The organism is Shewanella marinintestina (assembly GCF_023283845.1).
Lineage (GTDB): Bacteria > Pseudomonadota > Gammaproteobacteria > Enterobacterales > Shewanellaceae > Shewanella > Shewanella marinintestina.
Genome location: NZ_JAKILC010000009.1, coordinates 1 through 57,671 on the forward strand (window position 1 = coordinate 1; position 57,671 = coordinate 57,671).

Consider the following 57,671-nt stretch of genomic DNA (forward strand, 5'->3'; position numbering starts at 1 on the left):
GTGGTGGGTCGTGAAGGATTCGAACCTTCGACCAATTGGTTAAAAGCCAACTGCTCTACCGACTGAGCTAACGACCCATCTAGTATTGCTTTCTACTTCTTTAGCCACTTGTAGAAAAGTGGTGGGTCGTGAAGGATTCGAACCTTCGACCAATTGGTTAAAAGCCAACTGCTCTACCGACTGAGCTAACGACCCATCTGGTATTACTAACATCTTCACCTTATAAGCTAGATTAACCAACTTAGAGGGTTAAGATGCCCTCAAACGACTGTGTCGCTCTGAGGGCGCCTATAATACCTTTTTCAGATTCGCATGCAAGCGCAAATTTCCCATTTTTCTTTGTTTGCCTGAAAAACAATCTAAGAGATTGTTTTCTGAATAAATCAGCATCAAAGTGATGAAAGTTGCTGCAACGCAATTCTCGCTGCTGCGCTATTTGCATATTCATTGGTAACTTTTTGGTAATAAGCCTTTGCCTTTGCCTTATCACCGGTTTTTTCGGCAATCATACCCAGCTTGACTAAACTTTCACCACGTTTACCTGAATCGGTGTATTTTTCAACAACTGTGGTAAAAGCTTTTGCAGCACCAACAAACTCACTCTTATTATAAAGAAGTTGGCCCAACCAATAATTAGCATTAGGTGCATAGCTTGAATTTGGATAGTTTTGAATAAACTGAGCAAAAGCAGGAATTGCAGCTTCATACTTTTTATCTTTTAGTACCAAGTTAACCGCTTGCTCATAGCTTGCCGTTTCACCAAGACTTGAAGGTGCAGTTGTAGGCGACGCTGAAGTATTAACAACAACGGGAACTGCAGGCTTAGCTGAAAGGTTAGCAATATCCTCATATAACTGGCGCTGTCTTTGCAGCATCTGTTCAATCTGATAAGACTGTTGTTCACTTAAGCCACGAAGATCGAGTACTTCTTGCTGTAATGTCTCCAAACGCTGCTGCATTTGAAATTCGTTTTGTTGCTTAGCTTTAATAACTCGTTCTAAACGAGAGACTCTATCATCAGTAGAGCCACCAGCAATATCTGAAACAGGTGCAGGTGCTGCGTAAACAGAACCTGCAACTAAGATGATTGCCGCTGATAAAACAGCGTGTTTCATGAGGTAAACCTTTTACCAGTAAAAATTAGTAAACAAGTACAGCACGACGGTTCTTAGCAAAACCTTCGTCGTTACGAGAAAAATCCATTGGCTTTTCTTCGCCATAACTAACAATACTCATTTGGCTTGGCTGAACGCCCATGCCTTGCAAATATTTAGCAACGGCTTTAGCACGGCGCTCACCTAGTGCAATGTTGTATTCCGGTGTTCCACGCTCATCGGCATGGCCTTCAATCATTACACGAACATTTGGATGTTCAACTAAGTAGTCACCATGAGCATCTAATACTTCAGCAAACTGTTGTGATACTGAGCTGCGGTCAAAATCAAAATAGATAATGTGCTCTTTTCTCAACTCTTGATATTTAAGGCGTTGCTGCTCTTCCGGGGTCAATACAGGCGCTACACCACCAGTTTCTACACCATTATTCGCATATTCACTTGATGAAGATGACTCAGTTGAACTCGTTGCATCTGTTTCAGACTCAGAAGTCGAGCTACATGCGCTGATAGCCATAATTGGAAGTACGACTAGCATCGCTTTAAATAGCTTATTCAGATCCATTTTAAAATCCTTAATCTTTATAGTTAGAGAAATGGTGACCAAGACGGTGATTTAACTTCACCCTGCCCGACTGGCAGTCTTGCTTTAAAACGTCCATCCATAGAAACCGCAGCTAACACTTGCTTGCCTTGGTAGGTAGTTCCGTAAATAACCATGGTGCCATTAGGTGCCACGCTTGGTGATTCATCTAATCGCGTACTGGTTAGCACTTGCATAAAGCGAGTTTCTAAATCCATACGGGCAATATTAAACTTACCGTTTGTTCGATTAACAAAAATAATGCTGCGTCCATCCGGTGCGATAGAACCACCAAGGTTCCATTCGCCTTCGAAGGTTAAACGCGAAATCTTACCTGAATCTAAGAAAACACGATATAGCTGCGGACGGCCGCCTCTCTCTGACGTAATAAGTAATGACTTACCATCAGGGAACCAAGATGGCTCAGTATCAATAGCATAGTGATTCGTTACACGTTTAATTGCTTTTGTGTCGATATCAACAACGTAAACTTCAGGTTGACCATCTTTAGATAATGTTACAGCCAATTTTTTACCGTCAGGCGAAAATACTGGCGCGCCATTAATACCATCAAAGCTTGTTACTTTAGTACGCTGTTGAGTATAAATGTTTTGCACATAAACTTCTGCTTTACGGTTTTCAAAGCTTACATAAGCAAGGCGTTGCCCATCAGGAGACCAAGAAGGTGACATTAATGGCTCTGGCGAACGCAATAACATCTGTTCGTTATAGCCATCATAATCAGCAATCATTAATTTATAAGGTGATTTTTCACCATGATTAACTACCACATAAGCAATGCGGGTTAAGAACGCACCGCGAATACCGGTAAGCTTTTCATACACAACATCACTGATTCGGTGACCGTATTGGCGGAACTGTGCTGCACTAATAATCGTTTCACGGCTATCGATAACCAAATCTTGCTTTGATGCAGAGTCGGGCTGCAATTGCGCTTTAACTAAATCAATCAATTCAAAAGTGACTAAGTACTTATCACCTGGGTATGGCTTGATAGACCCCATAACAACTGCTTCTGCAGGCTGGGCCATCCAAGCTTTAGCGTCAAACTGCGCTAAAGTACTAATATTACGCTGAGGCAAACTCAGTTCATCAGCCGGACTAAAAGTACCGCTTCGTGCTAAGTCTGACATCACAACATCAGAGATCTGTGATGGCATAGGGCCTGTACCTTGCCAAACAAAAGGTATAACAGCTATCGGTCTAGCGGCATCAACACCTTCAGTAATGACAATATCTAACGCAGCCTTTACCGGCATACTGCAAATAAGCAGGCTCGCGAGCAACCATTTCCCAAAAATTTTCATACGGTTCCTTTAATTGAACTCAGGTTGAACAGTTAAATTAATTTCTTTTAGCTTGTTATAAACATCAGGCTCATTCGAGACAGGCAATCTTCCCGCTTTATTAATAGCGGCTTTGGCTGCTCGGCAAACAACGCTGTCACCATCAAGTGTTTGACTTGCAGTAACAAAACCGTCGTTAGCAAGTCGAATAAACACTCGACAACTCTTACCTCGCATAGACTCATCAACAACCAAGTTGCGTTGAATCGTTGCTTTGATCATAGAGGTGTAGCGTTGAACTTCGGTCATGACTTGCTTATTACGGGTTTGAGACAGTGCTGCCTGTTCAGCAGCTAATGCATCTTGCATCATTTGCTCTTGCTCACGTCGAGCTTGCTCTTCTGCTTTTCGCTTACGTTCAGCCTCTGCTTTACGTTTTCGCTCGTCTTCCGCCTTTTTAGCAGCAGCTTCTTCAGCTTTACGTTTTTCAGCCGCTTTACGTGCCGCTTCTTCAGATGCTTTACGCTCAGCTTCTTTCTGTTTACGTTCAGCTTCAGCCTTGGCTGCTTTCTCTTTCTCTTGCTTTTGCTTCAACTGCGCAGCTTTTGCCGCATCTGCTGCATTTTTGGTTTCTATCTCTTTCTGTTTACGCTCTTGCTCAAGTCGCTTAATCTGCGCTTGCTCACGTTCACGCTCTTTCCTCGCTTCACGTACGCGTCTATCCGCTTCATCCTGACGCGCTTTCTCTTTACGTTCTGCTTCACGTTTATCCGCTTTTAACCTTTCAACATGCTCGGCGACCTTTTTTTGGTCAACAACAACAGCTTGTACTGCGGGTGCACTAGCTTGTGGTTGCGGTTTCGGTTTTTCCGAGAAATCAACACCTAAGGCAAGAATAACTATCACGCCAATATGAATTCCAGCTGAAATCGCAACTGGTAGCGTTAAATCAGATTTAGCCGCCACTTTAGTTAGCCTCCGGCGAATCGGTCATTAAGCCCACAGAAGGCACCCCTGCCCCTTGAAGAGTCACCATTAACTGGATCACTTTTTCATAAGGGATTGAACGGTCAGCTTTTACAACAACAGGACGTTCAGGCTCTAGCTGAATAATGGCACCAACTCGTACTGCAACTTCTTCAAGATCCAATACTTCTTTGCTGCTCGAACTCCCTACATCCAAATAGTACTCACCCATAGCATCTATCGATGCAACCACTGGAGGCTTGCTGTCAGATGGCAGAGGCTCTGCTTGACCTTGAGGTAAATCAACTTTTACCCCTTGGCTAACAATCGGTGCCGTTACCATAAAAATAATCAGCAGTACCAACATCACATCGATATAGGGCACCACGTTAATTTCAGCAACCGGACGGCGGCGCTTCCTTTGGTAGCCTTGATGCATTATGCCTGTTCCTTCTCGCTATATGCTTGACGATGCAGGATGCTAGAAAACTCTTCCATAAAGTTAGCGTAAGACATTTCTATCTTTTCTACTTGAGTAGAAAAACGGTTATAGGCAATTACTGCTGGAATAGCGGCGAATAGACCCATAGCAGTTGCAATCAAGGCTTCAGCAATACCCGGAGCAACCATGGCGAGTGTGGCATTTTCAACTGCACCCAATGCGATAAAGGAGTTCATGATCCCCCAAACCGTACCAAACAGGCCAATATAAGGGCTAGTTGAACCAATGGTGGCTAATAAAGGGAGATGAGTTTCAAGCTTCTCTAATTCACGTGACAACGACACGCGCATTGCACGGTAGCTGCCATCCATCACGGCTTCTGGCACGCGGCCATTTAGCTTGTTTAAACGCGCATACTCTTTAAAGCCAGTAACAAATAGCGCTTCGAGGCCTGTATTGCTATCTTGTCTTGCTGATAACTCTTGATACAGTTTATTGAGGTCTACACCTGACCAAAACTTATCCTCAAACTTTAAAGCTTCGGTTCTCGCTGCGGTAAGTAACTTTCGACGCTGTAAAATAACAGCCCAAGAGGCAATTGATAAAGCAAGCAAGGTCAGCATTACAAATTTAACTAAAAGACTTGCCTGTAAAAATAATCCAATAAAAGAAATATCAGCTTCCACCTTTAAACTCCTGCGCAATATTTTGGGGAATGGCTATGGGTCTCATGCGGGATAAAGCGATGCAAGCAACAAGTATTTCTGCCTCACAATACACCACACCATGCTCATCGATAAGGCGTTGCTCGAACACCATTGATGCTTTCTTAAGTTGTATGACCTTGGTTTCTACAATAAGGTTCTGTTCAAATCGTGCGGCTTTACAAAAATCTAATTCTGCACGTTTAACGACAAAGGCTACGTCATCAGCAAGAAGCGCGGTTTGACTCACGCCTATAGCGCGTAACCATTCCGTGCGTGCCCGCTCAAAAAAGTTTAAGTAATTTGAGTGGTAAACAACGCCACCTGCATCTGTATCTTCATAATAAACCGAAATAGGCCAACGAAACATAAACGATAATCGCCAATCGATAAGATAAAATAGAGGCCTACTATACCTAGCCAGTATGCAATTGTGAATCGCGATATGTGATATGCAATGCCCTTCTTCATAAAATTTTGTTAATCATCTTAAATGATTGTTGCATAAGCGTCCAAACTGACGTCCCCTGCAGCAGTCGAGTACTCTGGCGTTTTTCAGCCACAAAAAAAGGAAGCCGAAGCTTCCTTTAAAATCACATTTTAAAAATAGCTTTACTGTCCAATTTTGGCCGGTACTTGCAAACCAAAGTTGTGCCAAAGGAAGCTATAGATATCGGCAAACTCATCAATCTTCATTGAAGTTGGCTTACCTGCGCCATGACCTGCTTTTGATTCTATACGCATAATGACCGGCGCATCACCTTGCTGCATCTCTTGCATCAAGGCACCAAACTTAAAGCTATGCAAAGGTACAACGCGATCATCATGATCAGCAGTCATCACCATAGTTGCAGGATAAGCTCGTTCTTTAAGGTTATGATATGGCGAGTAAGCATATAATGCAGGGAACTGTTCAGCATTGTCGGCACTACCGTATTCACTGGTCCATGCCCAACCTATAGTAAACTTTTGGAAGCGAAGCATATCGAGTACACCTACCGCAGGCAAAACTGCGGCAAAAAGCTCTGGACGCTGGGTGATTGCCGCTCCCATTAATAGACCGCCATTACTACGACCATACGCACCTAACTTTGAAGAGTTTGTATAATTTTCATCAATTAAGTACTCGGCTGCAGCATAGTAATCATCAAATACATTTTGCTTTTTATCGAACATACCCGCTTTATGCCAGCTGTCACCGTACTCTGCACCACCACGAAGGTTAGGTACTGCGTAGACCCCACCCATATCCATCCACGCAATATTTGCTGGACTAAAACGCGGCGTCATAGAGATAGCGAAACCACCATAGGCATAAAGCAATGTTGGGTTTTGACCGTCCTTTTTCATCCCCTTTTTATAAGAGATCAGCATAGGCACTTTAGTACCGTCTTTACTGGTATAAAATACTTGCTCTGAAGCGTAGTCATTTGGATCAAATGAGATATCTGGTTTTGAGTAAACGCTTGACTCACCAGTTTTAAAGTCGAACTTATAAGTTGTTTGCGGCTGGATGTAACTATTAAATACATAATAGAAGTAATCTTTACTGCGCTTGCCATATGGACCAGCAATCTTGCCTTTACCAGGAAGCGTCACATCTTGGCGTTTATCACCATTCATGTTGTAAATGGTGAGTTTCCCCAATACATCATGCAAGTAACTCACCACGAGATGATCGTTCACAATTACCACATTGCTAATAGGATCACTCAGTTCAGGAATAATCGTCTGCCAGTTCTGTTTGTCAATATTATTCACATCAACGGCGATGACTTTGCCATTCGGAGCGTTGTAATCGGTTTTGAAATAGAAAACCGAATCGTCATTGCCAATAAAGCTATATTCAGCCTCTAGATCAGGAATAAGCTCTACAACTTCAGCTTTTGGATCCTTAAGCGACTTATAAAAGAAGCGGTTACGGCTGTCGGTACCTTGGGAAATATACAGCAGCAGGTAGTCACCTTTTTCTGATACTTCAATGCCAAAGCCCCAATCTTTATTTTGCGGGCGCTCATAGACTAACGTGTCAGCACTTTGCGGCGTACCAATTTTATGAAAATACACCTTTTGATTAAAGTTAACATCAGCTAGAGCATTGCCACCTTCAGGAGCATCATAACGTGCATAATAAACACCGCTATTGTCACTATTCCACACTGCACTAGAGAATTTAATCCAATCTAACTCGTCGGCTAATTTCTTTCCGCTAGCAACATCGACAAAATGCCAAGCCTGCCAATCAGAGCCTGATTTTGAAACTCCATAAGCTAACGTCTTACCGTCATCACTCACCGATACACCCGATAAGGCGACTGTACCGTCATCAGAAAAACTATTAGGATCAAGTGCTATCTTTTCTTGGCCTTGTGCATTTTTTACATAAAGAACAGATTGTGCCTGCAAGCCATTATTACGGTAATAAAAGGTGTTTGTGCCTTTTTCAAAAGGTGCTGAAATTTTTTCGAAATTCCATAATTCAGTAATACGGTCAACAATTACCTGTTTGTTCTCAATATTTGCTAAATAAGCATTACCGGCCTTTTGTTGTTCACTGACCCACTTTTTGGTTCTGTCTGACTCAACTTCAAGGTAACGATACGGGTCGGATACTTGCACTCCATGAATAGTCTCTACTACGCCACCATTATTTTCGCTAATAACACTTTCACCGCTGTCTACGCTAGGTTGTGACTGGCAACCTACAATCGCAAGACCTAATCCCACCGCTAATAAATGCTTTTTAGTGAGTATCGATTTAATTCGCATAATTTATCCCTGATTAACTGACTCTTTTATCATTAAGAGTTCTGTTGATACCGCTAAGCAGTCATACAATTAGATAATCTTATTGTTATCTTGAGTTACTTAACGTCCGGCTTCTGGGGCACTATACAAACTAAAAAATTACATCGCAAAGATTGTTTATTTAATATTGATAATGATTATGCGCAGCAACTGTTAATAATTTAGTAACATAGATAAATAAAATATCATGCGAAACCTCAAGCTAAATGTGACCAACACCACAACAATAGGGGGTAACGCAGATTTTTGCAGCAAGCCTGCACACCACATTCATTAGCAAAACTAATGGTAAACTCTAATAATTCTAGTTTGTCACTTAAGCTCTACAACTCTATAATTCGTCTTGTTTTCAGGAAGTGTCTGCCTAGTAGATTCGAAAACAAGAACTCTTAAACTTTGGTGGTTATCCACGGAAGTTATATCCCTGGTTCTTATGCTTGACTTCCTTCCTTCAATTTGTTGATTGCAATGATTTATTTTTGCGGCCCGCTTACATGTAAGCGGGCTTTTTTTTGTCTAAAATTTAAATAACATCATTAACAACCAAATTTTACCCAATAAAAAGCCCAACATCTCTGTTAGGCTAATGACTACAAATTTAGACGTCTTTATTTAGCTAAAGTGGCTTACTAATCCTAATCACTACTCGGCGGTTTCGAGAACGTTCTTCAATCGTTTGATTCGATGCAACATGTCTTTTCTCGCCATGGCCCATTGTATGAATACGGCCTTGACCAATACCACTGGCGACAAAAAACTCTTTGACTGAGTCCGCACGTTGCTCAGACACTCGCATATTGGCACTACGCCCACCATAACTATCTGTATAAGCATCAATTAAAACTAAGTCGACGTTTTTATCATAAGCTAAGTACTCTTGCACTCGTGCTATTTGCGACTTTGAATAACGTGTTAACTCTGTACCACCCGACTCGTAAGTTAATACCGTCAAAGCGATATCTTCAAATGAGTAAGGTAATAATGAAGATAAACACGACTTAAACTCAGAATACTGACGTCTAAAGTTAACAGCTGAAAGCCCAACAGCTATCTTGTTCGATTCGTTATACCAATCGGCATAATAAAATGTCGGCTGCATGCCGCTTTCAAGTTCGGCCAACATGGACCAAGCAGCATTACGCGGTACTTCGCCGCTAAAGTACTTTTGATAAGTCAGCTCAGTAATATCTTTTGATACCACACCAGGTCGCCACGCCGGTGCCATACTCACCAATTTAGCTTGAGTCACTTGGTCCGGTTTAACCCACATATCCAAACTAAAATTAAGGTTATGATCTTTACCCGCATAGCTAGTAAACACGGCTTTACCGTATGATGGTATATCATGCTCTAAGCGGCACATAACAGGATTATTACCACTCAAACGCCACTGCGACTCCTCTAATGAAGCTACATATTGCCTTAGATCTGCCTGTGCAGATAAAGGGAGCAACAATAATGATGTTAAAATTAACCAATGCCGCATAAATTAACTCTCTAAATTTGTATGACTACTCTCTATCGGCAAAGATTTATCTTTCTTTAGCTTATAAATTCAGCAAACGCACATGACAGTGATCATCAGTTGCCGCATAATAGTCACTTGCACTCTTTTGGGAAATTTTAATGACTGACACTTTAGACCCTAATTTATTGAAAAACCGCTTTAGAGGGTACTTCCCAGTGGTCATTGACGTTGAAACTGCTGGTTTCAACTCAAAAACAGACGCGCTTTTAGAGATTGCCGTCACTATGCTTAAAATGGATGAAGACGGTGTTCTAGCGCTCGATAAAACATTACATTTCCATATAGAACCTTTCGAAGGCGCAAACCTTGAGCCTGAAGCATTAGCATTTACAGGTATCGATCCAACAAACCCGCTGCGCGGTGCCGTTAGTGAAAAAGAAGCATTCTTAGAAATATTTAAAGAAGTGAAAAAGGCGCAAAAAGCCGTAGGTTGTCATCGCAGTATTATTGTGGCTCACAACGCTGCTTTTGATCATGGCTTTGTTACCCAAGCGATTGAACGAAATGGGCTTAAACGCACACCGTTTCATCCATTCGCCACATTCGACACTGCAGCACTTGCAGGTTTAGCTATTGGCCAAACCGTTTTAGCTAAAGCTTGCGCTATGGCAGGGATCCCGTTTGATAATCGTGAAGCACATTCAGCACTCTATGATACTGAACGTACAGCAGAGCTATTTTGCTTAATTGTAAACCGCTGGAAAGCTTTAGGTGGTTGGCCGTTTATTACAGATGAAACTGAAGGTAAAGCTGAGCAAATCGCAGAGTCTTAAGCGAAAACAGATTTTTATAAACCTATAATTTAAAACAAAAAAGCTGCGATAATCGCAGCTTTTTTTATGCTTTAGCAACTTACAATTTTTTAGAAATTATAGTGCGTCAGCATTGTCAGTTAGGTAAGAAGCAACACCTTCTGGGCTTGCATCCATACCTTTGTCGCCTTTTTCCCAGCCTGCTGGGCAAACGTCACCGTGATCTTCGTGGAATTGAAGTGCATCAACCATACGGATCATTTCGTCAACGTTACGACCTAGTGGTAGATCGTTAACCACTTGGTGGCGAACTTGACCTTCTTTGTCGATAAGGAATGAACCACGGAATGCAACACCCGCTTCTGGATGCTCAACATCGTATGCTTTACAGATCTCATGTTTAACGTCAGCAACTAGCGTGTATTGAACTTGGCCAATACCACCCTTGTCTATTGGCGTGTTACGCCATGCATTGTGAGTAAACTGAGAATCGATTGAAACACCGATTACTTCAACGCCACGCTTCTTGAACTCATCCATGCGGTGATCAAAAGCAATTAGCTCTGATGGACACACGAAAGTGAAATCTAGTGGGTAGAAGAATACTACGGCTGTCTTTCCTTTAATTGCTTCAGATAGGTTAAAGGTATCAACAATTTCACCATTACCTAGTACTGCAGCAGCAGTAAAATCAGGGGCCGGACGGCCGACTAATACGCTCATTTTATTTCTCCATCTATGGATTGCTAAAAACGCTGTTTCGTTTTAAATCTAAAAGCATTATATGCAGTGTTTTACTCTATACAAGCTATTTGCGAGCAATATCACTTTTTTAAATGATTATTCTGTTAACTGACCACTATCCCATCAGCTTAGCCCTGTTTTTAATGCAGCTATTCACACTTTGTTTGCATATTAAGGTACAGCTAATTCACAACTCTGTTTGAATTCAAGATATCCAGCATAGTTACTGGACATCATGCGTATTAACAGGCAAAAATGGTCGCAACTTCAAATATAAGAAATAGATTAATCATATTATGAATGCTGTTGTCATCGCTGTATGCCTAATGTTAGGCCTCAGTTTAGCTAGAGTTAATATCGTCATTGCGCTTACCATTTCCGCTTTAGTTGCCGGTCTTGTTGGTGGCATGGATCTGCATCAAACGGTCGCAGCTTTTAATACTGGCCTTGGTGGTGGCGCACAAATCGCATTGAGCTATGCTCTATTGGGCGCTTTTGCTGTTGCCTTGTCGCATTCAGGTTTAACAACGCTAATTTCAAGCAAGGTCATTAGCTTGCTTGGTAAAGAGCAAAATAGTACCAACAATAACTTCGTGCGCTGGGTGTTACTATTAACCATTCTTGCAATGGCTATTTCTTCACAGAATATTCTTCCTATCCATATAGCCTTTATTCCTATTTTAATTCCACCATTACTACACGTAATGTCAAAATTAAAAATGGATCGCCGCTTAGTCGCTTGTGTGCTGACTTTTGGCTTAGTGACGACTTATATGGTATTGCCTGTTGGCTTTGGCGGCATCTTTTTATATGACATTTTACTTACCAATCTAAACAGTAATGATTTGCAAGCTGTTCAAGCTCAAGTAGCCCCAGCGATGCTTATTCCTGCTCTCGGTATGGTATTTGGTTTATTGGTCGCTATTTTCATTAGCTACCGTAAGCCTCGTGAATATAAAGAAGAGCAAATTCTAGCTGTAGAGCCAGAAGAAGGCTTAAACCAGCGTAATATTGTGATTGCCGTGATTGCCGTGATTTCAACCTTGGTAGTGCAGCTCTATACCGGCTCAATGATTTTCGGTGCTTTGATTGGCTTTATTGTATTTAGTTTTTCTGGCGCACTTAAGCACGTTGCCGACCAAGACATCTTTAACCAAGGCGTGCGCATGATGGCTAATATTGGCTTTATCATGATTTCTGCCGCAGGTTTTGCAGCGGTAATAAAAGGTACTGGAGATGTAGGCAGCTTAGTAGAAATGATGAATACAGCAATTGGCGATAATAAAGCCTTGGCTGCATTTTTGATGTTACTTGTAGGCTTGCTAATCACTATGGGCATTGGATCATCGTTTTCAACAATTCCAATTATTGCAGCTATCTATGTTCCTTTAGCCATGAGCTTTGGTTTCTCTGTTGAAGCAACTATTGCGCTAGTCGGCACTGCAGCAGCGCTTGGTGATGCAGGCTCACCTGCGTCTGAATCAACTCTAGGCCCAACCGCGGGTCTTAATGCCGATGGTCAACATGACCATATGAAGGACAGCGTTATTCCAACCTTTATTCACTACAACATTCCTTTACTCGTGTTTGGCTGGATTGCGGCAATGGTGCTGTAGGCCTAGGCTTGGGTATTTAAGGTCCTAGGTCCTAGGTCCTAGAAAAATGAGAACAAAAAAGGAGCCATTAGGCTCCTTTTTTTGTTAAGTGATTTAGTTAGATAACCTTCAAACCAACTTAACCTATGACAAAACTTTAATACTTATTTAGTACCAAAAATCTTATCGCCTGCATCACCAAGACCTGGCAAGATATAACCTTGCTCATTTAGGCAGTCATCAATAGACGCAGTGAAAAGCTCAATATCTGGGTGTGCTTTCTCAAGTGCAGCAATACCTTCTGGCGCAGCAACTAATACAAGCGCTTTAATCGCTGTACAGCCACGATCTTTTAATAGGTCGATAGTCGCAATCATTGAGCCGCCAGTTGCAAGCATTGGGTCAACCACAAGTGCGATACGTGATGGCATGTCGCTAGCAAGTTTTTCAAAATAAGGTACTGGCTCAAGCGTTTCTTCGTCACGGTAAATACCGACAACAGAGATACGTGCACTTGGAACGTGCTCAAGAACGCCGTCCATCATACCTAGACCAGCACGTAAGATAGGCACAACTGTCACCTTCTTACCTTTGATCTGATCAATTTCAACCGGACCATTCCAACCATCAATCGTTACTTTTTCAGTTTCAAAATCAGCCGTTGCTTCGTATGTTAGTAGACTGCCTACTTCTGCCGCTAATTCGCGAAAACGCTTTGTGCTAATGTCACCTTCGCGCATTAATCCAATTTTATGACGGACTAAAGGATGCTTAACTTCAACGACTTTCATTTTGTTCTCCTGATTTTCTAACGTATTTTTCACGGTAAATTTTAACGATTCTAGTAGATTTGTTCGTACAGGAAAACTTAAAGTTTCAAAAAGGCGGTAAATCGTGACCTCTGTCGCTAAGTTAATTGAAAAACTTACCTTTCGACGCTACTCACAAGCTGATAGAATAGCGCCGCGTAAAATCCAATAATAATCGATACCCGTACCCGAGAGGATCTCCGTGAGCACTCCTACTACCCCACTAAGCTATAAAGATGCAGGCGTTGATATTGATGCCGGAAATGCACTAGTTAACAACATCAAGTCAGCAGTAAAACGTACCCGCCGTCCAGAAGTTATGGGCAATCTAGGTGGTTTTGGTGCACTTTGTGAGCTACCAACTAAGTATAAGCATCCAGTACTGGTTTCAGGCACTGATGGTGTTGGCACTAAGTTACGTCTTGCTATCGACTTTAAAAAGCACGACAACGTCGGTATCGACTTAGTCGCCATGTGTTCAAATGACCTTATCGTTGCTGGTGCAGAGCCACTGTTCTTCCTTGACTACTATGCGACAGGCAAACTTGATGTTGAAGTTGCAACCTCTGTAGTAAAAGGCATTGCAGAAGGCTGTGTACAATCAGGCTGTGCACTTATCGGCGGTGAAACTGCTGAAATGCCAGGCATGTACGAAGGCGATGACTACGACCTAGCAGGTTTCTGCGTTGGCGTAGTTGAAAAAGAAGACATCATCGACGGCACTAAAGTGCAAGACGGTGATGCCCTTATCGCATTAGCTTCAAGCGGTCCTCATTCAAATGGTTTCTCACTTATCCGTAAGGTATTAGAAGTGAGCAAGGCAGATCCAGAGCAAGAACTTGCTGGTAAGCCACTAATAGATCATTTATTAGAGCCAACAAAAATTTACGTTAAATCACTGCTTAAATTGCTTGAACAGCACGATGTTCACGCAATGTCACATATCACTGGTGGTGGCTTCTGGGAAAACATCCCACGCGTACTACCTGAAGATTGCAAAGCAGTGGTAAACAGCGACTCATGGCAATGGCCAGTCGTATTTAACTGGTTGATGGAAAACGGTAATATTTCACAATTTGAAATGTACCGCACCTTCAACTGCGGTGTTGGTATGGTTGTCGCCCTACCAGCAGACAAAGTCGATTCAGCCTTAACATTGCTAAATGCAGAGGGCGAGAACGCATGGTTAATTGGTAGCATTGCCAAGCGTAACGGCGAAGAAGAGCAAGTGGAGATCCTGTAATGCCCCAGAGTTGTCGCGTTTTAGTATTAATTTCAGGTAACGGCAGTAATTTACAAGCCATTATCGATGGTTGTGACGATAATCTTCAAGCTGACGTTGTTGGCGTCATAAGCAATAAACCAGACGCTTACGGATTAGTTCGCGCCCACCACAATGAGATTGATACCAGCTGCGTGATAGCTCACACAGGCGAAACTAGGCAAGAGTACGATGCACGTCTGCTTAGCGCGATTGAAAAGTATCAGCCAGACCTTGTGGTTTTAGCTGGCTTTATGCGTATTTTAAGCGACGAATTTGTGCAACGTTTTGAAGGTAAGATGGTCAACATCCACCCTTCTCTTTTGCCTAAATATACAGGTTTACACACCCATCAACGTGCTATCGACGCTAAAGACACTGAACATGGCGCAAGCGTGCACTTTGTCACGCCAGAGCTTGATGCCGGCCCCGTTATCTTACAAGCTAAAGTGCCTGTTTATGAAGATGATACTGCCGAGGTTTTAGCAGAGCGTGTACATGAGCAAGAGCATGCTATTTACCCTCTAGTGGTTAAATGGTTCAGCCAAAACCGTTTAACCATGGTTGATGGTGTAGCGCAATTGGATAATCAAGCACTGCCAATTAATGGTTATGCTGCTGACTAAGCATTAAAAATCATAGTATGGCAAAAAGGCACCTTTCGGTGCCTTTTTATTTGGAACTATTGTTGCTTTTTTAGCTTTCAAGTACTCAAGTCCTCCCTTTTTTCAGTGTGTTAGCTAGGATATTTTTGATACTCTATAGCTGCATAACAATGCCAACATAAGCAATTAAAAAAGTAACGGTACCAAATATGATTACACCTAAAGAATTAGAAAAATTATATGCTCAGGGGCAAAATATCAGTGCCTTGTTACGAAAAGAACTCAATATCGATCATAATACTCCGGAAATCATTGAGATCTCCTATGACATGCAAACAGGCTCGTATACTGAAGCTATGAAAAATGAAGCAATGGCGAAGCATAAAGCTGAATATTCTGCTGAAATAGCCAATGTCATACTTTCTTTGTGTGAGCCTAAATCAATACTAGAAGCAGGTGTTGGTGAAGCGACAACCCTTTCAGGAGTTATTAAAAGTTTAAACAAACCAACAAAAAGCTATGGCTTTGATTTGAGCTGGTCGAGAGTCGCCTATGCTAAAGAATGGTTGCTAAGCCAAGGTGTAACTAACACCACATTATGTACTGGCGACCTTTTTAATATGCCATTTATCGATAATGCTATTGATATCGTTTATACATCACACTCAATTGAGCCAAATGGTGGAAACGAAGAAGCGATCCTTAAAGAGCTCTATCGTGTTACCAATAAATACCTAATTTTACTTGAACCTGGTTACGAATTATCAAACGAAGAAATACGCCAACGAATGGATTCCCATGGTTACTGTAAAAACTTACCTGCAATAGCTAAATCATTGGGTTACGATGTTTTAAAACATCAGCTATTCTCATCTTCTGCAAATCCACTAAACCCTACTGCTTTGACAATCATATCTAAACAAAGCAATACAGATTTACCAGAAAATGTGTTTGCTTGCCCTAAATTCAAAACGCCAATAACACTAATCAATAATGCTTTTTATAGTCCAGAGGCGTTAGTCGCCTACCCTATTATTGGTGATATCCCATGTTTAAGAATCGAAAACGGGATTTTTGCTAGTAAGTTCCCAGAAATAGCAAAAAACTAAAGTTAAGCGCTATAAAAATGGCCGCTTGTTAAAAAAGTAACAAGCGGCCATTTACTTTTGAAAGTGACTAGATGCCCCAATCAACAACTAAGTAAACTAGTAATTAATACTGTACTCTAGTGCTAAGCGGCGTCCATAACCTGAAAACTGGCTACGGTAAGTTTCCCAAATAACTTCTTTATTCATCTGTGAAACCAGTGGTTGGTAGTCTTCATTGAGCAGGTTATCAATACCAAAAGTAAAACGGCCATAATCTGTATCAAACGTTGATACCAAATCCACTAAGGTATATCCGTCATAAGGCGACTCATAGAAACTATAACCGGCATCGCTTTCGCGATCATGCTTATCTCTATCGCCTACGTAGTTTGCTTGCAGACGCAATGAGGCTATATCGTTAAAGCGGTAATCACCGTAAATGGATGCTTTAATCGGCGTGATCCGAGTGCCATTAATCCAGTAATCATCACCCGTTTCGCTATTGATACGCTTACCTTCTGACATTGATACGCTAGTACCAAACTTAATTTCACGGTTAATCTGATAATCTAGCGTCGCCTCAAATCCCCAAATTTGTTCATCAGCAACGATGACTGCCGCTACGCGCTTATCCGCTTGTGAATCCACATTATAATCATAGGCATAACCATCTTTTATATCTGAGTAGAAGAAAGATAAACTCCCTTGCAGGCTGTCATCGCTATAACGCAAGCCCGTTTCATAATAGTTTGTTTGGGTGGCAGGGATATCAGCCGCGAACTCTGCAACACTGTCGACAGGCATATCTCTAAGCATACGCATATCTGCGTGAGAGTAGCCCTGAGAGTAACTGGCAAAAATGTCAGTGCTATCGGCAATATTATAAACGAGACCTAAGTTCACCAAAGGCTTATCGTACTTTAGTGTATCTCCTTGTTTGGCGCTAAGAACACCGCGCTTATAACGCATATAATCTGGCACTTCGATTTCAAAGTTCTCATAGCGTAAACCCGCTTGTAGCGTCAAATCATCAGTCACTTGATTCCAATATTGTGCAAATGGGCTTAATTTAGTTTCAGTTAAATCACATACCGAGCAAATATATTGAGACTGAGTAGTAGGATTACCATCCGCATCGATACCAGTAAGCACGTCACGATCTCGGCCTTGTTCGGTATTATCTTTGCCGTATTCAAAGCCATAAGCTAAACGACTTCTATCATTAATCGTCCACTGCATAGCCGCTTTAAAACCACTGCGGGTAGACACAATCTCAGATGCTGATTCATAACCCACGTTTACTTTGCTGTAATAGGCAGACAGGCTTAATTGTTGGCTGAAGAAGTCATCTTGATCGTAAGTAAGCTGCACAGTGCTAAGTTTGGTTGACGGATTAGGTCCTACATACGGCTCACTTTTGTCAATTTCAATAAGACCATTTTCTTCATTAACATTACGCTTATAGTGCAGCTTATTTTCAATATAGTAATGGTGAGCAAGCATAGCTAAACGACTAGATTCAAACTCTTGCTCAAGCTTAAACAATACGTCGTACTCATCGGCATCCCCCATACCGCCTTGATTATTCGGTGCGCCAGGTAATTGCTCGCCATCAGCATCGTAAAGGTTACCGCGATCTTTACCTGATAAGTTAAGTAAGTAGCCTAGGTCTGAATCGGTTGTACCGGAAAAGCTCTGAGAAATACTGTAACCCGCATCAGAAAGCTCATCAGCAAACGCTTCAACACCCACTCGAGTCTGCATTTCAAAATTTACGCTCGGCTTTTTGGTGATTACGTTGATGATAGCGCCCGCTTCACCATTGCCATACATAGCGCTTGCACCTTTGATCACCTCAATGCTTTCAATGACATCTACAGAGATAGATTGTAGATCGCGTCCACCAGCACGAAGTGTGGTTGAAATAAGTACGCCATCAATCATCACTATCGCTTTACCGCCACGAAAGTTTTGACCAAATGTAGACATGGTTTCGGTACTTGGAGAAAATCCTGGTACTAAATTGGAGATCATCTCAGACAGATTACGTGCAACCACACGCTGCATGTCCAAATCTTCCTCTGATACAATAAAAACTGAATTGGGTGTATCACTTAGCTTTTGCGCAAATGGTGAAGCAGTAACAACAATGTGTTCCATATCTTCAGATTGATTTGATGCGTTATTACCTTGCTCGGCCATAGCTAATTGGCTTGCTAAAGCACTCAATACTGCTAATCCTAAAATACTTAACTTCACTTGTCTTTCCATAAATAAATGAGAACGACTATTATTAACATTTACCAATGGATAGCAACGAACTTACATAACATTTACAATCGCATCAACTTAATATACATATAGAAATAACAGGACATGAGCGCTGGCGGCAAGTGAAGTGCATGGCACTGCGATTATTTGAATGACTTTTTAAACCTAAAAGCCATTCAATGTTACGTGCTCACTTCATCTGAAAAGTTACAGGTAAACATTACCTTAGAGTGGGAATTAAGATTTTCTGTCGATATTTTTAAACTGTTCAACCAGCACAACTTTATCACGTCCTTGTGCCTTTGCTCGGTACAATGCTTTATCAGCGCCTTCTAGCACACCTTGCCAGCAATCTTTTAATAATGACGCATTTAAACGCTTCCCTACACCGATTGAAACCGTCAGATTGAGCACCTGTTTACCCGCAGAAATCGGCGTATTGGCAATCGCTTTACGCACGCGCTCAAAACGCCTCTGCAGCTCAATAACCGTTACTACACAGCTAGACGCCGACCAACTAAGAGACAGAACAAACTCCTCTCCGCCCCATCGAACTAATAGATCCTGTTCGCGAATATTCTTTTGAATAATTTGACCCACTTTAATTAAGACCTCATCACCGATATCATGCCCGTATGTGTCATTTACGACTTTAAAATGGTCGATATCAATAATCGCTAAACACATTTGCGTGTTCACGCCCGCGGTTTGCTGTTGAGCTAAGAAGTCCAAAAAATAGCGACGATTATAAAGTCCGGTTAAAGCATCGACATTAGATTGCTTATACAACTCCAAGTTAGATGTTTGCAGATTTTTGTTATCGTTTTCTAACCAGTAACGCTTTTTAATTAATAATGATATTGAAATAACAGCAACTAGAATAAAAAAACACAGAAACTTTTCTCGAATTGTTTGTTCAGCTAAACGCGCTTCATGAGCATCATTTTCAGCCTTTAACAATGCAACTTCTTGCTCACGATATTTCTCTTTATAACTTTCAGTCAGGTTTAATAACATTTTTCCGCGTTTATCAAACAACAAACTTTTACTTTCTTCATTCGATCTTCGTTGGTGAGCCAGCGCAGTTTCAAAATCTCCTAAAGCCTCGTAAGCCAAGGCATAAGTATTAAACATATCGGCTAAACCGGATTGATTGTTTATCTCTTGGTAATACGATTTACAGACATCTAATGCTGATAATCCTTCTGCAATCTTCCCTTGATTAACCAAAGATTTAGCTAACATGCGGCTACAATCAGCCTCAAATACCTTGTATTGATATTCAGAAGCATTCGCCACACATTGACGCGAAATCTTCCCAGCAAACAAATATTGTTCGGTCGCTAGATAATAATTAATCCATGCAATCTGCACATTAAGCTGTACGCGTAAGTTCCCACTCAAGGCTGCATTTTCTCTTGCAGCAATAAGGTAAGGCTCACTTTCATCAACTCTATCAAGCCTTTCTAAAATGAACGCTGAATTATTGTTAAATACACTGAGCTGTTCATAACTGCCGCCATACTTATCGACATGCTCTAGCGCGTTCATATTGGCTTGCCATGCTTTATCCCATTCTTCTATTTCAAGATAGATAAGCGACACATTAGACAAAACCTTACTGACGTATGGATCTTCAGGCTGCAAAATAAAGATATCAAGAGCACTAAGATAATACTCAAGCGCTGAGTAGTATTGTGATTGGAAGAAAAACAGTGCCGCTTTAACGTTATAAGCGCGGCCAGTTAAATGGGTAAAATTCGCTTCTTTAGACAGCTCTATCGCATCATCTATTAACGTAAAGCCATCTTCAACCCTACTTTCTTTAGCCGCAAAAGTAGCCTGCCACATCTTAGCTTCAGCAATCAACCAAGCCTGATCATGTATTTTAGCCACTGTTGCCAAGTTCTCAATTGCACGCTCAGCCAACTTGGGCGCACCATTCGACAACTCGATATCATGTAGGATCCTATAGTAAGCGAACGCATAATAAGGTGATGTTTTTGCCTGTTTGACAGTAATAAGTTCTGCTAACTTTCTGCGCTTATCTTCAGCCTCAATGGTTTTACTATTGAGAAGCTCGATAATCTCGTCACCTTGAGTGAGTTTAGAAAGGGGATTTAGTGGCGAAAATTCAACAGATATAGCGGCATGTGAATAGAGCATCATCCCTACAAAAATAATCAATGCGGTGATTTTATTCATATACAAATCGCTGAATAGGCAGAAAGCATTTGGAGTGAAAAGTTGTTCATTTACGTGATAATTAATCGTGAAAACAAGTCGTTACAGCCTGCGTCACTTATGATTTATGAGGTTCGTCACACAATATCTGAAAACAAGATAAGGTCAACATAAATGTCACCAAAAGTTAAAAGATGTGAACACGGTTTGAAAGCATAGGTAACACAATCGCTAAAAGCTGTTACCTAAACAAGTTTCAAGCAGAGGCTTTTTGAGCTAAATAGAAAATAAATCTACAAATATTATTGTTTTTAGGGGCAAGTTGGCATTAGATAAAGGCTAATTATTCGGCAAACTAATGTGAAGTAAGAGAGTCAGATGAAAAATATTATTTGCGATATTGATGGAGTGTTACTGCACAACAACCAGCTTATTCCCGGAAGTGATAAGTTTATTAACCGCATAGTAGAGCAAGGTAACCCGCTCGTTATACTGACTAACTACCCGGTACAAACGGGTAAAGATCTACAAAACCGATTAGGCTCCGCAGGTCTCAACATCCCTGAAGAGTGTTTTTATACGTCCGCCATGGCCACTGCAGATTTTTTAAAGCATCAGCAAGGGACCAAGGCCTATGTGATTGGTGAGGGCGCACTAACCCATGAATTGTACAAAGCTGGCTTTACCATTACCGATATCAACCCCGACTTTGTGATTGTTGGTGAGACACGCTCTTATAACTGGGATATGATCCATAAGGCTGCAAAATTTGTGAGTGAAGGTGCACGTTTTATTGCCACCAATCCTGATACCCACGGGCCCTCATTCAGCCCCGCTTGTGGCGCCTTATGTGCACCTATTGAACGTATTAGCGGTAAAAAGCCGTTTTATGTTGGTAAACCAAGCTCATGGATTATTCGTTCAGCGCTTAACCACATAGGCGGACACTCAGAAAATACGGTGATTATTGGTGACAATATGCGCACTGATATTCTGGCAGGTTTTCAAGCGGGTCTTGAGACAATATTAGTCACCAGCGGCGTTAGCTCCATTGCCGATATTGAAAAAGAGCCCTTTAGGCCTAACCATATCTTTGATTGTGCGGGTGATATCGACGTGGTCTAAATATTATCCTAGAAATGTCCCTTTATAACCTTGGCTTTATAACTAGCTAAGGTCATTCGATTGTATAACCACGATTCTTGGGCAGCACTATTACGTTAGTGCTGCTATCTATATTTCCGCTTTGCTATCATAATTTTCTAACAGGACTCTTAACCTGTCACCACTCAGTGCAATATTAAGTAACATTTTAGTCATTAGATTATCAGCCTCATCGCTTGCCAATTGGCGTCTTTTTCCGCCATCATCCTCGTAATAAAAAAGTCTAAAACAACAATAATAAGGCCTTTACATGCGTTCAATTTTACCTGTTTGCGCACTCACCATACTGACAGCCTGCAGCCAACATCCAACAAATATTACCAATGTCACAGATGTATCTTTTGATGAAAAGCGTTTTCGTCAAGATATCAAAACCCTTTCATCAGACGAATTTGAGGGACGTGCGCCAACCACTAAAGGCGAGCAATTAACTTTAGACTATTTAAGTAACGCCTTTGCAGAAATGGGCCTCAATAAGCCAAATGGCAAAAATTATTTGCAAGCCGTACCTATGGTTACCTACACCGCATCCGATGAGCAAACAATCCGCTTAGGTGACTTGCCGTTAAAGCATCGCCAAGATGTGGTACTAGGCAGCCGTCATGATGTAGAAAATATTGATATCAATAGTGCACCGCTTGTTTTTGTTGGGTACGGCATTAACGCTCCAGAGTATCAATGGAACGATTATCAAGACCTCGATATGAGTGGCAAAATTGCGGTCATTTTGGTTAATGATCCCGGCTTTGCTTTACCTAACTCTGGAAAGTTTAATGGTAAAGCCATGACCTACTACGGCCGTTGGAGCTACAAGTTTGAAGAAGCGAGCCGACAAGGCGCATTAGGAGCCATCATCATTCACGACACCAAACCAGCCTCTTATCCTTGGTCGGTGGTGGAAAACAGCTGGACCGGTGCCCAACAAGACCTTGTCAGAAGCCAACAACAGCAAGCACAACGTGTGAAAGTCGAAGGTTGGATCACTTACAATATCGCGGAGCAACTCTTTGACAATGCAGGCTTATCATTAGCCACTGTGTCTGACCGCGCAGCAGCAAGCCCTATCAACTTACCATTAAATCAAACGGCTTCAATTGAGTTCGCCAATCAAGCTCAATACGCTAATAGTTACAACGTCGTGGCGACATTACCCGGTAATAGCCGTCCTGACGAACAGATCTTATTTACAGCACATTGGGATCATATCGGTATAGATAGCAGTAAAGAAGGCGATCAGATTTATAACGGTGCCTTGGATAACGCCTCTGGCACCGCAGGCATTTTAGAAATTGCCCGCCAACTTGCTAACCAAGCCAAAAATGGTAACCCTCTAGCCCGTTCAGTCACTTTTGTGGCAACAACAGGTGAAGAACAGGGTTTACTCGGCTCTCGCTATTACGCTACAAACCCTATTTATCCATTAGATAAGACCGTAGCGGTATTTAATCTAGACAGTACCAACATTTATGGACGTACTAGCGATTACACCATAATAGGTAAAGGCAAATCAGAGCTTGAAAACTATCTTATTGAGGCGCTTACAAGCCAAAATCGCACAGCTAAAAGCGAAAAGTATCCAGAGTCAGGCGGATTTTTCCGCTCAGACCATTTCAGCTTCGCTAAAGAAGGCGTTCCAGCAGTATTTGCTGGTGGTGGTAGTGAGCCAATCGATGACGCAACGGCTCAATATAAAGCAGCAATGAAACTTAAAATGAAAGGTTGCTATCACAATGTTTGCGACGAGTATCGAGAAGACTGGGACCTATCTGGTGCTTTAGAAGATTTAGCCGTTTACTATCAAGCAGCCACAGCGTTAGGTAACAATAGTGATTGGCCCGGCTATTTTAAGGGCACTGAATTTAACGCTCTACGCCCGGCTAACGACACCTTAGAGCAAGCCAGTAAATAAAGCAGCACTTGAGTGATTAGCCACAAAAGGGATCACCACTTTTTCTAATAAAGTATCCAGTAACATTTTACCTATTTGAAGGTTTTCAACCAGCCGACTTGCCACCCACTTGTCGGCTTTTTTTTATCACTCTAGCAGCCACTTTTATTAAATTTAAATATGAGCTTTAGTCACATCCAGCTAAAACCGAGCAGATAATCAGCAAAAAATATGGATTTTTCAATTAATTTTCACAATTCATTTTAATTGAAGCCACATTACGATATGTCCAATCAAACTGAGCAATCCCCCCCTACAAATTACCGATACAGTACAATTACAACCGTTAAACTATAGAATTATCATTTTAATGATTCAAAAATCTAAATTTAACTAGGTAAAAAGCCACATTTAACAGTTATTATTCAAAAACGGATTTGTATTCTTCAATTTTCAATGGCAGATTAATACTCAATTACGTTTAAGACAGAATTTTTGGAGTGACACATGTGTTCAATTTTTGCAATTTTAGATATCCAGTCAGACGCAACACCACTGCGTCAAGTCGCTCTTGAAATGTCTAAACTACTGCGCCACCGCGGCCCAGATTGGTCAGGGATCTACAGCAGTGATAAAGCGATTTTAGCCCACGAGCGTTTAGCTATCGTCGATATTGAACACGGTGCACAGCCGTTACTTAGCCAAGATGGTTCTATCGTGTTGGCCGTTAACGGTGAGATCTACAACCACAAGGAGCTGAAAGCAGAGCTAGGTGACAAGTACAGCTACCAAACTAACTCTGATTGTGAAGTTATTTTGGCGCTATATCAGGAATACGGTACTGAGTTTTTAGATAAGTTAAACGGCATCTTTGCTTTTGTACTTTACGACAAAACCAAAGACACTTATCTGGTTGGTCGTGACCATATGGGGATCATCCCTCTTTACACAGGCCATGACGCTGAAGGTAACTTCTATATTGCCTCTGAAATGAAAGCATTAATGCCAGTATGTAAAACGGTAGAAACCTTTACTCCTGGCCACTACCTATCAAGCGAGAAAGGGGAATTAACCCATTACTACCAACGAGACTGGCGTGAGTTTGTCGCTGTTCAAGATAACCCTGCTAGCGCAGAAGATGTACGTGATGCATTAGAAGCAGCCGTGAAACGCCAGCTTATGTCAGACGTCCCATACGGTGTGCTGCTATCAGGTGGACTGGATTCATCAGTGATTTCAGCCATCACCCAAACATTTGCCAAACATCGCATTGAAGACGACGGAGAAAGCAGTGCTTGGTGGCCTCAACTGCACTCATTTGCCGTTGGACTTGAAGGTGCACCAGACTTAATTGCGGCGCAGAAAGTTGCCGATGCCATTGGTACCATTCACCATGAAATCACCTTTACCTTCCAAGATGGTATTGATGCTATTAAAGACGTGATTTACCACTTAGAAACCTATGATGTCACCACCATTCGCGCTGCAACGCCAATGTATTTAATGGCAAGAAAAATCAAGGCCATGGGCATTAAGATGGTGTTATCAGGCGAAGGGGCCGATGAGTTGTTCGGCGGTTACCTCTACTTCCATAAAGCGCCAAACGCACAAGCCTTCCATGAAGAGCTAGTCCGTAAACTCGATAAGCTACACCTATTCGATTGCCTACGCGCTAACAAAGCGATGGCGGCATGGGGACTTGAAGCTCGCGTTCCTTTCTTAGACAAAGAGTTTATGGATGTCGCGATGCGCACTAACCCAGAAGCTAAAATGTCGAAGAACGGTAAAATTGAGAAACACATTTTGCGTGAAGCCTTTGAGCACAAGTTGCCTAAGGAAGTGGCATGGCGTCAAAAGGAGCAATTCAGTGACGGCGTAGGTTACTCTTGGATTGACGGACTTAAAGATCACGCAGCTGAAAAAGTTGATGATTTAAAACTGGCTAACGCCAAGTTTAGATTCCCATATAACACACCTGAAACCAAAGAAGCCTATTTCTACCGTACTTTCTTTGAAGAGCTATTCCCATTGCCAAGTGCAGCGGAAACGGTACCAGGTGGTAAATCGGTTGCCTGCTCAACGCCAGAGGCGCTAGCGTGGGATGAAAGCCTACAAGGGATCATCGATCCATCAGGACGTGCAGTGCAATCAGTGCACGACAGCGCTTACTAAAACTACCAATACCCAATAAAAAACCACTCACTTGAGTGGTTTTTTATTGGGTATATTTTTTGCTAACGCACTTATTCTAGAACGTGTAAATAGCTCACTTTATTCGCTAATTTAACACTTTAAAGTAATGCTTATGCTGTATATCAACGACTTCTATCGTAACGCTACTGACTGCAGAGGTAATAAGAGCAATAGCATCGTATACTCGTTCAAGCAGCAGCGATTTTTGCTCATCAGTGCGGCCTGGCATAATCGCAATATTGAGATGAATAAAACTGCCGCTTTCATCTTCACCAACTTGAAAATAGTCACAGCGCAGTGCACGAGTTTTAATAGCACTTGGTTCAAACAGCTGAGACTCAATTAATCCTCTATGACACGCAGTCACTAAAGCTTCTACCGACAATACATCGGCTAACGGGGCGGCATACTCAATGGTGCAGTGCGGCATAATTAACTCTTCTTATATTTAATATTAGCTCATACTTTGGTTTGCAATAAAGCGCTTTGATAAGTGTTACTCAGACCAAACAGCATATTCATTGCCATTAGGATCGATAAAGTGAAAACGCCTACCACCAGGAAAGGAAAAAATGCTGTGGCTTATCTCGCCGCCTGCGGCAGTTATTTTATCTTGGGTAACTTCAAGCTGTGCAGAATAAATAACAATAAGTGGAGAGCCGTTCGCGCAGGTAAAGGACTTATCACTAACAAAAAATCCACCTGTAATACCGACGTCAATAAAACAGCTATATTCGGGCCCATAATCAACAAACTGCCAAGCAAAAACCTGGCTAAAAAATGCTTTAGCCTTATCCAAATCGTGTACAGGGATCTCTAAATAATTAATACTATGATGTTGATTACGATGTTGCATATCCGGCTCCTTTTCAAACCTATTTAATGATTAAAACATAATCAGCGTCGAATAACAGCCTCCAACATTAGCAGCTTTCTCATCAATTCACCGCAATAAAAAAGGGAGCCTTAGCTCCCTTAATATGGTTTTAATTATTTAGCTGTTAACCTTGGATCAAGGCAGCCGCTAAACCTATCAAGCCGCCAAATACCCCGCCCCAAACCACAAGCCAACCAAGATGCTCTCGGATCATCTCTTGTACAATCTCTTTAACAAGCTGTGGCGTCAGTTCATCGAGTCGCTGCGTCACAATCTCTTCAACTTTTGCGCGCATATCGGCAATCATATCCGGCTGTTCAAGCTCGGCTTTTACCAACGCATAGAAATCGTCACTTTGGGCAATTTCGCTTAATGAACTTTTCATTTTTTCAATAAAAGGCTCACGTAATGGTGTAATAGCATCACTGCCACCAAACATTGCCAACATGCCACCGAGTGACGATTGCTCAACCGTTTTAACTAACGCATCAAAGGCCGGTGACAAATCAATTTTATCAATCACAGGCTGTAGGTTAAGTTGCTTCTCGACTCCGCCCTCGCCAGAAAGAAATCGGTCAATGTTCTCTTCAGTAAAAAACTGTTTCATCATCAAATTGGCTATTGCAGCTTTAAACTCTTCAAAGCGTGACGGAATAACACCTGAACCGTATAAGCCTGGCACTTTTTCAAACAGCATATGAATCGCAAGCCAATTGGTTACCGCGCCAGAAAGCGCAAACAAACCAACAGTTAATACAATCGGCAGAGCAAACAAATAACCCACTGCAACCAAAATGGCCGCTAGCAGATTAGTAATAACACTTTTATTCAAGCTAATTCCCCAAAGCAAGATCGAAAACGCGCTATGGTATCAATCAAGAAAGACCCGAAGCAATAGTCAGCATCACGCTTATTTCATTCCACTAAGATCAATTAACGCCAACTCATGGATTTGTGTAGTTAACTCCCCTATCTCCATGGATAAATCGCTCACAACAAAAGTGCGTTTGTAACAACTGTTTTCATACGTTAATAATTTAAAGGGATTTAATAGAAAATATTATGATCCAAGAGTCGTTTACCTGATAATGAAGCTAAAATTAGTAGGGCAAGTATCAGGCTTTAACAAACAGCACTTTTAACGTCGCTGTTAGCATGACAAGCACTCCGCCATAAACGAATCGACAAAGGTTAGTATGTCTTTTATCAATAAGTTGCTTAAACCACTCCTTAATAGCTATCGCCAACGTCCAAAATATCAGCGTCTGCTCATTATATTGAGTGCTATTTACTTTAGTTTTACCGTAATTCTTGGCCTTTTGGTTCCCTATGTACTAGTGAAACAAGCTCCAAAACAATTGTCATCGTTGTTGCAGCGCCCTGTTACCCTTGAAAGCGTTAAGATAAACCCATTTACACTTGAAGTAGCCATTGATAAATTCAAAATCAAAGAAACTGATAATCAAGACTTTATCGGTTTTGACCAGCTAAGCTTCGAATACCAATTCTGGAATTCTCTGTATAACACCGCCTTTAGTATCGCCGATGTTACGCTAACAGCTCCCAGTGCGAATATTGAGCGCCTTGCTACTCAGCAGGCATTACGCTTTAACTTTTCCGACATCATAGATACCTTCGCAAATCGGGCTAAAGAGCAGGCTGAAACCGATAACTTAGAGGCCAATTCCGAGCAAAAATCTGCCAGTATTCCGCATTTTATTGTCAGCAACTTAAGCATAGTGAGTGCCGACCTTAACTTTGTTGATAAGGTGACCAATAGCCAGTTGCACTACCCGCAGCTCAATCTCAACGTTGCATTTTTTGACTCAAAGCATGCCATTGCAACTTCGCTTAATAATCTCGGCAACGAGCAACAAACCAACCACTATGCTATCCATATTACTGGCCGTAAAGGCGGAGAGATTGCGACGCAAGGTTTGGTACAACTGTCTCCTCTTAACATCGTTGGCGATCTGCAGCTGACCAAAATACAGCTTCCTCAGTTTTGGTCATTTATTGCTGAGCAATTCTCGCCTGCACTGACATCTGGTTATGTCAGCTTATCGAGTCACTACCAATTAAAGCTGCAAGATGAACAACTGAAATTAACCACCAATCAAGGCGAAATACAATTTGGCGATATTAATTTTGACTACCAAAAACAATCAATAATTAAGCTACCTATGATTGCTTTAAAAGGCATTGATTTTGATCTTAATCAGCAATCTGTTAGTGCTGAGTTACTCGATACTCAAGGGCTTATTGTCAATGCGAAGCTAAATAACAACGGCGTCGATTTAGTTAAGCTATTTACGCCAGTTGCATCGAACAAGTCGCAAGCATCGACAAACAGTACAAGTCAACAGCCTAAAGTGAGTGCCGAGGAAGCAGCTACTCCTCAAGCGTTATCAGCAACAGTGCCTAGCCGTTGGCATGCTGTTTTAAATGCTATCGAGCTTAAAGGTTATCAAGTTAATATCAGTGAGCAATTACTGACTAAAAATACTCAATGGCAATTAGATGATATCGCCTTTAGCACTGGTAGTATTAACGCCAATCTTGAAACCCCTATCGACTACCAGCTGTCCCTCAATATCAATCAACAGGGGAAAATCAAATCAAGTGGCAATCTCGATGCTATCAAGCAAACGCTCAACGCTAAGCTTGCCGTCTTAGACTTTGCATTACCACAACTGCAAGATTACTTAAGTCCTTATATCAATATCAGCCTTAAAAAAGGTGAGTTCAGCACCCAAGGAGCTGTTACGTTTGATGCAAAATCAGAGCAAGCGACGTATTCTGGCACCTTAGATGTTAATGATTTACTGATAAAAGACACAGTACAGAAAAAAGAGCTCCTAAAGTGGCAAGCATTAACAATCAACCAGCTTACCTTTGACCGAGCAGCTAATAGCCTCAGTATTGACCATGTTGCGCTTAATAAGCCTTTTGGGCGCATTATTATTGCCAAAGATAAAACAACCAATATCGGTGACTTAATTGTCACAGAGCAAACAGCTGGTGAACAAACAACGACGAGTCACGCTAAACAAACACCAACTGTAGCAGCTAAGGTATCGAGCAAACAAAATGAATCAGCCTCGCCTTTAGCGCTTACAATCAACAAAATAAGCTTCAAAGATGGTTCGACTTTCTTTGCTGATAATTCATTAACGCCAAACTTTGCTGCCAGTATTGAGCATTTAGATGGTGAGATCAGTAAACTATCTTCTAGCAGCGAACAAACTGCTTCAGTTGATATTAAAGGGAAAATTGATCGTTATGCCCCAGTTAGCTTAAAAGGCGATATTAATCCATTACTTGCGCAGCCCTATCTCGATCTCGCCCTAAGTTTTAAGCATGTCGAGCTGACATCAGTCAATCCATACTCAGGCACCTATGCAGGCTACTACATAGACAAAGGTTTACTGTCGTTAGATCTCAATTATAAACTGGATAAAAACCAACTTGTGGGTGATAACCACTTAGTGGTCGACCAATTAAAACTAGGTAAGCCAAGCGATAGCAGCCTTGCTACAACATTACCTGTCACCTTAGCCATTGCCTTACTGCAAGACCGACATGGCGTTATAGACTTAGGCCTGCAAGTATCTGGTGACGTAGAAGATCCAAGCTTTAGTATCGGCAGTATCGTGATGACAGCCTTTACCAATGTGATCACCAAAGCCGTTACCGCACCGTTTAGCTTACTTGCGGGTTTACTTGGTGCTGATGACGATGAATTGGACAAAATCAGTTTTGCCGCGGGCGCTGCTAGTCTTGATACTAAGCAAGTCGATACACTAGATAAGCTCGCAAAAGGCTTAGGCGATAGACCTATGCTAACGTTAAATGTTGAAGGCGGCGTTAGTATGATTGACGACAGTCAAGCATTAAGCGAGCAGCAACTACAAAGCAAATTAGCGCAGCTCGCCAAAATGGAGACCTCAGCATTGCCAAAAGCTCTATCAGCCAGTCGTTACCCTACTGATGGGGCTTTATCTGCAGCGCTGATTTCGTTATATGAAACTGAAATTGGAAGCTCAGCTGAATTAGTGAAAGATAAAATTGAAGCTGAGCACCAAGACGAGCAAAAACTCAATGACGAGCAAGTCACTGAACGCTGGCACATCGCGCTGTATAATCTCTGCTTAGCTAAACAGCGTGTCAGCGAGGAAGCTTTAGGTCTGCTAGCACAGTCTCGTGCAGCAGCAGTAAAAGGGTATTTAATCGAACAAAAAAGTATCGCGCCAGAGCGTGTATTCCTGCTTGATAGTCGAGTAGAACTTAATACAGGCGCAAGCCAAGCACTATTAACGCTCGGAGCAAATTAGCTAGACAAGTTATTGTTAAACACTAAAGCACGCTTAATAGCGTGCTTTTTTCTATAAATTAAGGACTTTCGATTCAATCGTCTTAACAATAGCGGTTCTTAACGCTAAGTTAGTCTTATATACACGTTTATAAGCTCAAAGGATTGAAGATGAAGCTCGCCTTTTTAAGTGACCCCAATAGCGAAAATGCCCACAAGGCAATCAAATCTATACTCAATGAAATCATAACTACCGATGCAGAAAACAACGGCGGCACCATCAAAATAGGCTATATCGCCTCACAGCCAGATCCTACGCGAGAGTATTATCAACAAACTCAGCTGCTATATAAACGGCTTGGCGCTGACCTATCAGTCTACCTTGAATTGGAATCGGGCTTTTTGCAAAGCAGCCTAATGGCTTTACTGGAATGTGATGCTATTCATCTGTCTGGCGGCGATACTTTTCGCTTTTTAGCCGCCCTTAAGCAAAAAGGCTTATTACCGTTATTACGACAATTTGTGGTTAATGGCGGCGCGGTTATTGGCGTCAGTGCTGGCGCAATGATTATGACTCCTAATATTAGCAGTGCTGTACTTTGTGGTGATAGCAACCATTGTGACCTAACAGATCTAACGGCATTAAATCTTGTCGACTTTCTATTTGCTCCACATATCTCAGCCCAACTTTTACAAAAAGGTGACTTCAAACAACAGGTTTCATCTTTTAGCCAACAACTTTGCTTATGTGCCGATAACGAAGCGCTAGCGGTTATCGATAATAGGGTCCTTTCATATGGGCAACCTCATTGGGCTATAGCGTAAAACAGCTGTAAAGTTCTCTAATCAATACTTTCAACCCTGTAACGCTTGAGTTAAAATCGGCGCGAGTATCAATACATCAGAGGTAGTTAATGTTTATCATTCGTTGGGTATTAGGCCGTATCATTTTGTTTTTAAACTTTGTTTTTGCGCCTAAGAAACTAAAGCGTCCGGCAGAAGAACAACAAAAAATCGACAACGCCACCAGCAACATGACTATTTACGAATACAAAGCATGCCCATTTTGCGTAAAAGTACGTCGCTCATTACGTCGTCAAGGTTTGAACATAGTAACCTTAGATGCCAAGCAAGAGCCACATAAGAGCACGTTGCTAAATGGCGGTGGCAAACTACAAGTACCATGCATGAAAATTGAAGAAAACGGTCAATCAACTTGGATGTATGAATCATCTGAGATCATCGGTTTTCTTGATAAAAAGTTCGCTTAAGCAACTTAATTATTCAAATTTTATAACGCGAAAGGCAGCATTAATATGCTGCCTTTTTATTTCAAGACTGATTAATGCTTAAAATATGCCGTCAACTCGACCTATTTATCATACCTTTGAGCACAATATCGTGATAACTCACAAGTCCAGCAATCTTGCCGTTTTCAACAACTGGTGCTTTAGTAATACCAAATCGGTCAAATAAACGTGCGCTATAGCGTACATCCATAGTGCCAGGCACACATAGCACTGGCTTAACCATGATTTCATACACATTAACTCGTTCAGGCGATCTGTCTTGGGCCAACACTTTTTTAGCAATATCACTCATTAGCACCATGCCATATTCATCATCGTCATTGCGCTTATTCACAAATAGCACATTTACTTTGTTTTCAAGTGCAAGCTCAATGGCCTCAGCAACAGTTTGTAAGCCATCAACCATTGCATATTCTTGGCTCATTACTGTATGGTTTTTGATAGGGTGACGATTATTCATATTTGGTCCTCAATATCACGGCTCAGCTTTTGCACCTGATGCGCAACGCCGACGGCATCCTCTACATCAATCTGAATAGCAATGCCTTTTCCTGAATCACTATCAAACTCCCCTACTTTGCTTACCGTTTCTAAAATGGCTCGGCAAAGATGTTCTTCGACCAGCAACAACACGACATCTCGCTGAATATCTAACGATAACCCCATAAAGGTTTTCTGCTTTTTTAACCCTTCACCACGAGCGTGGTTGATCACTGTGGCGCCAGTAGCCCCTTTGCTGCGCGCAGCTTCTAGAATCGAATCGGTGCAGGCATCGTCAATAAACACCAGAATCAGTTTAAAGCGCATTATCTCGCTCCTTTTGGGTTCGTTTTTTTAATTCCACTAATTGGGCGTAGCCCATCACAGTGATCATTGGAAATAAACTAGCAAAGGCAATAAGCCCGAAGCCATCAATCAACGGATTACGTCCCTCGACATTTGTCGCTAAACCTAGCCCTAAAGCCGCGACTAATGGCACAGTCACCGTTGAAGTTGTCACACCGCCAGAATCATAAGCCAGAGGTACAATTGTCTTTGGGGCATAAAAAGTTTGAATAACTACCAACACATAGCCAGCCATTATGTAGTAATGGATAGGATCGCCGACCACAATACGAAAACAACCTAGCGCAATTCCAAAAGCGACCCCAATAGCCACTGAGATCCGCAAACCTTGAATACTGATAGTGCCACCAGACACTTGATTGGCTTTTATCGCAACCGCAATAAGCGATGGTTCAGCAATTGTAGTACTAAAGCCTATCGCGGCAGCAAAAATATAAACCCAGTAATAGTCCTGCCAAACATTTACAGTATTGTGTAAGTCATCTTTGTGAATAAATTCATGAGAGGTGAGCTGTTCGGCCATACTTTCCCCAATAGGAAACAGCGCCATCTCTAGCCCTACGAGAAAAAAACTTAAGCCTAAAATCACATATACAAAGCCTGCGGCAACCCTGCGCCAGTTGGCCACAGGCCTCTTAAGCACACCAAGTTGGAAACCAAATAGGATAACAGCAATAGGCACCACGTCGCGTATGGTTACCAGCAGCGTATCGATGACTTGCTGAAGCAGTTCCATTTAAAGCACCACCATCCCGTAAACCAGCACAAAAATCATCGGCATTAAGCTGGCAAAAGCAATAAGTCCGAACCCATCTAACATTGGATTTCTGCCTTTAATTACCGTAGCAAGGCCCACACCTAGCGCAGTTACCAAAGGCACGGTAATAGTCGATGTTGTTACTCCACCAGAGTCATAAGCAATACCGATAATGTTTTCTGGCGCAAATGAAGTCAGGATCATGACAATGATATAACCTGAAATAATCAGATAATGGATTGGCCAACCCTTTAAGATCCGCACTACACCAAGCAAAATAGCCAAGCCAACCGATAACGCTACCGTTAACCTTAGACCCATAGCATAACTATCCATCGACTCCTCTGAGGTTTTAATCGCCCCAGCTTCAGCAGCAACTTCTGCAGCTTCGTTAGCCACAGCTGTTAAAGCAGGTTCAGCTAATGTGGTACCAAATCCCAAGGAAAATGAAAAAACCACCAGCCAAAAGATACTTCCTTTACGAGCTAACGCTTGCGCTAGTGACTCACCAATAGGAAACAATCCCATTTCCAAACCGAATACAAAGAAAGTCAATCCGACTACAATAAAAATTAGGCCAATTAAAATAGAAAATAGATTGTCAGGAGCTTGTTGAAGCACAAAAAGTTCAAAAAAACATACGACGAGTATGATAGGAATTAAATCTTTAAAGCTACTAAATAGCGCTTTAAATAATTGATGAATTGAAGCCATACTCACTCCTTGTGGGCGACAATTTCAGTGTGCCAAACCCAGCAAAGAACTCAACAAGTAATTAACAACCATTATACTAAGCATGCGCTAGATCAAATTTTCCGACTTAAAAACCAAGCTCCTGCCATACATACAGAAAAATATGTCACTAAAATGCACGAATATATTCGACTAACATCCTAAACAACTAATTTATGCACCAGTTCCTCATTAACTAACAAAGATGTAGAACGTTTTCGCCTCAATCAAAGCTGCTTTTTGCTGCAGATGTACATTTAGTTAATATCAATAACTCTATTTATTAGCAGAATTCACTCACAAGGTATTAAATTCAGCTGATTCCAAGCGCTATTTGTAGAAGTTTTCATCTATTTGATAAATATCAGCCAAAAACAGAAATATTCAATTGACAGCTTTCACCTGCAAATGTTTCTATATAGTCACTGAAACAAACAAGATGAATTTTAAATGACACAGTTTACAACTTTCCAAAACATTAATTGGTGGTGGCACTTCCCAACTTAGCGGGTGGTGTGAAACTGTGTGCTCAAAACATTGAGCCAAGATTCAACAAGAAAGCCCGCAGACTCTGCGGGCTTTCTTGTATCTAAACGAAAGTAAATCGGCAAGAAGAGAGAAATCCCAGAGCAGCAGGCTTAAGATAAACTGAGATAAAACAATGAATAATGCGTTACCCTACAAGGCAGGAGCATAAGCATGACAACTGATACTATCGCTAAAGTCGTCACTCAAAAACAGCAGTTGGCCTATCACGATGATCCGCTGCGCTTATACCAGCATGTGACTCAAAACGCCCCTCATACTATGCTGCTGGAATCTGCTGAAATTGACAGTAAAGACCACTTAAAGAGTATCTTACTGACTCACGCGGCCATGAAAATTCGCTGTGACGGTTACCAGCTCAAGTTTAACGCGTTAACAGATAACGGTAAGACACTGCTTTCCCCAATAAAGTCGTTCTTTGAAAAAGACTTTCCAGCCACTGAAATTAATCATTGCGATGAATCAAGCTTAAGCCTTACCTTACAGAAAGACGCTAACCAACTCGATGAGGATGCACGTTTAAAGTCGACCTCTCCCCTTGATGGCTTAAGAATGTTGGTTAAGCATATCCGCTGCGATGAAAGACCTGAGTTTGAAGACATGTTTTTAGGCGGCGTGCTTGCTTATGACTTAATCGATACCGTTGAACCACTGCCAAGTGTGCCTGAAGGTGACAACACCTGCCCTGATTACCTATTTTATCTAGCCGAAACCTTAATCCTTGTAGATCATCAGCAACAAAGCGCTGAAATCGTCACTCACCAGTTTATTCAGCCAGCACAAAGCCCACTTGAAAGCGTTAGCCTGTCACTGGCTAAACGTATGACTGAGCTCCAACAAGCTTGCCACTCATTGGCGCCGGTAGCTGAGTTACAAGCCGTTGAAGCCCAAACTCAAGTCAATATCTCTGATGACGACTTTAAAGATACCGTTAATGGTCTTAAAGAACACATCATCGCCGGAGATATTTTTCAAGTAGTGCCATCACGCAGCTTCAGCCTACCTTGTCCAAATACATTAGGCGCTTATCGCGCTTTAAGACTGACAAACCCAAGCCCATACATGTTCTACTTTCGCGGCGACGACTTTACCCTATTTGGCGCCTCGCCAGAAAGTGCGCTCAAATACGAAGCACAAACCAATCAAGTCGAGATCTACCCGATTGCCGGCACCCGCAAGCGCGGAAAAACTGCCAGCGGTGAAATCGATTTCGATCTCGATAGCCGCAATGAGCTTGAGCTACGCCTTGATAAGAAAGAGCTATCAGAGCACATAATGCTTGTAGACTTGGCTCGTAACGATATCGCCCGCATCAGCCAAAGCGGAACTCGTAAAGTACCTGAGCTATTAAAAGTCGATAGATACAGCCATGTTATGCACCTTGTAAGCCGCGTTACCGGTCAACTTCGCACAGATTTAGATGCACTGCACGCCTACCAAGCTTGCATGAATATGGGCACCTTAACTGGCGCGCCAAAGGTCAGCGCAGCCCAGCTTATTCGCGGCGCAGAGAAAACTCGCCGCGGCAGCTATGGCGGCGCTGTGGGTTACTTAAACGGCCTAGGCGATATGGATACCTGTATTGTTATCCGCTCCGCTTTTGTCAAAGAGGGTACCGCCTTTATTCAAGCGGGTGCAGGCGTGGTGTTCGACTCAGATCCACAAGCAGAAGCCGATGAAACGCGTCAAAAGGCTCAAGCCGTTATTTCAGCAATTAAAATGGGAGGTGGACTATGAAAATCTATCTACTCGATAACTTCGACTCATTCACCTACAACCTAGTGGATCAGTTCAGAAGCCTAGGCTATGAAGTCGTGATCTACCGTAACAATGTTGATGCAGACTTTATTGCCAGCAAGCTATTAAACGAAACTGAACCTGCAGCATTAGTGTTGTCACCGGGACCTGGTGCCCCCCATGAAGCAGGCTCATTAATGGCCTTAATTGAATGTGTCGCTGGCAAAGTGCCTATGCTAGGAATTTGCCTTGGCCACCAAGCTTTAGTTGAGCATTACGGCGGTAAAGTTGAGCGTGCAGCCCAAGTGGTGCATGGTAAAGCCAGCCCAACATTTCATAACGGTGAGGATATCTTTAGCGGCTTACCCTCGCCGCTTCCTGTAGCTCGTTATCACAGCTTAGTCGCAACCCAAGTGCCAGATTGTTTAGAAGTCATTGCCACAACTGAAGAGATGCCAATGGCGATTATTCACCGCCAAGATAAAGCGGTTGGGTTCCAGTTTCATCCAGAGTCAATTTTAACGACTTTAGGTAGCCAGTTATTAGTACAAAGCTTAGATTATTTATCACGCGCATTGAATGAAAACAGCCAAGATAAAGACAGAGGATAAGATAATGACTCAAATAGAAATCAAACCGACAGCAGCCCTTATCGAAACACTTTATCAGGGTGACAGCTTGACTCGCGCAGAAGCTAAAGCGCTATTTAGCCAAATAATTCAAGGCGAAATGAACGAAGTCACTATGGCGGGCATGCTCGTTGCCATGAAAATGCGTGGTGAAACCATTGATGAAATATCCGGTGCCGCCGATGCTCTGCGCGCTGCGGCTAAAGCTTTTCCAACGCCGAGCGAATCGACTGTAAATCAAGGTATCGTCGATATTGTTGGTACAGGCGGCGACGGTCATAACACCATTAATATCTCAACGACTGCAGCCTTTGTCGCAGCGGCTGCTGGTGCTAAGGTTGCTAAACACGGTAACCGCAGTGTATCGAGCAAATCCGGTTCATCTGATTTACTGGCGCAATTTGGTATCGATTTAACCATGGCACCCGAAACAGCGCGTGACTGCTTAGATGAGCTAGGTCTGTGCTTCTTATTTGCGCCCCATTATCACGGCGGCGTGGCTCATGCAGTGCCTGTACGCCAAGCACTTAAAACCCGCACGCTATTTAATGTACTAGGGCCGCTGATTAACCCATCTCGCCCTGACTTTATGTTACTTGGTGTATATAGCCCTGAACTGGTTGCACCTATTGCTGAGGTCGTAAAAGCCCTTGGCATTAAACGCGCCATGGTGGTTCACGGCAGTGGTCTTGATGAAGTGGCGCTGCACGGTGAGACCTTAGTCAATGAACTAAAAGATGGCGCAATCAAAGAGTACCGCATTACTCCAGCGATGCTTGGTGTACCAGAAGCGCAACTAACCGATTTAGAAGGCGGCGCACCAGAAGAGAATGCCGAGTACACCCGCGCCATATTACAAGGCACAGGTAAAAGCGCCCATATGAATGCCGTTGCCATCAATGCTGGCTGCGCCCTTTATGTGGCAGGTGTTTGCGAAGACATTAAGTCAGGTACCGCGTTAGCATTAGACACCATTAACAGCGGTAAAGCCTACCAACTATTAACTCAACTTAGCGACGCTAGCCAAGCCAGTAAAGGAGCTTAATGTGAGCACCGATTTAAGAGACGCACCCACAATAAAAGAAAGCAATGTATTGACTAAAATTGTCGATACCAAAGCTGCGCATATAGCCTCACTCAAGCAACGCTTTGCTGAAAATGACTTATCGCCCAAAGTGTCTGACAGAAGCTTATTTGATGCCCTTAAAGCGCCAAATGCAGGCTTTATTTTAGAATGTAAGAAAGCCAGCCCATCGAAAGGGCTGATCCGTGATGTGTTTGATGTCGACGCTATCGCCGACGTCTATAACCACTACGCAGCGGGTATTTCGGTATTAACCGACGAGCAGTTCTTCCAAGGTGATATAGATTATATCCCAAGGGTTCGTGCTCGCGTCACTCAGCCAATTTTGTGTAAAGACTTTTTCGTTGATGAATACCAAGTCAAATTGGCCGCACATCAAGGTGCTGATGCCATTTTATTAATGCTATCGGTACTCGATGACAGCCGTTATCAAGCCTTAGCCACCGAAGCAGCTAAATATCAACTCGATATTTTAACTGAAGTCAGCAATGAAGCTGAGCTGACTCGCGCCATTGCGCTAAATGCCAAGATCATTGGGATTAATAACCGTAACCTGCGCGACCTGTCTACCGATCTGGCAACAACTGAAGAGCTTGCACCGCATATTCCCGCCGACAGAGTGGTGATTAGCGAATCAGGTATTTATAACCAAGCCCAAGTTCGCCGTTTAGCACCTTTAGTGGATGGCTTCTTAGTTGGCAGCTCATTAATGGCAGAAGATGATTTAGACCTTGCTTGCCGGACATTAACCTTTGGCCATAACAAGGTGTGCGGTTTAACTCGCCTTGAAGATATGCTGGCAGCGGCAAAAGCCGGTGCCATTTATGGCGGCCTTATCTTTGCGCAAAAATCACCACGTGCAGTAACCGCCGAGCAGGCCAAAGAGCTAGTTGAACAGTTGACGCAAAGTGGCGCTAAACTCAATTTAGTTGGCGTGTTTGTTAATGAAGCAGCTGACATGATTGCCAAACTCGCAGTTGAATTAAATCTATTTGCCGTGCAACTGCACGGTAAAGAAACCGCCCTCGAAATTGATGCCTTAAAAGCAATCTTAGCCACACACAACAGCCACACTCAAATATGGAAAGCAGTTGCGGTCGATGTAGCAAGTGACAATCAATTAGACATTCCTGCAGGTATTGACCGCGTTGTGTTTGATAGTAAATCTGATGGTCAATTTGGCGGAACAGGCCAAAGCTTCGATTGGCAAAAGACACTCCCGAGTAAAGAGCTAGCACTTCTGGCAGGTGGACTTAGTCCAGAAAATGCAGCGTTAGCCGCTAGCCAAGGATTTTATGGCTTAGATTTTAACTCAGGCCTTGAGCAAAGCCCTGGCATTAAAGATCCTAGCAAAATTAGCGCAGCATTTAAGCTTTTGCGTCAGTACTAAACTGAGCAGAACTGAAGCAAACTAAACCAAACAAAATTATCGTCATATGCCCCAAGCGCCTGTGACCACAAATTGAAAAGAAATAGGATAAGAATATGAGTAAGTTAAACCCATACTTTGGGGAATACGGTGGTATGTACGTACCGCAGATTTTAATGCCAGCGCTTAAGCAACTTGAAAGCGCTTTTATTGAAGCCCAAGAAGATGAAAGTTTTCAGCAGGAATTTACCGAGCTATTAAAGAACTATGCCGGTCGTCCAACCGCGTTGACCTTAACGCGCAATTTAAGCCCTAACCCGCTAACTAAAATCTATCTAAAGCGTGAAGATTTGCTACACGGCGGCGCTCACAAGACTAACCAGGTACTAGGTCAGGCATTACTCGCTAAGCGCATGGGCAAAAAAGAGATCATTGCTGAAACAGGTGCGGGGCAACACGGCGTAGCTACCGCCCTAGCCTGCGCTTTACTGGGGCTTAAATGTAAAGTGTACATGGGCGCCAAAGATGTTGAGCGTCAATCACCAAACGTATTTAGAATGAAACTCATGGGCGCAGAGGTTATTCCGGTAACATCGGGGTCAGCTACCCTAAAAGATGCCTGTAACGAAGCGATGCGCGACTGGTCTGGTAGCTACGATAAAGCCCACTACCTACTTGGTACGGCAGCAGGTCCACACCCATTCCCAACAATTGTGCGTGAATTCCAGCGTATGATTGGTGAAGAAACTAAGTGTCAAATTCTTGAGCGTGAGGGTCGTTTGCCGGATGCGGTTATCGCCTGTGTTGGCGGTGGTTCAAACGCAATTGGTATGTTTGCCGACTTTATTGACGAAGAAGAGGTCGCTTTGATTGGTGTTGAGCCTGCCGGTAAAGGCATTGATACCCCTATGCATGGCGCGCCGCTAAAACACGGTAAAACCGGTATTTTCTTTGGTATGAAAGCGCCGCTAATGCAAGACAGTGAAGGCCAAATCGAGGAATCTTACTCAGTGTCAGCCGGTCTTGACTTCCCATCGGTTGGGCCGCAGCACGCGCACCTTGCCGCAACAGGCCGCGCGACTTACGAATCGGCTACCGATGATGAAGCACTAGAAGCATTCCAGTTATTGGCACGCAGTGAAGGCATTATCCCAGCACTTGAATCTGCTCATGCCTTAGCTTATGCAGTAAAACTTGCCAAAGAGGCGACCAAAGAAACCATTTTAGTGGTTAACCTGTCTGGCCGCGGCGACAAAGATATCTTCACTGTTGCGGACATCCTTGAAGAGCAACAAACTAACAAGCAAAACAACTAGGAGAGTGGCAATGAGTCAACGTTACCAGGCAGCCTTTGCCGCCCTAAATGAAAAAAACCAAGGCGCATTTGTGCCATTCGTTACCTTAGGTGATCCATCGCCTGAACTATCGCTTAAAATCATCGACACCTTAGTCGAAAACGGTGCCGATGCCCTAGAACTCGGCTTCCCGTTTTCAGACCCACTCGCCGACGGCCCTGTTATCCAAGGCGCTAATTTACGCTCTTTGGATGCTGGTACCACACCAAGTCAGTGTTTTGAGATGTTAGCCAGCATCCGTGCTAAGTACCCAGACTTACCAATTGGTCTGCTACTGTACGCTAACCTAGTGTTCGCGAATGGCGTCGATACCTTTTACGCCAAATGCCAAGCTGCTGGTGTTGATTCAGTATTGATTGCTGATGTACCAGTTGAAGAAGCTGCGCCATTTATCGAGTCAGCAAAAGCTCACGGCGTATGTCCAATTTTTATCGCGCCGCCAAATGCTAATAGCGATACGCTTAAGCAAGTTAGCGAGAAAGGTGAAGGTTATACTTACCTATTATCGCGCGCAGGTGTAACAGGCACAGAGTCAAAAGCGGGTATGCCTATTACCGATATTCTCAATCGCCTAAAAGAGTTTAATGGCGCGCCGCCACTACTCGGTTTTGGTATTGCCGAACCCGCTCAAGTAAAAGCTGCTATTGATGCGGGCGCTGCTGGCGCTATTTCAGGTTCTGCGGTAGTAAAAATCATTGAAGCGAATAAAGACAACGAGTCTGCGCTGTTAAGCGCCCTTGCTGAATTTACACGCAATATGAAAGCGGCAACAGCTCGTTAATTTATAATCGAACAATCCCTAGCGAAGAGTTACAGATATAAAAATAGCGCCTTATGGCGCTATTTTTATTTGTCAGCTCGATTCTGTAACCGATTAATTCAGCATTGAATCATTTAAGCATTTCACTGTTATTTCAAAATCTCACTCTTATTTCAACATCTCATTAGCGCGAATAACCTGAGCGCGGTAACCGGTCGCAAACATATCATGGCTGTCGATATTGATGCGAACAGCAGGCTTAGTTTCGCCGTATCTGTGCTCAACCAAGATAGATTGCACCTTACCTGTGGTGTCATCCATCTTTAAGTTACCGTAACCACCACCTAAACCAAACAGGCCGGCAGAAGCGAAGTAGCTCATCATGCTATCTTTATCCGCTTGGTATTTAACGATAGATGTCACCGGTGAGTAGCCTTCATAACCCAGCTCATCTTTACCGTATTCCCAGACTTGCTGAACCGTCATGTTTTGCTCATCGATTTTATACTCAACTGAGCGAGAGTACTTTTCGTTGGCAAACATCGGCTGACCTAAGTCACGACCATCGCCATTATCAAACACGGTCAAGGTACCCTTTTCTGGGACTAAATAAGCTGTGTGTGATGTCCAACTAAAGTCAAAGTCTTTGTCCTGACATGCCCCTTTCTCGTTACACCAAATTGGTTCACCGTCAGCGGTAATAGGCTTTAGTAATTTATCTTGAAACTTTTCGCTCCAGCCCTTGCTGGCACTTAAGATCCATTTCACTTGCTTGTCACGACCAATTTTAATCACCGCCGACTGATGACGTGAGCTGATAATAATGCTGTCATCTGTTGGATCATATTCAATCGAGTTTACATGGGCCCAGTTACGACCTGTCTCAACGCCGTGAATATCGCCATACGGCGCCTTGGCTAAGTCTTCTTCTGTGGTTTGGTGCCCGGCATCGTCAAGGTTAATGTTCAAACAAACCGCACCAGCATCAAGCGATAACAGCGCTGCATCACGCATAGGATCTAAGATGGTGTTCAGATCCCAGTAATCCACCAGCTTACCTGTGTTATCTACTTCTATAATCTGATCGCGCACAGTATTAACTAGGCGACCATCAGCGGTGCGGTAATCTTTGGCTGCTGCGCGGATAAACACGTTACCGTTAGCGCCTTCGAGACCTTCATGAGAGGCATCGATAAAGTTACCCGGTAGACTATGCTCAGAGATCATCCGTCCCATGATCGACATTTTCTTCCAGCCTTGGCCCTGTACCCACACCATATTGCCGTCTTTAGTGACGTTCATACCCATAGCATAACCTGCGTTATCGTAGGTCTTAGCGTCATGAGTGGTATAAGGGTTCATATACCAGCGAATATCACCCGCGGTATCGATAATAAAGAAGCCTGGCTTACCGTCCCAAGAAAAAGCGCCTGGTGCATCAGAGTTATTGTGCATCAGTGGCGCAGCTTTACCGTCGGCATTGGTCCAGTTAACAAAATACAGTCTATCTTTAAAGTCGGCATCTACGTGCTCAACCTCGACAAGTGGCGCTTTTGCCCACTGGCTTTCAGAAAAGCCCATGTCGATATCAGGTGTCAGCATTTGATAATCATGAGATTTTTGCTCACCGTTCTCGGTCCACTTCACGGTAAACTTATTCATAAATGCTGGGTAAAGACCAAAAATAGGCACGCCACCTTCATCCATCACCCGCATATCATCGACCTGATAAGTCAGGCTTACACCGTCTGCATCATTAGCATGCACAGTGACTTCTACGCCCGAAATAGTATGCCCCGCTAAAGTGACGAGAGCGGTAAGTGGCGCATTTTCATAAGGGTTATGAATGATATAACCTAAAGGCGCCCCTTCGACAGGTTTAGGCTTCATACCATCGATAGAAGCAAAGGTTTGTGCTGAGCACAAACTTAAAGACAAGGCTAACGCCGAAAGAAGCAAAGCTGGTTTAGACATTGAAAATTAACTCAACAGTACGGAAACTGAAGCAGATTATAATCAGCTAATGCAAAAAAAACTGTCAGAGAATTAACACTATAGTGAGTATATTTTGAGTTTGATTAGCCGATCACGGTTTAAGGCTTTTGTTTGCACTGGTTGCAACTTTTACAGCTGCTAGCGGTCTTCACCCGTGCCGTCTTGCCGACAAAGTCTTGGTTTACTGGCGTTGACAGCAAAATGACGGCAAGTAAAAAATAGAGAGGAAAGTAAGAAGAAGTATTGAGTAAGACTTTAAATAGAGCATTCAAAACCTGTGAATCCCCAAATAGCCCTTAGCTAAGACTCATCATTTGCAACTGACGCTACAATTATTCTTCATCGTTAATCGCAACACCATATTTTTTGAAATACCAAATAGCTAAAGGGATCTCAATTAAGGCATAAATAATCAAAGTGAACCAAAACCAGTTTGTGCTAAAAAGGAGTAGACTGAACTCATAACCTGAACCCCAATATTGAGTCCCAACGAGCGTAAATACAAATGCAGAACACACTAGATCGCACATTGAAATTTTATTGAAATTATTACCTGCAACTTTAGGATAAATCGACAAGTAACCAAGAGCTAAAGCTGCTGCAACCAAAGCTATAATCAAAAATTCAGCTGTTCCCATTTACTCTTTCCTACCAATAAATAATGAATATGCTGTATCATATATTGTTAGTAATGAATGAACAAACCAATAAAATAGAATCATGATATCTTGAACTTAAATAATGTCAGGAAATAAACAATTAATAGTTACCCAGTTCTTGACGTCTAGCAACAACATAGCACTATCATTGACTCTATGGTTCACACCACACTTAACCAGTAGCAAACTATAATAGAGTTCTATATAAGGCATTACACAGATTTAACTCTGAGCATAATTTATACCATTCAAAAAAATGAATAAAATAACACATCTACAATAACCAATTAATATAGCCTCAATTTGAAACAACCATATAAACTTAATGGAATTTAAAGACTAATGATAAATTTTGGACTAGAAATAAATAGAATTAATTCATCTATAAAATAACCATAAAAATATGATATTTAAATAGAAAAATATAAACTAGTTCGATGTTATAAAAGTATTGGATTTGACTTCCAATTGAATAAATGAACGTTCTCTACCGTTCATTATTTGCTCTAGAACAACTACGCTCTGATCATGGTTTACGCCAATCCAAAGCATACCAACACATTCGCCTTGCAAGATACACTGATAGGATGATAGCTCGCTTTGTCTAAACTCCCTCGTTTCGTAGCCATCATTAATTAAATAATCTTGAATTTCTACATAATCACTTTGAAAGCTATCACTAAAGGCTGAATACTCGTAACTCGTCATCAAGATTTTGACTAAGCCATTATCAGGCTTTTGTACTAGTTCATAATTTTTGGCTATTGAAAGCGGCTCTGGCACACTATTTGTTACTACTTTATAATAATCGTTTAGCTTAGTTAACTCGCCATACTTATCAATACTTTCACCCCAATCAACACCAAAAAGTGCCGCAGGCGCATAAAATGGTACCAATACAAGTATTAGAATAAATACTCTCATTAAAACTCCATGTAATGATTTAAAAACAAAAAAATAGCTAAGCGCACTCAAACCACACTCCTAAAATAAATTTAAAGACGTAATTTAAATAATCGCTAGATAAGTAAAAATAAATATAAACTCGGTGAGTGCTCATTAAGATACAAACAAATGCATTATTAATAGATGATTTATTTAGATCAGAATTATTAAACCCTTAACTTTTCTGTTCAACTATATCGATACATTATAATTAGAACTGATTTAATATATAGCAAATGGAATTTAATGCTCTTATTTACCCAATAAGTCATACAGTGAATAAAGCTAATTTGGAAATCATCTCTTCAAGAGAGGTTTGACCACTGATACGACCTAAATGAGGCGCAATTGTAACCTGCACTGATACAAAATTAAACAGATTTAAGCAAAAGTTTACAATGCTAGTGAAAATCTCTTTTCGCGACCTAAAACAGCAAAGGTATCCAACAAGTAAATGAAATCAATCTATGACTGCGATTCGATAGCCTCACTCATGGACAATCACTGGCTCAATGATATAAAGCGCAGCCATCAGCTACGCTTTGACATCCAAAGTAACTTAGAAACGACCTACTAGGCCTAAGCCTAGGCCAACACCGTCGTAATCTGAATCTAATACTTTAGAAATTTGGAAGTTAGCTGAAATGCCATCGGTAATACGTAACCAATAAGCTGTACGCACATCAAAAGCATCATCATTATCACTATCTGTGTAACCTGCGCCAACAGACCAAGCATTATTGATATACCAATCAGCGCCTACATTTAGCACATCATCAAATTCGTTATGTGCCCAGCTAGCATTCAAATCGATGCCAGCTGTAGATTGCAGAGCGATGTAGCTACGTACCTTTAGACCGTATGTTTCGGTGAAGTTATCATCACCATCTTGATAAAATGCAGAAACTGCAGAGCTATCATTAAAGTAATAACCCACTTCAGCACCATAGGTGTTGAAGTCATAACTTGCTACATCAAATTTTTGATAATTAGCACCAACGAACCAGTTAGATCCAAGCACAAATGTGCCATCAACACCGTAACTATCGCTATCTGCTGGATCGAAATTTTGGTAATTTGCACCGATATTTGATTCTTGTGCTAAAAAGCCGTTCAGTGCGTAAGGTGCTTTACTTTGCTCTACACTTTCAAAGTAATAACGATAATTCGCGTTCCAAAGACCGTCGCTCACTTCTTCTGAATTAGTTGTATAACTAAGACCTGCTTCGTGTTGATAATTATTATCTTGAGCTGCTACAGCGCTTAGGCTTGTAAGACTTAAAAGAATGGCTAAAGCAGTGGTTGTTTGTCTCATCAATTTATTCCCTTATATTGTTTGTAATGCTAAGAGATAAAGATGTGCAGGTATATGATAAGCATGAGCAGGTACTATGCCATCCTTGATATAATTCAGTGATTAAATCTCATAAACACTGCAGCTCTCCTAGCTGCGCAAACAATAATCCAATCGATGACAAAATGAAACACTAAAACACAAAAAAACCAACAATTACAATGCATTTTACACTGATTAAAAACCACAAAAACAAATTGACAACAAACCAATCACACTTCAGATACAAATCAAGCAAGAAATAATAAAACACAACAAACAGATGATCTCGATATATGTTTTTCAATATAAAAAAACGCAGCCATTAAGCTGCGCCTTTTATGTTTTTATAGCAATTGAAAATCTATTGCTCATTGATTAGGTACGACCACATATTTGTGACCCTACTCTAGTCACTCTAGATTGAAAACCATCTAATAAGAACTAGTCACCAAAGTCATCTAATAAGATATTCTCTGGCTCAACACCAAGACTTTCAAGCATCGCGATAACTGATGAATTCATGATAGGAGGTCCACACATATAGAACTCACAATCTTCTGGCGCTTTATGATTTTTAAGATAATTCTCATAAAGTACATTATGAATAAAGCCTGTGTAACCATCCCAGTTATCTTCCGGTAATGGATCAGACAATGCCACATGCCAAACAAAGTTATCGTTTTCTGCCGCTAACGTATCAAAGTCTTCTTGATAAAATACTTCGCGAGTTGAACGCGCGCCGTACCAGAAGCTCATCTTACGTTTGGTTTTAACACCTTTAAGCTGATTAAAGATATGTGAACGCATTGGTGCCATACCGGCACCACCACCAATAAACACCATTTCAGCGTCAGTCTCTTTTACAAAGAATTCGCCAAATGGGCCAGAGATAGTGACTTTGTCACCCGCTTTTAGGTTGAAGATGTACGATGACATCTTACCTGGAGCTATATTGTCGCTTGGCGGCGTAGCAATACGCACGTTCAGCATGATACGGCCTTTCTCGTCTGGATAGTTCGCCATTGAGTATGCACGCAATACGTCTTCGTCAACTTTTGAAACCAACTTGAATAGGTCGTACTTTTCCCAATCGTCACGGTACTCTGCAGGAATATCAAAATCTGCATATTTGACTTCGTGAGCTGGTGCTTCAATCTGAATATAACCACCGGCTTTAAACAGTACGTCTTCACCTTCCGGTAATTTAAGCAGTAACTCTTTAATAAAGGTCGCTTGGTTATTGTTAGAAATAACTTCACATTGCCACTTCTTAACGCCGAAGATCTCTTCTTCAACTTCAAGTTCCATATCGGTTTTCACCGATACCTGACACGCTAAGCGACAACCTTCTTTAGCTTCTTTCTTATTTATATGGTCACGCTCTGTGGCTAAGATCTCGCCGCCGCCAGATTTTACTTTAACGCGGCATTGACCACATGTACCACCGCCACCACAGGCTGACGGAATAAAGATATTTTTACCCGCTAACGCGCCTAAAAGCTTGTCACCCGCTTGGGTTGAAATACTTTTTTCAGGGTCGTCGTTAATACGGATATTCACATCACCCGTAGACACCAGTTTGCTCTTGGCGAATAAAATCACCATTACCAATATACTCACCACAAACGTGAACATACCGATACCAATTGCCATTTCCATCGAATCTACCTTTTGTTTAATTCGTTTTCATTAAGGTTTAAAAACTCAAACAGCCTTAAATAGAAATACCGGAGAAAGCCATAAAGCCTAACGCCATCAAGCCCGTGGTAATAAATACAATACCAATGCCTTGTAAGCCTTCAGGAATAGCATGGAACTTCATGCGCTCACGCAGACCCGCTAGCATCACAATCGCCATTGCCCAACCAAAGCCTGAACCCATAGCAAATACCGTTGACTCTGCAAGGTTATAGTCGCGGTTTGCCATAAAGATAACCCCTGCGAAAATCGCGCAGTTAACGGTTAGCAAAGGTAAGAAAATACCTAACGAGTCATACAGTGCAGGAATGTATTTATCTAAAAACATTTCCAAGATCTGCACTAAGGCTGCGATCACACCAATAAAGGTAATTAGCTGCAGGTAGCTTAAATCCAATGCAGGGTAACCCGCCCAAGCGAGTGCGCCTGGCGCCAGAATATTGGCGTAAATCAACTGGTTAAGCGGTACAGCCAAGGTCATTACCACAATAACGGCGACACCTAGGCCAAAAGAGGTTGATACCTTTTTTGATACCGCTAAGAAGGTACACATGCCCATAAAGAAAGACAGCGCCATGTTGTCGATAAACGCGGCTTGTACAAACAGATTAATATAATGTTCCATCAGCCCTTAGCCTCGCTTACGTTGAATGACGTTGATTGACCAAATCATTAAGCCAATTAAGAAGAAGGCACTTGGAGGTAACTTGAACATTTCGTTCGCAAGGTACCAACCGCCATTCTCAACCGTCTTTAGGATTTCATGACCAAATAGTGTGCCACTGCCCAGTAATTCACGAACAAACGCCACACCTAATAAAATTACGCCATAACCTAACGCGTTACCGACGGCATCTACCACGGCTAAATGCGGCGGGTTTTTCATGGCAAATGCTTCTGCACGGCCCATGATGATACAGTTGGTAATAATCAAACCAACGAATACCGATAACTGACGTGATAGTTCATAGGCTACGTCTTGTAGCACCATATCAACCACAATCACCAGTGATGCAATCACTGTCATTTGCGCGATAATACGCACGCTATTTGGGATAAGTGAACGTATGCTTGAAATAATCAAGTTCGAGAACACCAGTACAAAGGTCACCGCTAGCGTCATCACCAATGCAGTTTGCATTGAGTTACTTACCGCCAAAGCCGAACAAACACCCAACACCTGCATTGCTACTGGGTTATTAGCAAAAATTGGCCCTGTTAGCATTTCGCGAGTCGAAATAGATTGAGTACTCATCCGTTATACCTCCGACGCTTTTAATTTTTTGAAGAAAGCTTCGAAACCTTCGCTACCAAACCAGAACTGAATTGAACGTTGTACGCCGCGTCCAGTCATGGTTGCACCACTCACAGCGTCAATACCATGAATATCGCCTTCTTTAGCTCCACCTTTAACCACTTTAAAAGCAACCTTGCCTTTGTCGTCAAAAATCTGCTTGTTATGCCATTGATTGGTCCACTCGGCATCATTAAGAAAGTCACCAATACCTGGAGTTTCACCGTGCTCATAAAACACGACGTTTTCAATAGTATTTAAATCAGGTTTGAGCGCCACAAAGCCGTATACCATCGACCATAAGCCTTTACCGTAAATCGGTAAAACGACGCTGGTTAACTCGCCGCTGTCATTAAAGACTTTAAACACGCGCACTTGATTTGCGCGGGTTTTGATCTTGGCTTTATCTTGCTTTTTCTCAAGTTTGATTGACGTTTCTGGATTAATTGATGCCATGCGCGGATCAAAATCCATCACTGTTGCATCGCTAACGGCTTCACCCGTGTCGATTGACACTAAAAGCGGCTTAACGTCTTTTTTGAACAAGGCTCTGAAATCTTGACCGCTAAGATCGACATCAGCTGCAATCAACACGTTACGCATCAATTCATCGCGCTTTTTCACTAGCTTGCGCTCTTTAAGTACTTCAGCAGTACCTGTGATCATAAATGAGCACAATAGACATAAGGTCACCGTGAAAATCATGGTGCCTACAAAAGAATCTTTCTTAATTGCCATGGCGTTTTAGTCTCCGCTTGATGTTTGCTTTCGCCACCAGGTAATCGAAAATAGGTGCCCATAGGTTGGCAAATAAAATCGCCAACATGATGCCTTCTGGCATTTTCGGGTTAACTACACGAATAAGTACGGTCATAAAACCAATCAACAAGCCGTAAGCCACTTTGCCTTTACGGGTGTATGAAGTGGTTACCGGATCGGTTGCCATAAACATCATACCCAGAGCAAAACCACCGGTGACCAAGTGCCATGTCCAAGGCATTGCGAACATATCGTTTTTGCTTGAACCAATCACATTGAACATTGTGGCAGTTAAGATCATGCCAAACAGCACGCCAGCAACAATGCGCCAGTCAGCTAAACGAGTAAGAATAAGGAAGCCACCACCAATCAATAATGCCAACGTACTGGTTTCACCAATCGCACCCACGGTAAAACCAAAGAACGCGTTCCACCAGTTAGGGTCGCTAAAGGCATTAAACCAAGCGTAATCAGCAAAGCTGACCTTGCCCGCCGCCGTTTGCATTAAGGTGGTTGCACCTGAGAATCCGTCAACCGCAACTAACTGACTTACCGTTGTCACCTGTGACGGGTAAGCAAAGTAGATAAAGGCTAAACCGGCTAACGCAGGGTTTAAGAAGTTGTAGCCCATGCCACCAAATACTTCTTTTGCCATGATCACGCCAAAGGTAATACCCATAGCCACCAGCCACAGCGGCGTTGATACAGGTAAAATCAGGGTGAATAATAGTGCAGTAACAAAGAAACCTTCATGCAACTCTTGGCCACGCACCTTGGCAAATACCATTTCCCAAAACAGGCTCACCGCCAACGCAGTTAGGTAGATAGGTGCATAAAAGCTCAGACCATAAGCAAATAAACCCACAATACCGGTTTGTTCACTCAAGCCACCAAAGACAAAGTTAAAAATCGCTAGCTGCCAAACATCAGCGGTAGCTAAACCTGAAGCCACGGCAATTTGTGCTTGCAGGCCGATGTTGTACATACCAAACAAAATGGCTGGCAATAAACATAAGCCGACAATAGTCATGGTACGTTTAACATCAATGGCGTCACGAATATGGACTTTGCCTTGAGTGCTGCGGCCACGAGCAATCAGTAATGAACTTAAATAGCCCTTAACTGAACTGCCCGGCGCATAATAATCTTCTTGGATATCAGGCTTTTTATCTTGCTGACTCATTACCCTTCCCTCTCAATAATCTCTAAACAAGCACGTAACTCTTTACCGAAGTCGTACTTGCCAGGGCAAACAAACGTACACAGTGCTAAATCTTCTTCATCTAGCTCAAGTGCACCAAGTTGCTGCGCCTCATCCGTATCACGAACCACTAAGTCCCTAACGAGTAAGGTCGGTAAGATATCAAGTGGCATCACGCGATCAAGCTGACCAAATGCCATCATGGCGCGAGCTGAACCACCGGTGTGAGTGGTAAAATCAAATAGCTGCTTAGCGCCTTTTAAACGTGACGTTACCGCACGCGTAATAGAGAACTTTTGCGAACCACCACGTACCCAAGGAAGCACTTGATGTTTAGCATCTTCTTGCAGCACACTGATTTGGTTATTAAAGCGACCTAAGAAATCATGAGGCCCTTTTGCGGTGTGACCCGATAATACTGAACCAGACACCACACGTGAATTGCCCTCATTTAACTCGCCAGCAACCACTTCTGATAGCTTTGCCCCCGCTTGAACGCGGATAAGACGTGGATTAATTACATCAGGACCAGCTAACGCCACAACACGGTCGGTATAAAGCTCACCAGTTAAAAAGAGTTTGCCGTAGGCAATAACGTCTTGATAGCCAAGGTGCCACACTGGGCGCTCTAGACTTGCAGGTAAGACGAAATGAATATGGGTACCAACGATGCCTGCAGGATGCACACCCGCAAAGAAATGGTTGCTCACTTTAGCAAGATCGTGGCCAGGCAAAGACTCACCAGCCTCCTGACATAAATGTACTTTACCGTCGGTCAGTAGGCTTAGAATTTGTAAACCAGCGGCAAATGCTTCAGTTTGCTCAGCAATAATCAATCTAGGCTCAGCCGCCAATGGATTGGTATCCATTGCGCTTACAAAGATGCCAGCAGGCGATGTATTTAATTGAGGCACTTTAGAGAAAGGACGCGTACGTAATGCTGTCCAAAGGCCACTTTCTACTAACTTGGCTTGAACATCTTCTCGGCTTAACTCGTTAAACGCTTTGCAAGGTGCAAAGGTTTTAGGCGCATCATCATTGCATTCAATAACGATTGATTGGAATAGTCTGCGTTCGCCGCGGTTAATAGCAACGATCTTGCCACTCGCGGGAGCGGTATAAATGACACCGGGGGTTTTCTTGTCTTCAAAAAGCGCTTGGCCCTTTTGGACAATGTCACCCTCTTCAACCAGCATAGTTGGCTTTAAGCCAATATATTCTTCACCCAATAAGGCAACATGTGTCGATGACTTAGTGTCATTAATCACTTGTTTAGGTGCGCCGGCTATGGGCACATTTAAGCCCTTTTTGATTGTTATAACTTGGTTTGAGAAACCTGCCATCACTAAAATCAACCGTTAAAAGTTTGGATACCCAATAGTAAATCTTTGTTAACTAATATTCCGAGTTGAACTTCACACTTTCCGGTCAAATTTGTAAGTTACCGACAAAAAATCAGGTTTTCGAGGTAATTAGTGTGACGCAACGCCTGAACTGGTTGAATAAATAACGCTTTATGTAGTTTTAATACGTAAAAATCGACGTTAAACAACTTTTGACATACCAACAAGTCACCAACAGAATTTCATTAAGTTAATTCTATATTCAACAATAACTTAAGATAAAAGTCAGACGTAAAACTGAAGTCACATCCCACAAACTGATGAAATATGACACAGTTCAAACAACACAACAAAGACCATTTGTCATACAGTTAGCAGACCTTAAGCACTTATTTCGATCAAAGCTGTTTTTTTTTGATATAAAACAAAGAACAACTAAACCGACGACATTCATGAAGAATATTTACTCACTAAGCGCAATCAATCGCTCTTTCCACAAAAATAATCGACATTAGCTCGCAGAAACCATGTTTACAAGCAGGGGAATGGTCACACTTTAGCTATTACTGAATGAGACTTTATAAAATGTTGCTACGGCAATTCTAGCTCGAACAGATATTGTTCTGGCTAGTCTTGCCAACTATTCGCCGCTGCAGTTTAAGCGCACGTTCAGCGTCAGATATATTGGGTTTATAGCTTAATCACCGAGCATGACCAAATAGGAAATCCGAATAGCTAGGACACTGATTAAGGTTATCACTGTAGAGGAGCTTTCACTCTAAAAATCAATAGCTCCAGCAACTTTAGCAAGCTAGATTAAATGAAATTCTTAGGTTACACGTTGATTAATCAGGCAGCAAAATCGACTAAAAAAAATCCCCCATTCAAACTTATTGAATAGAGGATTTAGTATTGTTGCTAATGTTCTACTGCTAATTTTTTTGTTTTGCTAACTAACCGTTTCTAAACGGTGTCGAGCCTAGCAATTAAAACAATTTCTCATCAACTCTAAGATTAACTTTTAGCTGTAGCTTCTACACTTTCAACAACAGCCTCAGTCTCTGGATTGAACTTATCAATTACCACAGCACAAACTGCATCACCAGTAATGTTGAGTGTTGTTCTGATCATGTCAAACACACGGTCTAAAGCAAACAATAGTGGTAGACCTTCAATTGGAATACCTGCCGCCACTAATACCGCAATAACCAGGAATGATGGACCCGGCACACCAGCTTGACCAATTGCGCCTAATGTCGAGGTGAAGATGATCGCCACATAAGCCGCAAGACCTAATTCAACATTGAACATTTGCGCAAAGAATACCGCTACTAAACCATAATAAATCGCGTTGCCACTCATGTTAATCGTAGCGCCTAATGGCAATACGAATGCAGCAGTCGACTTAGAAACGCCTAGCTCTTTCTCACACACTTCGATGTTAACTGGCAGCGCAGCCATAGATGAAGCGGTAGACATAGCTAGCGCTTGTGGCTTCTTCATTGCCGATAGGAATTTACCAACCGGTACATTAGAGAAGAACTTCACCATCAGTGGGAAGAAGATAAAGCCATAAATCAAGATTGCAGCAACATAAACCACGAATAGGTTTAGCACCACTGTCAGTGACTGGAAACCGAAAGTACCAACAGAATCAGCCATCAAACCAAATACACCAATAGGGGCAATTAGCATTACGATGTTGATCATCCAAATGAAGGCTTCAACGATTGTATTCAGTGCAGAAGTAATTGGCTTAGCCGCTTCTTGATTCACTTTAGTCAGTGCGATACCAAAGAAGATACAGAATACTAAGATCTGTAAAATATTGCCGCCTGTCAGTGCTTCAAATACGTTAGTTGGGATCATACCAATAATGGTGTCAGCCACACCTGGCAGTGCGCCCTGCTCAGCCGTTACCGCAGCGAGACCAGCAGTATGCTGTGAAAAGTCCATGCCCACACCTGGCTGGAAAAATTCGCCCATCACTAGTGCTAAGGTCACAGCCAATGCTGACGTCGCCATAAAGAAAGCGATAGTACCAATACCGACCTTACCTGCTGACGGGCCCGCACCTAAGCTTGCTGCACCGGCAATAATTGAAACGGCAACTAACGGGATCACTAACATTTTAATTAAGTGAATGAAAAATGTCCCTAGCGGAGCAAATATAGAGGCATCATGTCCCATCACCATACCAACGATTGCGCCTAAAACCATGGCTACAACCACTTGGAATCCGATATTTTTATAAAACTTTTTCTTTTTGTTCAACACCCTAGCTCCATCCCAGACTTTTTATATTAAGTGGAATAACGACCACTTTGATTCTTTGCAGCACAATAACACCCAGTTGAGTCAATTAATGTGATTAACGAAGGACTTATCACTGTTTTAGAGAAATGGTGATAATTAGCGCTTATTAACTAAATAATCATCAAAAAATAGACCGATAAAAAGTAGAAACCTCAATTTAAAAAAGTAAGTGTTAGAAAAGAGTAACACCTAAGAAGACAAGAAGTAACTCAAACCCAATTGACCAACATTAAATTATCTATTTATTAATAAATTCAGGGATTCACGCTGCTCTAAAACATTAAAACAGCTGATAATTTAAGCTTTGTAAAAAAACACACGAATTTGAGTTAGTTTTTTATTTGATTTAGGAGTTTAGTTCAGATCTATATTTAGCTTTGGAGTGTTAGCTTTCTTCGCCCACGACTGCGAACTGAGCTTACAGCAACTGATTTAGCTCAAGGCTGTTAACAACGCTTAAACCTGTTTAAGGCTCATGTTGGTACAAGCCTTTAGCCTTTTACCAGGCTGCAACATGCTAAGCACTTCTTTGGCGACAAAGGTCTTTTTATCAAAAAGAATGCCTTTATCTTCTAATACACAATCCAATTTTCTTTCAACAATTGATGGTTTGCTGCGGGTACTACGAAGTTCGTTATACAAATAACACACTGCAATAAGCATTAAGATTGCAATCGCTTGGTCCATCGTGGACTCCAAGTCCTAGCTGTTATGAGTAGCATGATGAATAGCTGCTTTGAATAAATATTATGCCCAGTTCAAACTAACGGTTATTGGCTAAAAACCACTTGAACATGCTAAATTTATATCAATGACTTATAGCAAAACAAATGCATATCAATTTTACTTAAAACAGGAGCCAACATGCTACCCCTACTCAACGGCAGCTGTCTTTGCGGTGCAATTCGATATCGAGTTAATGCGATGCCGTTTGATGCAGACTTGTGCCATTGCCGCCAATGTCAAAAAAGTACGGGTTCCGTAGTGGGAGCTTGGATGGACTTTAAACGTGAACAAGTTAATTGGCTTAATCAACAGCCAAAAGAATATGCCTCATCTGAACATGTAAGGCGGGGGTTTTGCCAGCACTGCGGCACTCAAATCAGCTTTCGTGATTTACGCTACCCAGACTACCTCACATTAAGCATTACTAGCCTTGATGACCCAAGCTCAATTAGCCCGAATTATCATATCTATACAGATAGTCAGTTAAAGTGGTTAACAATTGCTGATGAATGCCCTAAATACAGGGCTGGGCGCAGCTAAATTAAGTGTCACTTCTTCCAAAGGTAGGTTCTATCAGAATAGTCATATAACCAGTCGGGGCGATACACCACTAACAAAGTTATCGCCATGCCGTTAAGCAACGCCTCGGGAAACCCAAGTAAGGGAATAAGCACTAAGTAATTATCGCTTAAGAACTCCCAACTATAGTCCGTCGATACCGATAACCAAGCTGCCCAAGCTAATATATGAAACACAATAGACAGGAAGCCATTAAGGAAAGAGCCACAAAATATATAGATAAATAGTTGATGTGGTAGATACTTAAACATTTGGCTATACAGTAAAAAACAGCCAAAAATTGGTAAACACACACCAAGTAATGCATATACAGCAAACTCTGCAGGTAGCTTAAATACAAAAAGACTAAAAAACAGCGTGGGAGGTAATGCAATCAAAGTCGCCAGTCTCCAGCCAAACATTAGCATTAATACAACAAGGCCTAAGAAATGAATATGGATCCCTGCAGTGACATTTGCATTGAGCAGCCACAGGCCTGTTAAACTGACTGTTGCAATCA

51 protein-coding genes and 2 tRNA genes (1 of these 53 running past the window's edge) are annotated in these 57,671 nt (G+C 42.1%); 18 read left to right on the plus strand and 35 right to left on the minus strand.

All coding sequences use genetic code 11. From position 1 onward, the window contains the following. Position 1 precedes the first annotated feature (1 nt). From L2747_RS11470 to L2747_RS11520, 11 genes are all read right to left on the minus strand, one after another. Positions 2–77, minus strand: a tRNA-Lys gene (locus L2747_RS11470). 42 nt (positions 78–119) lie between these two features. Beyond that, positions 120–195: transfer RNA gene (locus L2747_RS11475), tRNA-Lys, on the minus strand. Between the two features lie 194 nt (positions 196–389). Beyond that, positions 390–1,115, minus strand: coding sequence for a tol-pal system protein YbgF (gene ybgF / locus L2747_RS11480; RefSeq protein ID WP_248999171.1), 726 nt, complete (start codon positions 1,113–1,115; stop codon positions 390–392). 25 nt (positions 1,116–1,140) lie between these two features. Further along, positions 1,141–1,680 carry a peptidoglycan-associated lipoprotein Pal gene (gene pal / locus L2747_RS11485; protein ID WP_220782363.1) on the minus strand — a complete coding sequence of 180 codons (540 nt, stop codon included), beginning with the start codon at positions 1,678–1,680 and terminating at the stop codon, positions 1,141–1,143. Positions 1,681–1,703: 23 nt separating this feature from the next. After that, a complete protein-coding gene (gene tolB, locus L2747_RS11490; protein WP_248999172.1) occupies positions 1,704–3,026 on the minus strand; it encodes a Tol-Pal system beta propeller repeat protein TolB in 1,323 nt (440 codons plus the stop codon). A gap of 9 nt (positions 3,027–3,035) precedes the next feature. After that, positions 3,036–3,971 carry a cell envelope integrity protein TolA gene (tolA, locus tag L2747_RS11495; RefSeq protein WP_248999173.1) on the minus strand — a complete coding sequence of 312 codons (936 nt, stop codon included), beginning with the start codon at positions 3,969–3,971 and terminating at the stop codon, positions 3,036–3,038. 1 nt (position 3,972) lies between these two features. Beyond that, a complete protein-coding gene (tolR, locus tag L2747_RS11500; RefSeq protein WP_248999174.1) occupies positions 3,973–4,410 on the minus strand; it encodes a protein TolR in 438 nt (145 codons plus the stop codon). Then, positions 4,410–5,099, minus strand: coding sequence for a protein TolQ (gene tolQ, locus L2747_RS11505; protein ID WP_248999175.1), 690 nt, complete (start codon positions 5,097–5,099; stop codon positions 4,410–4,412). The genes tolR and tolQ overlap by 1 nt, the downstream gene beginning before the upstream one ends. Further along, positions 5,089–5,487, minus strand: a complete 399-nt coding sequence (ybgC, locus tag L2747_RS11510; RefSeq protein ID WP_248999176.1) for a tol-pal system-associated acyl-CoA thioesterase — start codon at positions 5,485–5,487, stop codon at positions 5,089–5,091. Before ybgC ends, tolQ begins: the two co-directional genes overlap by 11 nt. 242 nt (positions 5,488–5,729) lie before the next feature. Beyond that, entirely contained in the window at positions 5,730–7,886 is a 2,157-nt protein-coding gene (locus L2747_RS11515; RefSeq protein ID WP_248999177.1) for a prolyl oligopeptidase family serine peptidase, read from the minus strand. Positions 7,887–8,541: 655 nt separating this feature from the next. Continuing rightward, positions 8,542–9,411 (minus strand): flagellar protein MotY, encoded by an 870-nt coding sequence (locus L2747_RS11520; RefSeq protein WP_248999178.1) that lies wholly within the window; start codon positions 9,409–9,411, stop codon positions 8,542–8,544. 140 nt (positions 9,412–9,551) lie between these two features. Between L2747_RS11520 and rnt the strand changes: the two genes are divergently transcribed. Further along, positions 9,552–10,226 (plus strand): ribonuclease T, encoded by a 675-nt coding sequence (gene rnt, locus L2747_RS11525; RefSeq protein ID WP_248999179.1) that lies wholly within the window; start codon positions 9,552–9,554, stop codon positions 10,224–10,226. A gap of 96 nt (positions 10,227–10,322) precedes the next feature. Here the strand turns inward: rnt and L2747_RS11530 are convergent, their stop codons facing one another. Continuing rightward, positions 10,323–10,928, minus strand: a complete 606-nt coding sequence (locus tag L2747_RS11530) for a peroxiredoxin (protein WP_248999180.1) — start codon at positions 10,926–10,928, stop codon at positions 10,323–10,325. A gap of 317 nt (positions 10,929–11,245) precedes the next feature. On the opposite strand from L2747_RS11530, the gene L2747_RS11535 reads away from it, so the two are divergent. Next, a complete protein-coding gene (locus L2747_RS11535) occupies positions 11,246–12,565 on the plus strand; it encodes a Na+/H+ antiporter family protein (RefSeq protein ID WP_248999181.1) in 1,320 nt (439 codons plus the stop codon). A 143-nt stretch (positions 12,566–12,708) separates the two neighbouring features. Here L2747_RS11535 and upp read toward each other — a convergent pair whose 3' ends face one another. Further along, positions 12,709–13,335, minus strand: a complete 627-nt coding sequence (gene upp, locus L2747_RS11540; RefSeq protein WP_220782374.1) for a uracil phosphoribosyltransferase — start codon at positions 13,333–13,335, stop codon at positions 12,709–12,711. Between the two features lie 220 nt (positions 13,336–13,555). On the opposite strand from upp, the gene purM reads away from it, so the two are divergent. The 3 genes from purM to L2747_RS11555 all read left to right on the plus strand — a co-directional run bounded on the left by purM (position 13,556) and on the right by L2747_RS11555 (position 16,328). Continuing rightward, entirely contained in the window at positions 13,556–14,596 is a 1,041-nt protein-coding gene (purM, locus tag L2747_RS11545; protein ID WP_220782375.1) for a phosphoribosylformylglycinamidine cyclo-ligase, read from the plus strand. Then, entirely contained in the window at positions 14,596–15,240 is a 645-nt protein-coding gene (gene purN, locus L2747_RS11550; RefSeq protein WP_248999182.1) for a phosphoribosylglycinamide formyltransferase, read from the plus strand. The genes purM and purN overlap by 1 nt, the downstream gene beginning before the upstream one ends. 188 nt (positions 15,241–15,428) lie before the next feature. Next, positions 15,429–16,328 (plus strand): class I SAM-dependent methyltransferase, encoded by a 900-nt coding sequence (locus L2747_RS11555; RefSeq protein WP_248999183.1) that lies wholly within the window; start codon positions 15,429–15,431, stop codon positions 16,326–16,328. Positions 16,329–16,424: 96 nt separating this feature from the next. On the opposite strand, the gene L2747_RS11560 is transcribed toward L2747_RS11555, so the two are convergent. Beyond that, positions 16,425–18,566 carry a TonB-dependent receptor gene (locus L2747_RS11560; RefSeq protein WP_248999184.1) on the minus strand — a complete coding sequence of 714 codons (2,142 nt, stop codon included), beginning with the start codon at positions 18,564–18,566 and terminating at the stop codon, positions 16,425–16,427. 249 nt (positions 18,567–18,815) lie between these two features. Next, on the minus strand, positions 18,816–20,783 hold the full coding sequence (locus L2747_RS11565; protein ID WP_248999185.1) for a tetratricopeptide repeat-containing diguanylate cyclase: 1,968 nt from the start codon (positions 20,781–20,783) through the stop codon (positions 18,816–18,818). Between the two features lie 357 nt (positions 20,784–21,140). On the opposite strand from L2747_RS11565, the gene L2747_RS11570 reads away from it, so the two are divergent. The 3 genes from L2747_RS11570 (at position 21,141) to asnB (ending at position 25,986) form a co-directional block, all read left to right on the plus strand. Continuing rightward, positions 21,141–21,887: an HAD-IIA family hydrolase gene (locus tag L2747_RS11570; RefSeq protein ID WP_248999186.1), complete on the plus strand. Its 747-nt coding sequence runs from the start codon at positions 21,141–21,143 to the stop codon at positions 21,885–21,887. 289 nt (positions 21,888–22,176) lie between these two features. Next, positions 22,177–23,835 carry a M28 family metallopeptidase gene (locus L2747_RS11575; protein WP_248999187.1) on the plus strand — a complete coding sequence of 553 codons (1,659 nt, stop codon included), beginning with the start codon at positions 22,177–22,179 and terminating at the stop codon, positions 23,833–23,835. Positions 23,836–24,321: 486 nt separating this feature from the next. Next, a complete protein-coding gene (gene asnB / locus L2747_RS11580; RefSeq protein ID WP_248999188.1) occupies positions 24,322–25,986 on the plus strand; it encodes an asparagine synthase B in 1,665 nt (554 codons plus the stop codon). A 106-nt stretch (positions 25,987–26,092) separates the two neighbouring features. Here asnB and L2747_RS11585 read toward each other — a convergent pair whose 3' ends face one another. From L2747_RS11585 to L2747_RS11595, 3 genes are all read right to left on the minus strand, one after another. After that, positions 26,093–26,437, minus strand: coding sequence for a 5-carboxymethyl-2-hydroxymuconate Delta-isomerase (locus tag L2747_RS11585; protein ID WP_248999189.1), 345 nt, complete (start codon positions 26,435–26,437; stop codon positions 26,093–26,095). Between the two features lie 66 nt (positions 26,438–26,503). Beyond that, positions 26,504–26,863, minus strand: a complete 360-nt coding sequence (locus L2747_RS11590; RefSeq protein WP_248999190.1) for a VOC family protein — start codon at positions 26,861–26,863, stop codon at positions 26,504–26,506. 145 nt (positions 26,864–27,008) lie between these two features. Beyond that, entirely contained in the window at positions 27,009–27,716 is a 708-nt protein-coding gene (locus tag L2747_RS11595; RefSeq protein ID WP_248999191.1) for a DUF445 domain-containing protein, read from the minus strand. A gap of 364 nt (positions 27,717–28,080) precedes the next feature. On the opposite strand from L2747_RS11595, the gene L2747_RS11600 reads away from it, so the two are divergent. From L2747_RS11600 to L2747_RS11610, 3 genes are all read left to right on the plus strand, one after another. Beyond that, the gene (locus L2747_RS11600; protein WP_248999192.1) at positions 28,081–31,218 is read left to right on the plus strand and encodes a DUF748 domain-containing protein; all 3,138 of its coding nucleotides are present in this window, start codon (positions 28,081–28,083) and stop codon (positions 31,216–31,218) included. Positions 31,219–31,367: 149 nt separating this feature from the next. Further along, a complete protein-coding gene (locus L2747_RS11605; RefSeq protein ID WP_248999193.1) occupies positions 31,368–32,021 on the plus strand; it encodes a Type 1 glutamine amidotransferase-like domain-containing protein in 654 nt (217 codons plus the stop codon). Between the two features lie 89 nt (positions 32,022–32,110). After that, positions 32,111–32,467, plus strand: coding sequence for a glutathione S-transferase N-terminal domain-containing protein (locus L2747_RS11610; RefSeq protein WP_248999194.1), 357 nt, complete (start codon positions 32,111–32,113; stop codon positions 32,465–32,467). Positions 32,468–32,558: 91 nt separating this feature from the next. Here the strand turns inward: L2747_RS11610 and L2747_RS11615 are convergent, their stop codons facing one another. The 4 genes from L2747_RS11615 to L2747_RS11630 are packed head-to-tail and all read right to left on the minus strand — an operon-like array spanning position 32,559 to position 34,823. Next, positions 32,559–32,966, minus strand: a complete 408-nt coding sequence (locus L2747_RS11615) for a CBS domain-containing protein (protein WP_248999195.1) — start codon at positions 32,964–32,966, stop codon at positions 32,559–32,561. Beyond that, entirely contained in the window at positions 32,963–33,313 is a 351-nt protein-coding gene (locus tag L2747_RS11620; protein ID WP_248999196.1) for a P-II family nitrogen regulator, read from the minus strand. The genes L2747_RS11615 and L2747_RS11620 overlap by 4 nt, the downstream gene beginning before the upstream one ends. Then, positions 33,303–34,088: a DUF1538 domain-containing protein gene (locus L2747_RS11625; RefSeq protein WP_248999197.1), complete on the minus strand. Its 786-nt coding sequence runs from the start codon at positions 34,086–34,088 to the stop codon at positions 33,303–33,305. Before L2747_RS11625 ends, L2747_RS11620 begins: the two co-directional genes overlap by 11 nt. Further along, entirely contained in the window at positions 34,089–34,823 is a 735-nt protein-coding gene (locus L2747_RS11630; RefSeq protein ID WP_248999198.1) for a DUF1538 domain-containing protein, read from the minus strand. A 717-nt stretch (positions 34,824–35,540) separates the two neighbouring features. Here L2747_RS11630 and L2747_RS11635 point away from each other — a divergent pair. The 6 genes from L2747_RS11635 (at position 35,541) to trpA (ending at position 42,342) form a co-directional block, all read left to right on the plus strand. Next, on the plus strand, positions 35,541–37,124 hold the full coding sequence (locus tag L2747_RS11635) for an anthranilate synthase component 1 (RefSeq protein WP_248999199.1): 1,584 nt from the start codon (positions 35,541–35,543) through the stop codon (positions 37,122–37,124). Continuing rightward, the gene (locus L2747_RS11640; RefSeq protein WP_248999200.1) at positions 37,121–37,735 is read left to right on the plus strand and encodes an aminodeoxychorismate/anthranilate synthase component II; all 615 of its coding nucleotides are present in this window, start codon (positions 37,121–37,123) and stop codon (positions 37,733–37,735) included. The genes L2747_RS11635 and L2747_RS11640 overlap by 4 nt, the downstream gene beginning before the upstream one ends. Before the next feature lie 4 nt (positions 37,736–37,739). Next, the gene (gene trpD, locus L2747_RS11645; RefSeq protein ID WP_248999201.1) at positions 37,740–38,798 is read left to right on the plus strand and encodes an anthranilate phosphoribosyltransferase; all 1,059 of its coding nucleotides are present in this window, start codon (positions 37,740–37,742) and stop codon (positions 38,796–38,798) included. Position 38,799: 1 nt separating this feature from the next. Further along, positions 38,800–40,227 carry a bifunctional indole-3-glycerol-phosphate synthase TrpC/phosphoribosylanthranilate isomerase TrpF gene (gene trpCF, locus L2747_RS11650; RefSeq protein ID WP_248999202.1) on the plus strand — a complete coding sequence of 476 codons (1,428 nt, stop codon included), beginning with the start codon at positions 38,800–38,802 and terminating at the stop codon, positions 40,225–40,227. Positions 40,228–40,322: 95 nt separating this feature from the next. Continuing rightward, the gene (trpB, locus tag L2747_RS11655; protein ID WP_248999203.1) at positions 40,323–41,522 is read left to right on the plus strand and encodes a tryptophan synthase subunit beta; all 1,200 of its coding nucleotides are present in this window, start codon (positions 40,323–40,325) and stop codon (positions 41,520–41,522) included. 10 nt (positions 41,523–41,532) lie between these two features. Then, positions 41,533–42,342: a tryptophan synthase subunit alpha gene (gene trpA, locus L2747_RS11660; protein ID WP_248999204.1), complete on the plus strand. Its 810-nt coding sequence runs from the start codon at positions 41,533–41,535 to the stop codon at positions 42,340–42,342. 147 nt (positions 42,343–42,489) lie between these two features. Here the strand turns inward: trpA and L2747_RS11665 are convergent, their stop codons facing one another. The 12 genes from L2747_RS11665 to L2747_RS11720 form a co-directional block, all read right to left on the minus strand. After that, positions 42,490–44,295: an aryl-sulfate sulfotransferase gene (locus L2747_RS11665; RefSeq protein ID WP_248999205.1), complete on the minus strand. Its 1,806-nt coding sequence runs from the start codon at positions 44,293–44,295 to the stop codon at positions 42,490–42,492. 353 nt (positions 44,296–44,648) lie between these two features. Next, a complete protein-coding gene (locus L2747_RS11670) occupies positions 44,649–44,954 on the minus strand; it encodes a hypothetical protein (protein WP_248999206.1) in 306 nt (101 codons plus the stop codon). Positions 44,955–45,404: 450 nt separating this feature from the next. Continuing rightward, complete coding sequence (locus L2747_RS11675) at positions 45,405–45,899, minus strand: hypothetical protein (RefSeq protein ID WP_248999207.1); 495 nt, start codon at positions 45,897–45,899, stop codon at positions 45,405–45,407. A gap of 580 nt (positions 45,900–46,479) precedes the next feature. Continuing rightward, the gene (locus L2747_RS11680; RefSeq protein ID WP_248999208.1) at positions 46,480–47,235 is read right to left on the minus strand and encodes a putative porin; all 756 of its coding nucleotides are present in this window, start codon (positions 47,233–47,235) and stop codon (positions 46,480–46,482) included. 462 nt (positions 47,236–47,697) lie between these two features. Further along, positions 47,698–48,915 carry an NADH:ubiquinone reductase (Na(+)-transporting) subunit F gene (nqrF, locus tag L2747_RS11685; RefSeq protein ID WP_248471300.1) on the minus strand — a complete coding sequence of 406 codons (1,218 nt, stop codon included), beginning with the start codon at positions 48,913–48,915 and terminating at the stop codon, positions 47,698–47,700. 55 nt (positions 48,916–48,970) lie between these two features. Then, positions 48,971–49,579: an NADH:ubiquinone reductase (Na(+)-transporting) subunit E gene (gene nqrE / locus L2747_RS11690; protein WP_248999209.1), complete on the minus strand. Its 609-nt coding sequence runs from the start codon at positions 49,577–49,579 to the stop codon at positions 48,971–48,973. A 6-nt stretch (positions 49,580–49,585) separates the two neighbouring features. Further along, positions 49,586–50,209 carry an NADH:ubiquinone reductase (Na(+)-transporting) subunit D gene (locus L2747_RS11695; RefSeq protein ID WP_220782342.1) on the minus strand — a complete coding sequence of 208 codons (624 nt, stop codon included), beginning with the start codon at positions 50,207–50,209 and terminating at the stop codon, positions 49,586–49,588. 3 nt (positions 50,210–50,212) lie between these two features. Next, positions 50,213–50,986: a Na(+)-translocating NADH-quinone reductase subunit C gene (locus tag L2747_RS11700; protein WP_248999210.1), complete on the minus strand. Its 774-nt coding sequence runs from the start codon at positions 50,984–50,986 to the stop codon at positions 50,213–50,215. Beyond that, a complete protein-coding gene (locus L2747_RS11705; protein WP_248999211.1) occupies positions 50,976–52,190 on the minus strand; it encodes an NADH:ubiquinone reductase (Na(+)-transporting) subunit B in 1,215 nt (404 codons plus the stop codon). Before L2747_RS11705 ends, L2747_RS11700 begins: the two co-directional genes overlap by 11 nt. Further along, positions 52,190–53,551: a Na(+)-translocating NADH-quinone reductase subunit A gene (locus tag L2747_RS11710; protein WP_248999212.1), complete on the minus strand. Its 1,362-nt coding sequence runs from the start codon at positions 53,549–53,551 to the stop codon at positions 52,190–52,192. The genes L2747_RS11705 and L2747_RS11710 overlap by 1 nt, the downstream gene beginning before the upstream one ends. Positions 53,552–54,565: 1,014 nt before the next feature. Next, the gene (locus L2747_RS11715) at positions 54,566–55,828 is read right to left on the minus strand and encodes a dicarboxylate/amino acid:cation symporter (RefSeq protein ID WP_346347784.1); all 1,263 of its coding nucleotides are present in this window, start codon (positions 55,826–55,828) and stop codon (positions 54,566–54,568) included. 495 nt (positions 55,829–56,323) lie between these two features. After that, entirely contained in the window at positions 56,324–56,554 is a 231-nt protein-coding gene (locus L2747_RS11720; protein ID WP_248999213.1) for a hypothetical protein, read from the minus strand. Positions 56,555–56,731: 177 nt separating this feature from the next. Here L2747_RS11720 and L2747_RS11725 point away from each other — a divergent pair, with 177 nt between their 5' ends. Then, positions 56,732–57,133 carry a GFA family protein gene (locus tag L2747_RS11725; RefSeq protein WP_248999214.1) on the plus strand — a complete coding sequence of 134 codons (402 nt, stop codon included), beginning with the start codon at positions 56,732–56,734 and terminating at the stop codon, positions 57,131–57,133. Positions 57,134–57,141: 8 nt separating this feature from the next. Here L2747_RS11725 and L2747_RS11730 read toward each other — a convergent pair whose 3' ends face one another. Beyond that, a protein-coding gene (locus L2747_RS11730) for an energy-coupling factor ABC transporter permease (RefSeq protein WP_248999215.1) crosses the window boundary here: on the minus strand, positions 57,142–57,671 show its 3' portion. 172 nt of this gene lie beyond the right edge of the window; only the last 530 of its 702 coding nucleotides appear in the window; its start codon lies beyond the right edge, outside the window — the gene reads right to left on this strand; the stop codon is at positions 57,142–57,144.

Coding starts and splice junctions, on each gene's coding strand:
- ybgF (WP_248999171.1), bottom strand. CDS start 1,115: ATGAAACACGCTGTTTTATCAGCGGCAATCATCTTAGTTGCAGGTTCT.
- pal (WP_220782363.1), bottom strand. CDS start 1,680: ATGGATCTGAATAAGCTATTTAAAGCGATGCTAGTCGTACTTCCAATT.
- tolB (WP_248999172.1), bottom strand. CDS start 3,026: ATGAAAATTTTTGGGAAATGGTTGCTCGCGAGCCTGCTTATTTGCAGT.
- tolR (WP_248999174.1), bottom strand. CDS start 4,410: ATGCATCAAGGCTACCAAAGGAAGCGCCGCCGTCCGGTTGCTGAAATT.
- ybgC (WP_248999176.1), bottom strand. CDS start 5,487: ATGTTTCGTTGGCCTATTTCGGTTTATTATGAAGATACAGATGCAGGT.
- L2747_RS11515 (WP_248999177.1), bottom strand. CDS start 7,886: ATGCGAATTAAATCGATACTCACTAAAAAGCATTTATTAGCGGTGGGA.
- L2747_RS11520 (WP_248999178.1), bottom strand. CDS start 9,411: ATGCGGCATTGGTTAATTTTAACATCATTATTGTTGCTCCCTTTATCT.
- rnt (WP_248999179.1), top strand. CDS start 9,552: ATGACTGACACTTTAGACCCTAATTTATTGAAAAACCGCTTTAGAGGG.
- L2747_RS11530 (WP_248999180.1), bottom strand. CDS start 10,928: ATGAGCGTATTAGTCGGCCGTCCGGCCCCTGATTTTACTGCTGCTGCA.
- L2747_RS11535 (WP_248999181.1), top strand. CDS start 11,246: ATGAATGCTGTTGTCATCGCTGTATGCCTAATGTTAGGCCTCAGTTTA.
- upp (WP_220782374.1), bottom strand. CDS start 13,335: ATGAAAGTCGTTGAAGTTAAGCATCCTTTAGTCCGTCATAAAATTGGA.
- purN (WP_248999182.1), top strand. CDS start 14,596: ATGCCCCAGAGTTGTCGCGTTTTAGTATTAATTTCAGGTAACGGCAGT.
- L2747_RS11555 (WP_248999183.1), top strand. CDS start 15,429: ATGATTACACCTAAAGAATTAGAAAAATTATATGCTCAGGGGCAAAAT.
- L2747_RS11565 (WP_248999185.1), bottom strand. CDS start 20,783: ATGAATAAAATCACCGCATTGATTATTTTTGTAGGGATGATGCTCTAT.
- L2747_RS11570 (WP_248999186.1), top strand. CDS start 21,141: ATGAAAAATATTATTTGCGATATTGATGGAGTGTTACTGCACAACAAC.
- L2747_RS11575 (WP_248999187.1), top strand. CDS start 22,177: ATGCGTTCAATTTTACCTGTTTGCGCACTCACCATACTGACAGCCTGC.
- asnB (WP_248999188.1), top strand. CDS start 24,322: ATGTGTTCAATTTTTGCAATTTTAGATATCCAGTCAGACGCAACACCA.
- L2747_RS11585 (WP_248999189.1), bottom strand. CDS start 26,437: ATGCCGCACTGCACCATTGAGTATGCCGCCCCGTTAGCCGATGTATTG.
- L2747_RS11590 (WP_248999190.1), bottom strand. CDS start 26,863: ATGCAACATCGTAATCAACATCATAGTATTAATTATTTAGAGATCCCT.
- L2747_RS11600 (WP_248999192.1), top strand. CDS start 28,081: ATGTCTTTTATCAATAAGTTGCTTAAACCACTCCTTAATAGCTATCGC.
- L2747_RS11605 (WP_248999193.1), top strand. CDS start 31,368: ATGAAGCTCGCCTTTTTAAGTGACCCCAATAGCGAAAATGCCCACAAG.
- L2747_RS11610 (WP_248999194.1), top strand. CDS start 32,111: ATGTTTATCATTCGTTGGGTATTAGGCCGTATCATTTTGTTTTTAAAC.
- L2747_RS11615 (WP_248999195.1), bottom strand. CDS start 32,966: ATGAATAATCGTCACCCTATCAAAAACCATACAGTAATGAGCCAAGAA.
- L2747_RS11620 (WP_248999196.1), bottom strand. CDS start 33,313: ATGCGCTTTAAACTGATTCTGGTGTTTATTGACGATGCCTGCACCGAT.
- L2747_RS11625 (WP_248999197.1), bottom strand. CDS start 34,088: ATGGAACTGCTTCAGCAAGTCATCGATACGCTGCTGGTAACCATACGC.
- L2747_RS11630 (WP_248999198.1), bottom strand. CDS start 34,823: ATGGCTTCAATTCATCAATTATTTAAAGCGCTATTTAGTAGCTTTAAA.
- L2747_RS11635 (WP_248999199.1), top strand. CDS start 35,541: ATGACAACTGATACTATCGCTAAAGTCGTCACTCAAAAACAGCAGTTG.
- L2747_RS11640 (WP_248999200.1), top strand. CDS start 37,121: ATGAAAATCTATCTACTCGATAACTTCGACTCATTCACCTACAACCTA.
- trpD (WP_248999201.1), top strand. CDS start 37,740: ATGACTCAAATAGAAATCAAACCGACAGCAGCCCTTATCGAAACACTT.
- trpB (WP_248999203.1), top strand. CDS start 40,323: ATGAGTAAGTTAAACCCATACTTTGGGGAATACGGTGGTATGTACGTA.
- trpA (WP_248999204.1), top strand. CDS start 41,533: ATGAGTCAACGTTACCAGGCAGCCTTTGCCGCCCTAAATGAAAAAAAC.
- L2747_RS11665 (WP_248999205.1), bottom strand. CDS start 44,295: ATGTCTAAACCAGCTTTGCTTCTTTCGGCGTTAGCCTTGTCTTTAAGT.
- L2747_RS11670 (WP_248999206.1), bottom strand. CDS start 44,954: ATGGGAACAGCTGAATTTTTGATTATAGCTTTGGTTGCAGCAGCTTTA.
- L2747_RS11675 (WP_248999207.1), bottom strand. CDS start 45,899: ATGAGAGTATTTATTCTAATACTTGTATTGGTACCATTTTATGCGCCT.
- L2747_RS11680 (WP_248999208.1), bottom strand. CDS start 47,235: ATGAGACAAACAACCACTGCTTTAGCCATTCTTTTAAGTCTTACAAGC.
- nqrF (WP_248471300.1), bottom strand. CDS start 48,915: ATGGAAATGGCAATTGGTATCGGTATGTTCACGTTTGTGGTGAGTATA.
- nqrE (WP_248999209.1), bottom strand. CDS start 49,579: ATGGAACATTATATTAATCTGTTTGTACAAGCCGCGTTTATCGACAAC.
- L2747_RS11695 (WP_220782342.1), bottom strand. CDS start 50,209: ATGAGTACTCAATCTATTTCGACTCGCGAAATGCTAACAGGGCCAATT.
- L2747_RS11700 (WP_248999210.1), bottom strand. CDS start 50,986: ATGGCAATTAAGAAAGATTCTTTTGTAGGCACCATGATTTTCACGGTG.
- L2747_RS11705 (WP_248999211.1), bottom strand. CDS start 52,190: ATGAGTCAGCAAGATAAAAAGCCTGATATCCAAGAAGATTATTATGCG.
- L2747_RS11710 (WP_248999212.1), bottom strand. CDS start 53,551: ATGGCAGGTTTCTCAAACCAAGTTATAACAATCAAAAAGGGCTTAAAT.
- L2747_RS11720 (WP_248999213.1), bottom strand. CDS start 56,554: ATGGACCAAGCGATTGCAATCTTAATGCTTATTGCAGTGTGTTATTTG.
- L2747_RS11725 (WP_248999214.1), top strand. CDS start 56,732: ATGCTACCCCTACTCAACGGCAGCTGTCTTTGCGGTGCAATTCGATAT.